36 protein-coding genes and 3 pseudogenes are annotated in these 41716 nt (G+C 50.6%); 19 read left to right on the top strand and 20 right to left on the bottom strand.

Annotation, left to right across the window (positions count from 1 at the left end; genetic code table 11):
- A pseudogene (locus BZG23_RS16525) lies at positions 1 to 124 on the top strand (IS256 family transposase); the annotation flags it as partial.
- Between the two features lie 30 nt (positions 125 to 154).
- Positions 155 to 691 (top strand): annotated as a pseudogene (locus tag BZG23_RS15830) (helix-turn-helix transcriptional regulator); the annotation flags it as partial.
- Here BZG23_RS15830 and BZG23_RS15825 read toward each other — a convergent pair.
- The 5 genes from BZG23_RS15825 to BZG23_RS15805 form a co-directional block, all read right to left on the bottom strand.
- Positions 682 to 1446 carry a PTS sugar transporter subunit IIA gene (locus tag BZG23_RS15825; RefSeq protein ID WP_077607485.1) on the bottom strand — a complete coding sequence of 255 codons (765 nt, stop codon included), beginning with the start codon at positions 1444 to 1446 and terminating at the stop codon, positions 682 to 684. The pseudogene BZG23_RS15830 and the gene BZG23_RS15825 sit on opposite strands and share 10 nt — an antisense overlap.
- Complete coding sequence (locus tag BZG23_RS15820; protein WP_077607484.1) at positions 1443 to 1748, bottom strand: PTS fructose transporter subunit IIB; 306 nt, start codon at positions 1746 to 1748, stop codon at positions 1443 to 1445. Before BZG23_RS15820 ends, BZG23_RS15825 begins: the two co-directional genes overlap by 4 nt.
- A 177-nt stretch (positions 1749 to 1925) precedes the next feature.
- Complete coding sequence (locus tag BZG23_RS15815; RefSeq protein ID WP_077458580.1) at positions 1926 to 3182, bottom strand: PTS ascorbate transporter subunit IIC; 1257 nt, start codon at positions 3180 to 3182, stop codon at positions 1926 to 1928.
- A gap of 11 nt (positions 3183 to 3193) precedes the next feature.
- The gene (locus BZG23_RS15810) at positions 3194 to 3481 is read right to left on the bottom strand and encodes a PTS sugar transporter subunit IIB (protein ID WP_077607483.1); all 288 of its coding nucleotides are present in this window, start codon (positions 3479 to 3481) and stop codon (positions 3194 to 3196) included.
- 117 nt (positions 3482 to 3598) lie between these two features.
- Positions 3599 to 4042, bottom strand: a complete 444-nt coding sequence (locus BZG23_RS15805) for a PTS sugar transporter subunit IIA (RefSeq protein WP_077607491.1) — start codon at positions 4040 to 4042, stop codon at positions 3599 to 3601.
- A gap of 258 nt (positions 4043 to 4300) precedes the next feature.
- Here BZG23_RS15805 and BZG23_RS15800 point away from each other — a divergent pair, with 258 nt between their 5' ends.
- Positions 4301 to 5332: a LacI family DNA-binding transcriptional regulator gene (locus BZG23_RS15800; protein WP_077607482.1), complete on the top strand. Its 1032-nt coding sequence runs from the start codon at positions 4301 to 4303 to the stop codon at positions 5330 to 5332.
- 202 nt (positions 5333 to 5534) lie between these two features.
- Here the strand turns inward: BZG23_RS15800 and BZG23_RS15795 are convergent, their stop codons facing one another.
- Positions 5535 to 6890 carry an aldose 1-epimerase family protein gene (locus BZG23_RS15795; RefSeq protein ID WP_241837227.1) on the bottom strand — a complete coding sequence of 452 codons (1356 nt, stop codon included), beginning with the start codon at positions 6888 to 6890 and terminating at the stop codon, positions 5535 to 5537.
- A 145-nt stretch (positions 6891 to 7035) separates the two neighbouring features.
- On the opposite strand from BZG23_RS15795, the gene BZG23_RS15790 reads away from it, so the two are divergent.
- The 8 genes from BZG23_RS15790 to BZG23_RS15755 all read left to right on the top strand — a co-directional run bounded on the left by BZG23_RS15790 (position 7036) and on the right by BZG23_RS15755 (position 14464).
- Complete coding sequence (locus BZG23_RS15790) at positions 7036 to 7242, top strand: hypothetical protein (protein WP_077607480.1); 207 nt, start codon at positions 7036 to 7038, stop codon at positions 7240 to 7242.
- 356 nt (positions 7243 to 7598) lie between these two features.
- On the top strand, positions 7599 to 8018 hold the full coding sequence (gene rbsD, locus BZG23_RS15785) for a D-ribose pyranase (protein WP_077607479.1): 420 nt from the start codon (positions 7599 to 7601) through the stop codon (positions 8016 to 8018).
- Between the two features lie 23 nt (positions 8019 to 8041).
- Positions 8042 to 9547, top strand: coding sequence for a ribose ABC transporter ATP-binding protein RbsA (gene rbsA, locus BZG23_RS15780; RefSeq protein WP_077607478.1), 1506 nt, complete (start codon positions 8042 to 8044; stop codon positions 9545 to 9547).
- Positions 9544 to 10533 (top strand): ribose ABC transporter permease, encoded by a 990-nt coding sequence (gene rbsC, locus BZG23_RS15775; RefSeq protein ID WP_077458573.1) that lies wholly within the window; start codon positions 9544 to 9546, stop codon positions 10531 to 10533. Before rbsA ends, rbsC begins: the two co-directional genes overlap by 4 nt.
- A 146-nt stretch (positions 10534 to 10679) precedes the next feature.
- On the top strand, positions 10680 to 11573 hold the full coding sequence (gene rbsB, locus BZG23_RS15770) for a ribose ABC transporter substrate-binding protein RbsB (RefSeq protein WP_077458572.1): 894 nt from the start codon (positions 10680 to 10682) through the stop codon (positions 11571 to 11573).
- Between the two features lie 82 nt (positions 11574 to 11655).
- Positions 11656 to 12585: a ribokinase gene (rbsK, locus tag BZG23_RS15765; protein WP_077607477.1), complete on the top strand. Its 930-nt coding sequence runs from the start codon at positions 11656 to 11658 to the stop codon at positions 12583 to 12585.
- Positions 12586 to 12619: 34 nt separating this feature from the next.
- Positions 12620 to 13624: a substrate-binding domain-containing protein gene (locus tag BZG23_RS15760; RefSeq protein WP_077607476.1), complete on the top strand. Its 1005-nt coding sequence runs from the start codon at positions 12620 to 12622 to the stop codon at positions 13622 to 13624.
- A 171-nt stretch (positions 13625 to 13795) separates the two neighbouring features.
- Positions 13796 to 14464: a TIGR01621 family pseudouridine synthase gene (locus BZG23_RS15755; protein ID WP_077607490.1), complete on the top strand. Its 669-nt coding sequence runs from the start codon at positions 13796 to 13798 to the stop codon at positions 14462 to 14464.
- On the opposite strand, the gene gspS2 is transcribed toward BZG23_RS15755, so the two are convergent.
- The 13 genes from gspS2 to rne form a co-directional block, all read right to left on the bottom strand.
- Positions 14457 to 14834, bottom strand: a complete 378-nt coding sequence (gene gspS2 / locus BZG23_RS15750) for a type II secretion system pilot lipoprotein GspS-beta (protein ID WP_077607475.1) — start codon at positions 14832 to 14834, stop codon at positions 14457 to 14459. The genes BZG23_RS15755 and gspS2 overlap by 8 nt on opposite strands.
- A complete protein-coding gene (locus tag BZG23_RS15745; RefSeq protein ID WP_077607474.1) occupies positions 14834 to 15145 on the bottom strand; it encodes a YciI family protein in 312 nt (103 codons plus the stop codon). The genes gspS2 and BZG23_RS15745 overlap by 1 nt, the downstream gene beginning before the upstream one ends.
- Before the next feature lie 406 nt (positions 15146 to 15551).
- The gene (locus BZG23_RS15735; RefSeq protein WP_077607472.1) at positions 15552 to 16502 is read right to left on the bottom strand and encodes a transposase; all 951 of its coding nucleotides are present in this window, start codon (positions 16500 to 16502) and stop codon (positions 15552 to 15554) included.
- A gap of 419 nt (positions 16503 to 16921) precedes the next feature.
- Positions 16922 to 17689 (bottom strand): tRNA isopentenyl-2-thiomethyl-A-37 hydroxylase MiaE, encoded by a 768-nt coding sequence (gene miaE / locus BZG23_RS15730; RefSeq protein ID WP_198532200.1) that lies wholly within the window; start codon positions 17687 to 17689, stop codon positions 16922 to 16924.
- A gap of 109 nt (positions 17690 to 17798) precedes the next feature.
- Positions 17799 to 19763, bottom strand: a complete 1965-nt coding sequence (locus tag BZG23_RS15725) for a beta-N-acetylhexosaminidase (RefSeq protein WP_077607470.1) — start codon at positions 19761 to 19763, stop codon at positions 17799 to 17801.
- The gene (locus BZG23_RS15720; RefSeq protein ID WP_108743750.1) at positions 19763 to 21760 is read right to left on the bottom strand and encodes a glycoside hydrolase family 9 protein; all 1998 of its coding nucleotides are present in this window, start codon (positions 21758 to 21760) and stop codon (positions 19763 to 19765) included. Before BZG23_RS15720 ends, BZG23_RS15725 begins: the two co-directional genes overlap by 1 nt.
- A gap of 20 nt (positions 21761 to 21780) precedes the next feature.
- Positions 21781 to 22776 (bottom strand): ABC transporter ATP-binding protein, encoded by a 996-nt coding sequence (locus BZG23_RS15715; RefSeq protein WP_077600265.1) that lies wholly within the window; start codon positions 22774 to 22776, stop codon positions 21781 to 21783.
- A gap of 27 nt (positions 22777 to 22803) precedes the next feature.
- On the bottom strand, positions 22804 to 23790 hold the full coding sequence (locus BZG23_RS15710) for an ABC transporter ATP-binding protein (RefSeq protein WP_077600264.1): 987 nt from the start codon (positions 23788 to 23790) through the stop codon (positions 22804 to 22806).
- Positions 23787 to 24815 carry an ABC transporter permease gene (locus BZG23_RS15705; RefSeq protein WP_046075427.1) on the bottom strand — a complete coding sequence of 343 codons (1029 nt, stop codon included), beginning with the start codon at positions 24813 to 24815 and terminating at the stop codon, positions 23787 to 23789. Before BZG23_RS15705 ends, BZG23_RS15710 begins: the two co-directional genes overlap by 4 nt.
- 1 nt (position 24816) lies before the next feature.
- On the bottom strand, positions 24817 to 25803 hold the full coding sequence (locus BZG23_RS15700; RefSeq protein ID WP_046075428.1) for an ABC transporter permease: 987 nt from the start codon (positions 25801 to 25803) through the stop codon (positions 24817 to 24819).
- Positions 25804 to 25886: 83 nt separating this feature from the next.
- Positions 25887 to 27575, bottom strand: a complete 1689-nt coding sequence (locus BZG23_RS15695) for an ABC transporter substrate-binding protein (protein WP_046075429.1) — start codon at positions 27573 to 27575, stop codon at positions 25887 to 25889.
- Between the two features lie 1030 nt (positions 27576 to 28605).
- The gene (locus tag BZG23_RS15690; RefSeq protein WP_077607488.1) at positions 28606 to 32013 is read right to left on the bottom strand and encodes a hybrid sensor histidine kinase/response regulator; all 3408 of its coding nucleotides are present in this window, start codon (positions 32011 to 32013) and stop codon (positions 28606 to 28608) included.
- 289 nt (positions 32014 to 32302) lie between these two features.
- Entirely contained in the window at positions 32303 to 35254 is a 2952-nt protein-coding gene (gene rne, locus BZG23_RS15685; protein ID WP_077607487.1) for a ribonuclease E, read from the bottom strand.
- 693 nt (positions 35255 to 35947) lie between these two features.
- Between rne and rluC the strand changes: the two genes are divergently transcribed.
- The 4 genes from rluC (at position 35948) to BZG23_RS15665 (ending at position 38280) form a co-directional block, all read left to right on the top strand.
- On the top strand, positions 35948 to 36910 hold the full coding sequence (rluC, locus tag BZG23_RS15680) for a 23S rRNA pseudouridine(955/2504/2580) synthase RluC (RefSeq protein ID WP_077578964.1): 963 nt from the start codon (positions 35948 to 35950) through the stop codon (positions 36908 to 36910).
- A 4-nt stretch (positions 36911 to 36914) separates the two neighbouring features.
- A complete protein-coding gene (locus BZG23_RS15675) occupies positions 36915 to 37640 on the top strand; it encodes an HAD-IA family hydrolase (protein ID WP_077607469.1) in 726 nt (241 codons plus the stop codon).
- 83 nt (positions 37641 to 37723) lie between these two features.
- Positions 37724 to 37894 (top strand): acetyltransferase, encoded by a 171-nt coding sequence (locus tag BZG23_RS15670; protein ID WP_077607486.1) that lies wholly within the window; start codon positions 37724 to 37726, stop codon positions 37892 to 37894.
- The gene (locus BZG23_RS15665; RefSeq protein WP_077607468.1) at positions 37894 to 38280 is read left to right on the top strand and encodes a type II toxin-antitoxin system death-on-curing family toxin; all 387 of its coding nucleotides are present in this window, start codon (positions 37894 to 37896) and stop codon (positions 38278 to 38280) included. The genes BZG23_RS15670 and BZG23_RS15665 overlap by 1 nt, the downstream gene beginning before the upstream one ends.
- A gap of 59 nt (positions 38281 to 38339) precedes the next feature.
- Here the strand turns inward: BZG23_RS15665 and BZG23_RS15660 are convergent, their stop codons facing one another.
- Positions 38340 to 38933 (bottom strand): Maf family protein, encoded by a 594-nt coding sequence (locus tag BZG23_RS15660; RefSeq protein WP_077607467.1) that lies wholly within the window; start codon positions 38931 to 38933, stop codon positions 38340 to 38342.
- Positions 38934 to 39255: 322 nt separating this feature from the next.
- On the opposite strand from BZG23_RS15660, the gene yceD reads away from it, so the two are divergent.
- The 4 genes and pseudogenes from yceD to BZG23_RS15635 all read left to right on the top strand — a co-directional run.
- Positions 39256 to 39786 (top strand): 23S rRNA accumulation protein YceD, encoded by a 531-nt coding sequence (gene yceD / locus BZG23_RS15650; protein ID WP_077578967.1) that lies wholly within the window; start codon positions 39256 to 39258, stop codon positions 39784 to 39786.
- Between the two features lie 5 nt (positions 39787 to 39791).
- Positions 39792 to 39962: a 50S ribosomal protein L32 gene (rpmF, locus tag BZG23_RS15645; protein WP_046075434.1), complete on the top strand. Its 171-nt coding sequence runs from the start codon at positions 39792 to 39794 to the stop codon at positions 39960 to 39962.
- 9 nt (positions 39963 to 39971) lie between these two features.
- On the top strand, positions 39972 to 40994 hold the full coding sequence (gene plsX, locus BZG23_RS15640) for a phosphate acyltransferase PlsX (RefSeq protein ID WP_077607465.1): 1023 nt from the start codon (positions 39972 to 39974) through the stop codon (positions 40992 to 40994).
- 8 nt (positions 40995 to 41002) lie between these two features.
- Positions 41003 to 41677 (top strand): annotated as a pseudogene (locus BZG23_RS15635) (beta-ketoacyl-ACP synthase III); the annotation flags it as partial.
- Positions 41678 to 41716 lie beyond the last annotated feature (39 nt).

Genomic DNA, 41716 nt, shown 5'->3' with positions numbered 1-41716 from the left:
GCTGTATGCAGGTATGTTGAAGGCGTCAGAGAAGTGGACGCATCCGGTGCAGAATTGGAACCTGACATTGTCCCAACTGAGCATCCACTTCGAAGGGCGGCTCGACGACTACGTAGATCTTTAAACGTTGGGTGACACAGAACTATGAACACCCTCTAAACGAGCGAGTGTGTCGGGCTTTTATGGGGTGCAAAAGTTCTCAGTACCTATGCGCTCGGGCTTTGCGGTGGATAACATTCTTGAAGCGTTAAACGCGCTCTCCAAAGAGCCAAACAAGCGCTTAACCGATGGGTACTTGATTAAGGCATTGTTGGCCTATACCCATCAATTGGTCGATAAACCGACATTCAATGCCCACTCTCGCGGGGAAGATCTCTACCAAGGGATATGTATCTATATTCAAGAGCATTATCAACAAACCCTTTCGCGCGCGGACATTGCCGCACATTTTCACATCAGCCCGAGCCACCTGTCACGTTTGTTTAAACAGTATGGGCATATGACGTTGGCTGATTATATTGTGTGGGTGCGTATCGACCGAGCCAAATTTATGCTGATGCGTTATGAGTTCCGATTAGTTGATATTGCCTGTCGTTGCGGGTTCAATGATGTGAACTATTTTTGCCGCGTGTTTAAAGCGAGAACGGGCAAGACTCCCTCGGAATATCGGCAGCTCAGTCATCAATCCTGATCTAAAACAGCATGTAGCATCGCAATTTGGGTAGGAATATCATCGCAGTGTGTTAGCCAGCGCCGGAATGTGGATGAAGATAACCGGCGAGATAAGCGACTGATGGCGCGTAGTATTGGACGCTCGATGTCACTAGGGACCGCAAGCGCAATGCACAGTGAAACCGATTCTCTATTTAGCCAGGTAATTGCTGGCTGACAGCGAATGACTATGATGGTGGCATGGGAGATGCTGCTATCAATAATATGAGGAAGCGCAACACGATCGCCTAGGTAGGTAGATGAATGTGCTTCTCGCACCATAAAAGCGGTATAAGCTTGCATTGACGTGTCTTTTTCCGCAACGCGTTCAACGATCTCCCTTAACAGCGACTCATACTGTATGGCTTTGGTTTGTAAACCCTCAAAACGCAGGTTTAAACAGGTAACAGGCGATTTAAAATCGGACTTATCATTTGTAGGCGCAGCGAAAGCGGAGGTACTGAGTAAATGCCAGTGCTTACTAACGTATTCTGCAAGCACTAAGCACATCAATTCGGCATCCACTCCCTCAATCAAAAGCAGACAAATATCACTGGATTGGGTGCCAGTTGCAAGGATCGACAATGTATCGGTAGGGGGAGCTGTGCGATCTTTGCTGACATTAACAAAGGTGCTTTGCCCACTAAAAAGTGAACATAGTCTTGCCAACTCGCTTAATTGCCAACTGGCTAAGCCTTGTTGCGAGGCGGAAAAGCAAACAAAAGCGCCTGTCATCGGGGCAATTGCTTTTGTAGTGCTGCTTTGGCGTCTGTAAGGACGTCTTCCATGGCAAGGCGAACGATCGTGGAGTTACTAAATCGTTCTGCTTTTTCAAGCTCAATATCAGAGACGATAACCACGCAGTCTGCTTGCAGGATCTCATCAAGCGATAATGCATTTTCAATTCCCATCGCTCCCTGAGTTTCTACTTTTACTTGGATACCGAGACTTTTGGCTGCTTTTTCCAGTTGCTCAGCAGCCATGTACGTGTGTGCGATGCCTGTAGGGCAAGCAGTAATTGCGACGATGTTGTTCATAGTGGATGGCATGCTGGTTGTTTATAATCAGTGCTTGAAATAATGACAGTACAACATCATAAAGAAAAGCACTCAGAAGGAGAAGGTGAAGGAACTAGGTTTTGTTGTGTTGGGACAGACAGTATTCGTGAGAGGATGAACAAGCCTATCGGCCTGTTCATCCTTTTTTGTTTGTGGTTATCGCACAATCAGGCCGAGTAGGATGCCGACCACACCAAAGTCTGCATCGCTAAAGGTGGTGTTGGCAAAGCCCAGATCGCCGAGTACTGGGAGCAAGAACACGGGCAGGAAGGTGATCAGTAGGCCTTGCGCAAAGGCGCCTAAAATTGCGCCGCGTCGTCCGCCGGTGGCATTACCGAATACCCCTGCCGCTGCGCCGACGAAAAAGTGGGGTACCACGCCTGGGATAATCACCGTAAGCCCCAGTATATAGAGCAGGAACATACCGACAAGCCCAGCAACAAAGCTAGATAAAAAGCCTACTAACACCGCATTGGGCGCGTAGGGGAAGACCACGGGACAGTCGAGTGCTGGCTTGGCATTGGGTACCAGTTTGTCGGAAATCCCTTTAAACGCCGGCACAATCTCGGCAATCACCATTCTTACCCCTTGCAAGATCACATACACCCCGCCTGCAAAGGTGATGGATTGCATTAATGCAAACATAAACCAGTGTTTACCATCACTCACCTCGCGCACAAAGTCTCCGCCGGCAAACAGACACGTCACCATAAAAATTATCCCCATGGTGAACGAGATAGCGACTGGCGTATCACGCAAGAACAAGAGGCTTTTGGGCACGTCCATGTCTTCGGTGGAGTGGGCTTTGTTGCCAAACTTGCTGCCAATAAAGCCGGCTAACACGTAAGAGAGGGTTGAAAAGTGGCCAATGGCGACTTCATCTGAGCCGGTGACTTGTTGCATGTAGCGATGGGCGATGGCAGGAAAGAACACCATCACCGAGCCGACAACCACAGAGCCTAATGCGACCAATGGGATCCCTTCCATGCCGCTGGTGGAAAGAATCGCGGCGACCATCATCGACATAAACAAGGTGTGATGGCCGGTTAAAAAGATGAATTTCCACGGGGTTAAGCGCGCGATAAGAATGTTAACCAGCATGCCGAAGAACATGATCATTGCCATTTCCTTACCAAAGGCTTCTTGCGCAATGGAGACAATGGCTTCGTTGTTGGGTACCACGCCACTGATACCAAACGCATGCTGAAAAATGGTGGCAAAATCCCCGAGTGAGCTGACTACCAATGAGGCACCGGCTCCTAGGATCACAAAGCCTAGAATGGTTTTGATGGTGCCTTTGATGCATTCAGTCGCGGGTTTTTTCTGGGCGATTAAACCAATCAGTGCAATCAAACCCACTAATACCGCGGGCTCAGAGAGCACGTCTTTCATCAGGAAGTTAAAAAAGGGCATAACGTCACTCCTTATAGGGCACCGAGTGCTTGTAGGGCCTCAGACAAGCGGGTTTTCATTGCCTCTTTGTCCACCATGTTGTCGAGTGCGACAATGCGCGGCGACACATTCATCGCTTGTAACTGTTGGGCGATATCGTTGGTGGCGACGAAAATATCGGCCTCTGTCCCAGAGACTGAGCCCAGATCGATATGGTCGACACTGGCTTCGACGCCAAGATCGTTGATGATTTTTTTGATGCTCATTTCCATCATTAGGCTGGTGCCAAGACCGTGGCCGCATACGACTGTGATTTTCATAATTCAGACCTTCTATTTGGGTTAACAGGTGCATTTTCAGCATGTTCGTTGTTTTAAAGCCGATAGCTAAGGGCGAGCCCTTTGTGTTTTTGCGTGTTGTTGCTACCGATGTAAGGGTTAGTAGTTGGCGATAATGGCTAATACCTCTTCCACGTTGGTGGCGCGGCTGATCTGCGCGATGTGTGTGTCATTCATAAAAAGGTTCGCCAATTGGGAGATAGCCTCGACATGGCTATTACTGTCGGTGGCCGCGAGGGTGACTAGCACCTTAACCGGATCGTTTTCGGCGCTGTTAAAATTGACGCCGTTTTTGATCACTGTGATAGCCAGGGCGAGGCGGTTAACGCCATCCTCAGGGCGTGCGTGGGGCATCGCGATACCCGGGCCCACCACATAGTAGGGACCGATTTCTTGGTGTGAGCGATAAATCGCATCGACATAGCTTGGCGCGATGGCACCGTTATCCAAAAGTGCTGCGCAGGCTTTGTTGATGGCATCTTGCCAATCGTTGGCACCCTGGTGAATGCGGATAACGTCGGCGGTAATCAGATCTCGTAACATGGCTTTATCCGTTTTAAAGGTTTTATTGGGTTGTTGGAGAATTGTTGATAACTCTATCGCTGAAAACTGAGCAATAAATGGACAATGATCACAAATGGTAGCGCTATCTGATAGCGCTACCATAAGATGTGATAGCGCTATCATTTTTTCTGTCTACCAATGGGTCATGCTACAAAGAGGCCATGCGGGGCAAGGATTAATCGCTGATGGCTGTGATAGGATACGGTGTCATAAAATGATGAGTAATCAATAGATACGATGAGTGAACCAAGAAAACGACGCAATACGGGTAAAGTTACGCTTGCGGATGTTGCCAAACAGGCTGGGGTAGGCACCATGACGGTTTCCAGGGTGTTGCGTACCCCGGATGCTGTCTCTGACAAATTGCGCGATAAGGTTCAACGCGCCGTCGAGCAACTGGGTTATATTCCTAATAAAGCTGCGGGTGCCTTGGCATCAGCGCAAAGCTATGCCATTGCGTTGATCATTCCTTCTCTATTGGAAAAGGCGTGCGCCTTGTTTTTGCCTCGTTTTCAACAGCGGCTGAATAAAGCGGGCTATCAATTGTTGCTGGGTTACAGTGATTATTCGGTCCAGCAGGAAGAGGATTTATTGGCCGGTTTTTTAGAAAGTCGGCCAGCGGCAGTGGTGCTATTTGGCAATGAGCATACTCAGCGTACCCATCAATTGCTTGAGATGGCCAATGCGCCTGTCCTCGAAATTGCTGAGTCGCCTTCCATGAATAGCTATGCCAGCATGGGCAGCGATCCCCACGACATCGGCAAGCGCTGTACATCCCACCTTGTTAGTCAGGGCTTTCATCATATTGGTTTTATTGGTGCGCGGGGCAACCATGCCACCTTGCAGCGCAAGCTACAGGGCTGGCAGGGCGCGATGATTGAGCACTATTTAACCCCTGACCATTTTCTGACAACGCATGAGGCCCCATCGGCGCAATTGGGGGCCGAAGGGTTGGCGAAATTGTTGCTTCGCGATGCCACGTTGGACGCACTGGTATGTAGCCATGAAGAGATAGCTATCGGCGCATTATTTGAGTGTCACCGACGGGTGTTAAAAGTGCCGACTGATATCGCGCTTATCAGCCTGGAGGGCTCTTCCATGAGTGAGCATGCCTTTCCGAGCGTAACGAGCGCTGAAATTGACTATCAATCCCTCGGCGTACAGGCCGCGTCGGCCATTTTACAAGCCATTGAAGGGCAACCGCTTACAGGCGCTCAAACTATTCCATTTAAACTCGCACATCGCGCCAGCACTGCGAGAAAAAATTAGTTTTGGGCAGTTTTATGGGGACACGTTTTAGAGGGACAGGCGTTTTATAGGGACAGGCACTTTAGTGCAAAGAGCACAGTATGCTTTTGACAGGACAGGCGCGAACGCGTTGGGAGGAGTATTGAGTGGAAAGTGTTCGGCCAAGCGTGAGCAACGCCGAACACGTTTGATAATGAAAAGCTATGTCTAGCCATTATGTGCTTTAGTGACTAAGCTCGACCAAAGGCTCTGACTTTAGTTGGACTTTTTGTTTTTTCATGATTTTGGCTACATTGTCGACGGCTTGACTGACGTCTTCCGCACTCGTTAACACGGTGTACTCAAGATCGAAATGTTTTTGTTCGCCAGCTTTTATGGTCGGCACTAGGCCTAACGGTCGTTGATATTTTGTATTATACGCATAGCTTGTACCAGGCTCGATTCCCGTTACATAGCCCTGTTTTAATGTGTCAGTGTTTTTCCAAATGGTTAGCACTGGGAGCTGATCGGTTTTAAATCGCATCGACACACCAGAGTTGGCATCTTTATTGTGTAAAACAGCAAGAGAGTTGCCTTCTGGGTCACTAATGGGTTTTAAGTTAAATACCATTTCATCAAAATCTTTTGTTGGCCCTAAATAGGTTTGCCAGCTTTTAAGTCCCCCTTTTGCATAGTCATTAAATGGAGATATTTCACTTGCTGCTGCATGGACTTTGGCGCCTTTTTCTAGGATGGGTTTACCAAAGTTTGAGTGGTAGATGATTTGATATTCATCGTCGTAATCAGCTTTGTTGGTGAGCGTATCGTTTATTGAGAAGGAATTTTCGCCAGGAATGATATTCAAACGCGTTTCTGTCGAAAGGTTTGATTTTTTAAAGGTACTCTCTGCAACAACCCCGGTGACAGTAATTGTATGTGGGGCTTCATCGTCTATTTTTACTTTCACCAGTGAGGCGGGAGTGTTTTGAACTCGCCCATGAAGGCTGAGCAATTGCCCATTGTCATCAACACCGGGGTGGCCTGTCCATTCGTATCCACAGCGAACAAGCATTTCGTTGAAACCATCTAACCAGCCAAGGCCGTTTCTGCTTTCAAGATCAATAAAAGCTGGATTGACTATCTCTTTGACGGGTGAATCCCACCCAAGAATCCGCTTACCCTCCTTGCGCACTTGGTAGATACCCATACCTCGAGTCGGCACGAGCGTCAGTTCTAATTCACCGTTATCAATGGTGATTATGTCCACGCCATTTTGTTTGCCTGTATTGAGTCGCTTTTTTTCAATTGAAAAGGGGGTTGTTGTGTTAATTCCAAGTTCTTGCGCCGATGTTTTCCAATGATCCACGTAGGTGTTAGTTGCGCTATCGGTGAGTACAAATTCTGCTGAAAGGGCGTAAATAGGTGTGAGTAGGGCAACAGTAGCCAGGACGTTTTTGATTATCATCTTAGTCTTCCTCATTTGTTGTGTTAAGCTGAATCGTTTCAGCTTAAATGCTACGCTCATTATTTGAACAGACAAATTGCTGAAAGTGACCTTGTGATTCAGCTCTTTAATTTCTATTAACTGATTTCGAATCATGAGTGCTGACTCACGTTCAGCATTACACAGTTAGCGGGAGTAATTGGGCGGAGTTATCGAGGACAGGCACTTTTGGTTAGGCGACTTAGGGGTGGTAAAGTTAACATACAGTAGAGCGGTTCTCGGTATTTGAAGGAGACAACCTATGGCTGAGCATGACACAGAAAAGACCATTCCCGAGCGTGACCAGCGGCGGTTTGCGGTGTCGGCTAACCGGAGCAAAGCGAGTCATCGTATTCGCTACGTCGAGTCGGGCGGTGCCTCGGTGGATAATGAAGAGTGCAGGTTTTGCCAAGCGGTGCCGGGTTTGAGTGACCGGGAAGCAGACAAAGAAGCAGAGGGCGATAGTTAACTAAATTGATCGGACAGGCACTTTTTCTGCTTTTCATTACCTCTCGTCAATCGTTTATCGGGCGCAAGATATTCTCGGGACAGTCACCTCACTTTCTTCCTGCAGCACGCAATACTGTACTACCAATATAGGCTGTGTGATTTATCTCCCCCTTTTCTAATGATTCCAATATCAATAGTCGATCCCCCTCACATCTGTGATGTTTACAGATGGTGAAACTTTTCTTTCATCTGCATTATTCGTCCATATCGAAACGTTTCGATGGCGTTTTTCCTGAGGGAAAACGCTGATCATAAGAAAACGTGCCAGCGCACAGTGAGTGCTGATTAAGTCCATCGTGAGTGAGAAGGTGATGAATGAATAAGCATGGTTTGCTCCATCCAGAGCTTGCACAGCTCGTAACCCAAATCGGGCACACTGATGAATTGACGGTGTGTGATGCGGGGTTACCGATCCCCAACTCGGTGTCGCGCATCGATTTGGCGCTAACCCAAGGGGTGCCAAGTTTTATGCAGACGGTCGAGGCGGTGTTAACTCACACCTGCATTGAGTCGGTGGTGATTGCAGAAGAGCTTGCAGCGGTGAGCCCCGCGCTACACCAAGCCTTGCTTGCGCGATTGGAGCAAGAGAGTGCAGCGCGGCAACAAACGATCACTGTGACCACGATCAGCCACGAGGCGTTTAAAGCACGAACGGTGCAGAGCAAAGCGGTGGTACGCACCGGCGAGTGCACGCCTTATGCCAATGTGATTTTTCAAGCCGGTGTCACCTTTTAGGTGGGCCTAAGCGAGTAACCACAATGACGCAACCTATCTTACAACTCCGCCAAGTCGTAAAAACCTTTCCCGGGGTGCGCGCCCTCGATGAGGCGAGCTTAAATGTCTATCCCGGCGAGGTAATGGCGCTACTCGGTGAAAATGGTGCGGGCAAGTCCACGTTGATGAAAGTACTCACTGGGATTTATCACGCCGACAGTGGCGACGTTAACTATCAAGGTGAGCCGGTTTCGTTTAAAGGCCCACGTGATTCGCAGCAAGCGGGGATCAGTATTATTCACCAAGAGCTCAATTTGATCCCAGAGCTGACCATTGCCGAAAACATTTTTTTGGGTCGCGAGTTTACTAACCGGTTTGGCAAAATTGACTGGACCAAAATGGCGGAAGAGGCCGATAAGCTGTTGGCGCGTTTAAATGTGAAAGCACGTGGCACCACGCCACTTGGCAGCCTGAGCTTGGGTGAGCAGCAGATGGTGGAGATAGCCAAAGCGCTGTCGTTTGAGTCGCAGGTGATCGTTATGGATGAGCCGACCGATGCTTTGACCAACACCGAAACCGCCTCGCTGTTTGCGGTGATCAACGAGCTGCGAGCGCAAGGCTGCGGCATTGTTTATATCTCTCACCGACTAAAAGAAATTTTTGAGATTTGCGATCGGATCACCGTGTTACGTGACGGCAAGTTTATTGGTGAGTGTCCCGTTAGTGATACCGATGAAGACGGCCTGATTGAAATGATGGTGGGCCGCAAACTCGCCGAACAATACCCGCGAAGCGACGTCACTCCTGATGGGATAAGCCTTGAGGTGGAAAATGTCAGCGGTCACGGCGTGGAAGCGGTGAGTTTTCAGCTGCACCGCAGTGAAATTCTGGGTGTATCGGGCCTGATGGGCGCCGGACGCACGGAGTTAATGAAAATTATCTATGGCGCCATGCCGCGTGAAGCTGGCGTGATCCGACTTGATGGCAAGGTGATTAACCCCATGAGTCCGCAAGATGCGCTGGCCAACGGCATTGCTTACATCTCTGAAGATCGCAAAGGCGAGGGCTTGGTGCTGGGGTTATCGGTGAAAGACAACATGTCGCTCAGTGCGCTCGATAAGCTCACCCATTGGGGAAAAATACAGCCGCGCGATGAAGTGATGGCGGTGGATGATTTTATCCGTCTTTTTAACATCAAAACCCCCACCCGCGAGCAAATCATTGGCAACTTATCGGGCGGGAATCAGCAGAAAGTGGCGATCGCCAAAGGGCTGATGACCAAACCGAAAGTGCTGATCTTGGATGAGCCGACTCGGGGGGTCGATGTCGGTGCCAAAAAAGAGATTTATCAGCTGATTAACCAATTTAAAGCCGAGGGCATGAGCATCATCTTGGTGTCGTCAGAAATGCCCGAAGTGCTTGGCATGAGCGACCGCATTCTAGTGATGCACGAAGGCCGCGTATGCGGTGAGTTTGATGCCAAAGACGCTAACCAAGAAACTCTGCTTGCCTGTGCGGTAGGCAAAGATGCCAATGAGGATGCAGCATGAGTGAGAATGCAATGAATAAGTCCCAGCCGTCAGAAGATGGACGCAAACCCCTGTTCAGCAAAGCGTGGTTGATTGAGCAAAAATCACTCATTGCCTTGTTAGTGCTGATCGTGGTGATGTCATTTTTAAACAGCAACTTTTTCATGGTCGACAACCTGCTTAACATCCTGCGTCAAACCTCGGTAAACGCCATTATTGCCGTGGGGATGACACTGGTGATTTTAACCGCGGGTATCGACTTGAGTGTTGGTTCAGTGTTGGCGCTGTGCGGCGCGTTTGCCGCGAGTTTGATTGCGGTCGAAGTGCCGGTGCTGGTGGCAGTGCCAACGGCTTTGTTTGCAGGCGCGGCGATTGGTGCCATGACTGGCGTCGTGGTGGCTAAAGGCAAGGTACAGGCGTTTATTGCCACCTTGGTAGCCATGACACTCTATCGCGGCGTCACTATGGTGTACACCGATGGTCGCCCCATCTCAACGGGCTTTACTGATACCGCGGATGCGTTTGCCTGGTTTGGTACCGGCTACCTGTTGGGCATTCCCGTTCCCGTGTGGCTGATGGCAATCGTGTTTATCGGCGCTTGGTATCTGCTCAATCACACCCGTTTTGGCCGCTATATTTACGCACTCGGTGGCAATGAATCGGCGGCGCGGTTGTCGGGCATTAATGTCGATCGAATCAAGGTGGGCGTGTATAGCCTGTGTGGCATGCTCGCGGCGCTGGCAGGGATCATCGTCACCTCGCGCCTGTCCTCCGGACAACCGACTGCCGGTACTGGCTATGAGCTTGATGCGATTGCCGCGGTGGTGCTGGGCGGCACCAGCTTGATGGGCGGTAAAGGCAAGATCATGGGCACATTGATCGGTGCGCTGATTATCGGCTTTTTGAACAATGCCCTCAACCTGCTGGACGTGTCGTCTTACTACCAAATGATTGCCAAAGCGGTGGTGATTCTGCTCGCCGTGCTGGTGGATAACAAAAACAAATAGCTTGTTGAGATAGAGAGCTTGTTGGGACAGGCACTTTAAGTTAGCGGGACAGACACTTTTATTTCAGCTTATTGGGACAGGCACTTTTATTTCTGTTGAATTAGCAATTAAAAACAATACCCTACAAACACAAAAGGACTGAACGCATGAAAAAACTGACTACCTTGATTACTACTGCACTATTGTCGTCAACGCTGAGCATCAGTGCGCAAGCGGAAGATAGAATGGCAATCGTGGTTTCAACCTTAAACAACCCATTTTTTGTCACCATGAAAGAGGGCGCAGAGCAGAAAGCGCAAGATCTTGGCTATGAGCTCTTGGTGCTTGATTCGCAAAACGACGCCAGTAAAGAGCTCTCGAATGTGGAGGATTTAACTATCCGTGGCGTTAAAGCCATTTTGATTAATCCGACTGACTCAGATGCGGTCTCGAACGCCATTCGTATTGCGAATCGCGCGGAGATCCCGGTTATCACCCTAGACCGTGGCGCGAGCCGTGGAGAAGTGGTGAGCCATATTGCTTCTGATAACGCTCAAGGTAGTAAAATGGCGGCGGAATACATCATCGGCAAAGTCGGTGAGCGTGCCAAAGTGATCCAACTTGAGGGTATTGCCGGTACTTCGGCAGCACGCGAGCGTGGTGAAGGCTTTATGGATGCCATTGAAGGTACCGACGTTGAGCTACTCGCCAGTCAGCCTGCGGATTTTGACCGCACCAAAGGTCTGAACGTGATGGAAAACCTGCTTGCCGCACACCCAGATGTGGAAGCGGTATTCGCCCAGAACGATGAAATGGCGTTTGGCGCATTGCGCGCGGTGCAGGCATCAGGCAAAGATGTCACCATTGTCGGTTTTGATGGCACCAAAGATGGTATTGCAGCCGTTGAACGTGGTCATCTGGCAGCAACCATTGCCCAGCAACCGGGTATGATTGGCGAATTGGGTGTTGAAACCGCCGATAAGGTGCTAAAAGGCGAGTCGGTAGACAGCTACATCCCTGTACCGCTGAAAGTGATCAGCCAAGAAACGATCGCTGAATAAGCCGTCAGGGAAACGTATAGTGAGCACCATCGGGTTCGCACTGGGTGGTGCTTTTTTGATTTAAAAACGGTAAGGAATAGTAATGAGCCGATTGGTTGTTCTTGGCAGCGTCAATGCTGATCATGTTTTACGCGTCTCTAGTTTTCCTCGTCCCGGAGAGACATTACACGGTCGAGACTATGCGGTGATAGCTGGCGGCAAAGGGGCGAATCAAGCGGTGGCAGCGGTGCGTTGCGGTGCTGATGTTGCCTTTATTGCCAGTGTGGGTGACGACGCCTTTGGTCAGCAGATTCGTCAGTCTTATGCGCAAGAGGGAATGGATGTCAGTGCGATAAAGGTACAGCCTGATACGCCGACCGGGATTGCGATGATCCAAGTGACTGATCAGGGCGAGAACAGTATTGCGCTTTCGGCAGAAGCCAATGCGACTCTGACAGCGGATACCATCAGCGATGATCTCACAAAAATCGCCGACGCTGACTATTTACTGATGCAGTTAGAAACACCGATGTGTGGCATTGAAAAGGCGGCGTTTCATGCCAGAGCGGCAAAGACACAGGTGGTGCTTAATCCCGCCCCTGCGGCACCGCTGAGCGACGCGCTTCTTGCTGCAGTCGATATTATTACCCCGAATGAAACGGAAGCCCAAAGCCTGACCGGTATCGCGGTAACAGATACTGCCAGTGCCCAAGCGGCCTCGGACGTTCTCCATGAAAAAGGGGTAGGAATTGTACTGATCACCCTCGGCAAACAAGGCGTGTGGCTGAGTGAAAAAGGCGAACAAGCGGGCCAGCTTATTCCTGGGTTCCGTGTCGATGCCGTTGATACCACTGCCGCTGGCGATACCTTTAACGGGGCATTGGTGACAGGACTGAAAGAGGGACAGACACTTTATCAGGCGATTCGCTTTGCGCATGCCGCGGCGGCATTATCCGTGACTCAGCGTGGCGCACAAACCTCGATTCCTTCTCGTTCAGAGGTTGAGGCATTTTGGGCCCACCAAGATGCTTAATCGTTATTTCACCTTAGTCAGCGGAGCGCGATAAATGGCGACCATGAAAGATATTGCCAAACGGGCGGGCGTGTCGACATCGACGGTCAGTCATGTCATCAATAACACCCGTTATGTGAGTGAGGCGATTGCTGAGAAGGTAAACCAAGCCGCGAAAGAGCTTAACTATTACGCCCCGTCGGCACTGGCTCGCAGCCTAAAAATGAATCGAACTAAAACCTTTGGCATGCTGGTGACCACTTCCACCAACCCGTTTTTTGGCGAAGTAGTAAAAGGTGTCGAGCGCAGCTGTTATCACAATGGCTACAGTTTGATTTTATGCAACACGGAAGGCGATGCTGAGCGTATGCGTGCTTCAATCGATACGCTGTTGCAAAAGCGGGTCGATGGCTTGATTTTGATGTGCTCGACGTTAGAAGGTGAGCGGATTGAAGGCTTTGATCGTTATCCGGATATTCCCGTGGTGGTGATGGATTGGGGGCCGATTGATTTTGCTTGCGATAAAATTCAAGATAATTCCTATCAAGGCGGCTATTTAGCGACCCAGCACTTGATTGACTGTGGCCACCGCCAGATTGGTTGTATCAGTGGTCCTTTGCTTAAACAACAAGCACAGCGCCGTTTTCAAGGCTTTAAAGATGCGCTGCGCGATGCTGGACTTACTGAGAACGCCGACTGGATGGTAGAAGCGGACTTTGAGTGTGAGGGCGGCTATCAAGGCATGCAAGCGATCGCCGCGAGCGGCTCCCTGCCGAGCGCGATTTTTGCCGGCAATGACATGATGGCGATGGGCGCGATCAATGCTGCTAATGCACTCGGCATTCGGGTACCCGAGGATCTTTCTATCATGGGGTACGATGATATCCACCTCGCAAGATTTGTCTCGCCCTCCCTGACTACCGTTCATCAGCCCAAGTATCGTCTCGGTCAAGCGGCCGTCGAAACGCTACTCCACAAACTAGATGACCCTCAAAGTGACAGCCAAACCGTTCAGCTCGAGCCAACGCTGGTAGTGCGCGAGAGTGTGAAGCGGGTATAGCTATTGGGCGAGCTATCGGGGACAGGCATTTTAAGCTAACTAGATATTAGCAAACGGGACAGACACTTTTGAACACTCGGGGGACAGTCACTTATATGATTGCCCTAGCGACGTAAGTGTGAAGTCGTTATGATGCCTGTCCTCAGTGGCCAACCGGTAAATCGCCTCGTTATGTTTTCAATTGTCGACCAAAACCAATACTTTGTGGTGATCAATAAGCACCACGGCGTTAGCGTGCAAAAAGAAGCCGATCATGCGGTACTTCTACCGGCCGTGGCGGCGCATATTGGGGTTGAGAAAGTCTACCTTGTGCATCGGTTGGACAAGATGACATCGGGCTTGCTGCTGCTGGCAACTTCTTCTCATGCGGCGTCTGTCCTCTCAGGGCTGTTTGCTTCTCGCGAGATAGAAAAGCTCTATTTGGCATTAAGTGCCAAAAAGCCGCGTAAGAAGCAGGGACTGATCGTCGGGGATATGGCCAAAGGGCGGCGAGGCAGCTGGAAATTACTGACCAGCAAAAACAATCCAGCTAGAACGCGCTTTATCTCTATTGCTGGCGGTGAAGGGAGGCGACTTTTTCTCTGTCGTCCTTACACAGGCAAAACCCATCAAATTCGAGTGGCAATGAAAAGCATTGGCTCACCGCTTATCGGTGATGATTACTATGGCGGCGAGCCTGCCGATCGTGGCTACTTACACGCTTATGGGCTGCAATTTACGTGTCGTTTTTCCGACGATCAGCCTGAAAAACACTATAGCTATGTGCTGCCCCCGACCCAAGGCGAATTGTGGCCAGCCTTACCGGTGGAGTGGGAGCAGCCTTGGCACTTAATTAGCTAGCACATCCAGTTGCATCGATAGCGTTTTCGAGGATTTGTCGACCACGGGTATCGCGAACCAAAATGGTATAGCTGATGCCACTGTCTAACATATTGCGGATATCGTTATTCTCGCAATAACGACGCTCTAAGCCGGAAAAGAGCTGCCCCGGTGCTTTTTTTGCATTCTTCTCCAGAAGCGTCAGCTCGATAATGGCATCTTGCGCACGAGCGCGAACCAGTGAGTAGCCTTCAATATCCATCGGCAGTAACTGTGCAATCATGTCGGCACGTTGGATTGCGGCTTCTGCGGCTTGGTCATGCTGGGTGCTACTACAGGCACTCAGTATTAGCCCAATGGCAGCCATCATTAATACTTTTACTAATCGCATTAGGCAGGGTCCTGAGGAAGCGCTTTTTTGAAAGGTTTAACGGTTACGTCTGCATAGACGCCAGCGGCAACATAAGGATCTTTGTCGGCCCAGGCTTGGGCGGCTGATAATGACTCAAACCAAGCAATAACGGTTGATCCCGTAAACCCAGCTTCGCCCGGCTCGTCGCTATCAACGGCAGGGTTTGGTCCTGCAATCATCAAACGGTTTTCTTTTTCCAGTTGGTGTAAGCGCTCAAGGTGTGCGTCACGCACTTGCTTGCGTAGCGGTAGGCTGTTCTCTACGTCTTGCGAATATATGAGATACCACATCGTCATTGTCCTTGATAGATGTTTATAGCCATTAGGATACAGAGTCCAGATTTCTGAGTACAGCGTATTAGAGCATTAGCCAGCAAATGTATTGGGGGGGACAGGCACTTAAGCATCTAAAGTGTCAGCATCTAAAGTGTCTGTCCCCCCAACAAGCTAGAATCAAACCTGAATATCCCTTTACCTTCCTGTTACTGGAAGGCTTATTCTTCTGGAAAAACGGTCAGGAGATAATATGGGATGCTGTAATCAATCCCCGGAAGGTGGAGCCAAAGGGCTAAAGCCGCTCTTAAAAGCGGTAGGTATTTTGTTCGTGTTTATAATGGTGCTGGCTTATTGGGCTGGATAAAGCCTCAGCCGATCTGGGTGAATGCCTGTGTTATTGAGATATATTCAATGGTTGGGCCTAGTCACTTGGGATCATTAGACCGGTCATGCGTTTTAGGCCTAGTGTCGGTAATACCGCCTGAATACTCGATAGTGAACCTACGATATTCCCGCCCTCTAAGTGAGAGCATGTACTTAACCAGGTTTCACGTGAGATGTTCAGCTGTGTGAGTAGCTGTGGTCTCGGGAGTGAATTGGCGTTCTGGTCCTGAGCGCACGTCCATTCTACCAGAGCCAAATAGTCCATAAGGCGAAAAGGGATACCGTCGGGCATCGACTTTCTCGGGTTCCCGGCGAAGGGGAATAAGCCGGCTGGGGTCGCTTTATTTTGCTCGAGTGATTTAACGCGCTTTTTAATCGATGTGTAATTGGCATGCTTAGGCTGCTTGGTGATACCTGCTCGCACTGGGTTCAAATCGACATAGGCCATCGCCGCAGCGAGTGCTTTTTCATCTAATATGGCTTGGCTTTTAAAGCGTCCCTCCCAAAAATGCCCTGAACATTGATCCTCTCGGTTCGCTAGCGTCGAAATATATTGATTGAGCAGCTTCATAAACCAGCTGACAGACATCAAACGTTCGCGCCAGTTCTCAATGATGCGAAAACACGCTTTTCGCTCTGAGTGAGAGAGCGATTCACCCTGATAAAAACGTTGGATAAGCGCAGGCGCTTGATGAAAGGCCAGCCAGCGTTCAACAACCTCGATATTGGTTAAAGACTGAGCCGCTTTGGCGTTGATATGCAAAACAACGTGATAGTGATTGCTCATAATGGCATAAGCACAGATATCGATACAAAATGCTTTGGCGAGTGTAAGTAAACGCGTTTCTATCCATGTGCGACGATGCTCATAGCTTTTTTGTGACTGCGCATCATAGCCGCACAAAAACGAGCGGCGCACACAACGTGAGACACAATGGTAATAGGGGGTGGCGGCTAAATTTATTTGCGATGCGCGAGCTTTGGTCATCGTCGGTCCCTCTTAGCATCTAGGTATGAGTAAAATATACTGTATAAATAAACAGTCTTCATTTTTATGAATTGGATTTTCGTGACAGTGCAAGAAATGGTGTAACTACGAGAGTTGTTACTTGCTTAACATGTCAGTGCTTAACATGTCTGTCCCAAGAAGTACTCGAGAACGCTGAGTAGCGATGGAGTAGGACGTCGTAACATGCCCGTAATAGGTGCCCGTAATAGGGACACTCACTACAGAGTGCCTGTCTTGATAGAGGAAAAGGTTCGAACGTTGGAGAAAAACGACGAGGACAGTCATCAAGAGGTGACTGTCCTCGCTAGAAATCACTGTCCTCGCTAGAAATCAATTATCGATGCGTAAAGTGTCTGTCCTCGCAGGAAATAAAAAGTGCCTGTCCCTATAAGAAGAAGTTAGGCAGGGGTGCCGCTGTGAAAGCGGAATTGGCTGTCGGGGGCTTGGATGAGTTCGGCTTCGCGCTCGCCGATGGTTTGGATGCGGTCGCGAATGTCTTCGCCGGCGATAGTTTCTGCAAGTGTCAGGTAATCTTGATAATGGCGTGCTTCCGACCGCAGTAGCGAGATGTAGAACTTTTGCAGTTCATCATCGAGGTGCGGGGCGACTTTAGCAAAGCGCTCGCAGGAGCGTGCTTCAATGTAGGCGCCAATAATCAGTTTATCGACCAAGGTTGCCGGCTCATGAGTGCGTGCCGCGCGCATTAATCCTTTGGCGTAGCGGCCTGCTTCTAACGGTTGATAAGGAATGCCGCGTGCGTCCATGATTTCAATCACTTGCTCAAAGTGATGAAACTCTTCTTTGATTAAGCGGACCATTTTATCAATCAAGGCTTGGCCGTGGGCAAAGCCCGCTTTAGGGGTTAAAGGTGCGCTGAGACCGTTTTTGCGCGCGTGGAAGATCCCATCGCGAACGCCGCGATAAACAAAGTCCTCATAGGGTTTGGCCCATGCCAGCAGTTGCTCGCCACTCGCCGCGTCAACCGCATATTTACGGATCAGCCACATCGCGGTTTGGCTGGCTTTTAATTCGCAGTTTGCGTGATCGCGCAAAAGAATCGATTGGTTGTCAGGCTGGATGGCCGCGTCAATCCAACTGTCGGGGGTTTGACAGTGCAGAAAACCATGAATAGGGGTGAGTAGGGTATTAATTTCTTGGCGTAGCATGCCGGAAACACTCTCAGACTGACAACAATGGCTGAGCATTATAAACAGATGGGATGCAAGCGCAAAGAGCTGGCAGCGCAGGGCGCGCTGCCAGGTGGGCGAATTCGGCCTACTTGTTCGATGCCCAAGGGGAACGGTATTGAATACCGAACTTGTCTAAACGCGGTAATTGCGCTTTGAGTCTGGCCAGATAATCGAGCCAGTCACGGCGCTCACTGTGGCTCCAAGCCGCTTCCGCAATGGCGGTAAGTCTTGGAAATACCATGTAATCGAGCCTGTTCTGATTGGTGATTAGTTCACTCCAGAGTGCACATTGTACGCCTAGCATGTGCTCACGGGCGGGGTCGTCACTGGCGAGGCTTGCCAGTGGCTCATATTGGTAGGATTTTTCTAATGGCGTGACGCCCGCCCAGTCGAGCCCAGGCTCGGTGGCAGCATAATCTTGCACCATATCGAGATAGGTCGCCTGACCGGGGGTTAAAATCACATCAAAACCATGCTTTGCACAGTGCAATGCGGCGTCTTCGCTTTGCCATGAATAGATCACGGTGTTTTTGCTGACTTTATCGCCGTGCTGTACCTCTTCCCAGCCAACCATACGTTTGCCCAAGGCGCGAAGCTTTTGCTCAGCATAGGTCAGTATCTGTCCCTGTAGCGAAGCGGTCGTTTCTCCGTTCATGCGTCTGTCCCGATAAATTGGGCTATCCGTCCATACCCCGTCAGGGACTTCATCGGCGCCAATATGGACCCATGAGGCAGGAAAAAGCTCGGCGACTTCACTTAGTACTGTATCTAAAAATCGATACGTGCCATCAAGGGCTGGCGATAATACGTTATCGGTGTAGTGTTGTACGCTGCGGTAAGTAGAGCGGTCGTCGGCATCGTGTAGCCAATCAGGCAGCGCTTTGATGGCTGCGCGACAGTGGCCGGGAATATCAATTTCTGGAATGACGGTAATACCTCGGGCCGCGGCGTATTCAATCACGTCACGCACCTCTTCTTGGCGATAATAACCTTCGTGACGCTCTGCAATATGACTGAACTGCGGAGCAAGGCGGGTATTGGGGCCGCGTTGACTCCCATAGCGCGTCAATTCAGGCAGAGCTTTAATCTCCAGTCGCCAGCCTTCATCGTCGGTTAAATGCCAGTGAAAGGTATTGAACTTAAAGTAGGCCAACTGGTTAATCAGTCGCTTTACCGTGTCCACCGAATGAAAATGGCGCGCGCAATCGAGCATCATCCCTCGGTAAGCAAAGCGTGGTGCATCGCTGATTTTGATTGCTGGTATTCGAAGCTGTGTGTCATGCTCTTGGCAAAGTTGTAACAGCGATGCGCAGCCGTGAATAAACCCTCGCTCAGCACAGGCTTGGATAACCACGCCTTGGTCGGTGACGGTAAGCTGATAGGCCTCATCACGGTGGGCGATATCTCGAAGTGCCGAGTCGGGTAATGGGCGCAAAATGATCGCATGATCGCCGGTCACCGCATCTTGATGGCGTGGGTCGAGTGCAATATCGGCTTGCGGATACATGCGAACCCATTCGTTGCTTAGCCACTGTGCGGCGGGCAGGGCCTGTGGATCCACCGCGATTAATGGTGTTGTGGGTGAAAGCGTAAAGTACCCTGGCTGGTGGCACACTGATTTGGGCACCGGAATAATGGCGTGCTCGGCGGGATGAACATCTGGAATCGTTGATCGTGTGGTGTGGGTGTGCGCCAAGTTAATGGGGGTGAGCATCACTGAATATTGCTCGCCATTGGCATAGATCAGCGCATCTTTAAAGCCGGCACAAAGGAACCGCAATGGCGGCGTGTGGGCATCAAACTCGATGTATAAGCTTTGATTGGCATCGAGTGTTTGATGCGCCGGTGTAATGACGCAATAACTACCGATTTGCTCAATACTGCCTTGTGACAGGGTATTGGGGTTGATGAAGCGATCAAATAATACCGCAATGGACAGCGCTTCTAACGGGCGGTCGGTAAGATTATGCAAGGTTAACCCCATTCGGCTGCGCGGTGGGGTGTCATTGGGATACTCGTTGATCACACTAAGATCGAGGCGGTAAGTCATCACGCGTTCTCCTTGTTCGAGTGGCCGGTGCCAACCAGTGTTTGCGCACTGATGGCGAGCATAAACCAGCTTGCATGTGGCAACCACTGCTCGCCCCATCGCCAGTTTTGCGCCATATCATCGCAATATGGCGCGGGGTTGAAGGCAATCTGTGTTTCATCCTCCATCCCTGCGGTAATGCCATTGCAGATCCCTCCTTTGGCATTAAAAAATCCCAAGTGCGGTAGGTAATCTGGGTTGTTGTGACCATGTCCATCGAGCATGCAGATATCAAATGGGTTTAAACCGAGGATCCAATTAAGCGCCCGTTGGCTAAAGGTGTGGAGGGCCGCATTTAGCGCATCGTCTTGAATATGGCGCGTAGCGTGACACGCAAAGGTTGCCAGCGACCCCAAGCGTGCATTCTCGCCTTGCCACCAATAGCCGGTTTCATTGTGGTGAGGAATAAAGTGACGTACCTGTTTGACGCCATCGACGGGTTTGACGTACTGACGCGGATACGCGAATGGATTATCAGCGGTTTGTGTTAGGTTGAGCTCAAACTGGCAGGCGTGTTCCAGTGCTGTTTGTGCGATGGCCCGATGGCTGGGATCGGTTTCCACATCGAGGTAGCGAACCAATGCCAAGCCGGGTAGACCGGCATCGGCGGCATGGTAAAACGGGCGGCCGCCATCAGTATTTGCTGACCAATAATACTGACAGGTTTCATCACTGCACTGCCGTGCTATCAGCTTTTGCATCCAGCCTCGAGCCTCGCTCAAGAAGGGACAGTCACCGTTCGCACTAATGTGTCTGTCCCCCGCACTAATGTGTCTGTCCTCAGAACCTAAAGGTGCCTGTCCCGTTAAATAAGCGTGACTGTCCCCGGTAGATTGCTCTTCGGTAGACTGCCGAGTGGCGTGATGTAACTCACATGCGGCGAGAAGGGCGCAGGTTTCGTCAATAATGTTGGGCTCACCGTCATCAAGGTAATGATGGTTATGTTCAACCAAATGCCAGTAGCCGCGAATGGCGGCGTCTAAATAGCGTGCTTGTTGGTCTGGATCCGCGCAAAGCGGGGATCGGCTTGCGGCGGCAAGGGCAGCAATCGCCATGCCGCCGCCTTGACGAAAACCGGCCTGATAAGCCTCACTCATCACTCCATCTTGCGTCGCGTAAGCGCAAAGAGTGCGGCGCTCTGGGTCTTTCGACCATTGATCAAACACCGTCATATAAAAAAAGCCTCTGGGGTCTTGCATACGGAGAAGAAAATCAGCGCCGTGTTTCGCTTCATCGGCTAAGCGTGTGCGCATAAACGCGGGCAGCGTTTCCGAGCTAAATTGGCTGCTAAGATCGGCCAGTCCCCAAGCCAATAGCGGGATTTGTTGCGGATTAAAGTAATTGGCGTAGGAAAGGTGGCTCAGGTATTTGCTTACATCGCCAGAGGCATCGTACCAACCACCAGAGACATCCACGCGTTCATCAGAGCCGAATACCTTGGCGTGCTGATCCGCGTGTTCATAGATGCCGCTACACCGCTGCGATTTAAAATAATGCAGCAGATCGGAAAACGTGATGTGAAACAGGCAATCGTCAAGGATCTCAAACGGATGCGAATATACCGGAGTATCTGTTAACAGCCCTAGTTGATAGCGTCCGCGATGTGCAAAGGCAGAAAAATCGAGGGTATAAGCCGTGCCCATCTGCCAGTTGCTTAACTGTGTGCCTTGGTGTAACTCAAACTGCGCCACCACGTTATCGAGTGGTGCTGTGTCTGTCCCGAGAATAACAGTGTCTGTCCCCGTAAAATTTTGCGCGCCTTCTGCGGCTTCATTAAAGTGCCTGTCCCCAGAAGAGGCGGCAGCTTTGTCCGCCGAGCTAAATGTGCCTGTCCCCTTAAGAGGAGGCCGGGAAATCAGTGCCACGGGTGTGCCGGAGAGGGCCTCGCTGTCACTGACGATCACCGCGTATTTGTCACCGTGTAACGAGTAGCCAATGTGATTGGTCAGCACTTGCATGATGGTATCCTTATTGGTCGCTATTGCTCGTACAAATAGCAGCGCACATAGTGGTTGTCGGCGAGCTTGGTGACGCCGGGCAACTGCTCAGTGCATTTGGCCGTCGCATGTGGGCAGCGGCCAGCAAAAGGGCAGCCGACTGAGTCCGGAGTCCACAGGGGGATCTCACCCTTGTTGCCCTTTAGTTTTTCGTGAATAGATTTGCTGGGGTCGGGCACGGCTGAGACCAACAGCTGGGTGTAAGGATGCTGAGGGCGATGAATAATCTCTTCGGTGTCTCCCCATTCGACCATATGGCCGACGTACATCACTGCCAAGTCTTCAGCAATGTAACGCGCGGTGGCGATATCATGGGTGATGTAGAGCAGCGACATTTGCTTCTCCACTTTCATCTCTTCCATCAGGTTAAGTACACCGGCACGAATCGACACATCCAGCATCGAAGTTGGCTCATCGGCGAGTACCACTTCCGCGCCGACGGCGATGTTCCTCGCCAGGTTAATCCTCTGACGCTGGCCGCCCGACAGCTGGTGGGGAAATTTCTCCGCCGTTTCTTTGGCAGGGGTCAGGCCCACTTGCTCGAGCAGCTCGAACACCCGCTCTTTCAATTGTTCTTTGTCGCGCTTGGCGACTTTCTTGTGGATCAATAACGGCCGCGCAATATGGTGAAACACATTGTGCGTGGGGTTGAGCGAGCCAAAAGGGTCTTGCCAGACCATTTGCAGGCCTTCGCGATAGCGCATCAGCTCATCACGTTTTTTAATGGTGGTGATATCGCGGCCACGATATTCAATGCAGCCATCGGTCGGGGCATACATTTTGGCGATCATTTTCGCGGTGGTGGATTTGCCCGAGCCCGATTCCCCCACCACGGCAAGTCCACGGCCTTTGTACATTTTGAACGAGACATCATTGATCGCTCGCATCATGGGTTGTTTAAGGGCATGACTGTTAATGGGAAAATCTTTCACTACGTTTTTCCCTTCAACCAGCAGTTCTCCAAAACCTGTACTCATCACTGACTTCCTCACATTGGCGCGTTATTAGAGTTTTTGTTGGGCGATAGGCTCACCGTATAGATGGCAGTTGGAATACCGTCCCGGTTCGATTTGGCGCAGCGCCGTTTGGGTGGTGCGACATCGCTCATGCACCTGAGCACAGCGCGCTTGAAAGCGGCAGCCGGTCGGGATTTCGAGCAAATTGAGCGGGTTGCCTGGGATCCCCGTGAGCTGGCGTTTAGGTCCGGTGAGTGAGGGGAATGAGCTGCCCAGCCCTTCGGTGTAGGGGTGGTAGGGGTTGTTGAGCACCTGTTTGGACGGTGCGACTTCAATCAGCTCACCGGAGTACATGATCCCAATCCGGTCGGAGAACTCCACCATGAGCGATAAGTCATGGGTGATAAACAGAATCGAAAAGCCAAACTCTTCTTTTAACGCGTAGATTTTTTGCAAGATCTCGCGCTGCACTACCACGTCTAATGCCGTAGTGGGCTCATCCATGATGATCATTTTCGGATTTAAGGCCAGCGCAATGGCGATCACCAAGCGCTGACGCATCCCGCCCGAAAACTGGTGCGGATAATCGGTCAGGCGGCTAGGGTGAATATCAACAATTTCCAGCAAGCCTTGAGCCCGTTTGACCGCGTGTTTGCGGGTCAGGTTGGTGTGGCGCATCAACACATCGCAAAACTGCTCTTCGAGTGTCAGCACTGGATTAAGGGCATTCATGGCGCTTTGAAACACCATCGACATCTCCCGCCAGCGAAAATCACGCATGCGGGCGTCGCTGTAATCGAGGATATTTTCGCCGTTAAAGATGACTTCGCCGCCGGTAATAAACGCAGGTGGCTTGTGCAGGCGCATCAGTGAAAAGGCGACGGTGGATTTACCGCATCCCGATTCGCCAGCCAGACCAAAAACTTCACCGGGGGCAATGTCAAAACTGACGTGATCGCAGGCTCGGACATCACCGGCATCGGTAATGTAGTCCACGCACAGGTCACGGATTGAGATAAGTGGGGTGCGACTCATGATTTATCTCCACTGATCAGCATGTGTTCGGCAACGGGATTCTCGTCGCGGGCTTTCTTTTCTTGTTGGCTGAGTTTTTTCCAGCGCTTCATCCCTTTTTGCGCTCGTAATTGCGGGTTGGCAATTTCATCCACTGCGAAGTTGAGCAAGGCAAGCCCTGTAACCAGTAAGGTCAGCGCAATACAAGGCGCGAGCAGCTCCCACCACGCGCCAATTAGCATGGATGAAGAGGTTTGCACGTTGTAGAGCATGATCCCCCAGCTGATGGTGTTGGGATCGCCAAGGCCTAGAAAGGAGATAATGGACTCCATGGCAATGGCATACATTACCGAGCCAATAAAGCTGGCGCCGACAATCGGCACCAAGTTAGGCAAGATCTCGACAAAGGTGATACGAAAGCGCGACTCACCCAGCACTTCGGCAGCTTTCACGAACTCTTTTTCGCGCAGGGCAAGGGTTTGTGAGCGAACCACCCGTGCGCCCCACGCCCAGGAGGTACAGCCAATAATGATGGCGATCGTCAGCGGTCCGGCTTCGCCGATAAACGCGGCTAGCACGAACAAGAGTGGGTATTGCGGGATCACCAACATAATGTTCATCGCGGCGGTGAGCACATCGTCAACCCAACCGCCTAAATAGCCGGCGGTAATACCAATTAAAGTGGCGAGCACACACACGGTGATGCCTGCCCCAAAACCCACCGCTAACGAAACACGGGCGCCATGTACTAACTGCGACCAGACATCACGACCCATACGGGTGGTACCAAGGACATGGTCGGCCTTTTTCGACATCAGTAGGGTGCGACGATCATCCGCTAAGTGTGTGGCGACCCAGCCGTCTGGATTGGCTTGCGCCGCTTTGACGATAAAGCTTGGGTATTCATGCGGGTTACCGGTGCGTTTATCAGGTGCATGCTGGGTTAATAAAGGCGCGAAGACCGCCATCAATATAAATAAACCAACAATGATGGAGCCTGCGCGAGCAATCTTATTGCGAACGATAAGGGTGAGGAGATCTTTCATGTTATTTGCCTCCTTTGCGCAGGCGTGGGTCAAGGACCACGTACAGCATGTCAGCAATTAAGTTAAACGAGAGCATAAACAAGGTCATAATCAGCAGCTGGCCTTGTAGGACTTGGTAGTCACGCGCGTTGATCGCATTCAAAAGCACCGAGCCAAGACCGGGGTAGTTAAAAATGATCTCCACAATCAGTTGGCCCCCGATGGCAATACCCAGCGACATCGATAGCGCAGTGACACTGGGTAAGAGCGCGTTCCGGGCGGCGTAGTTAAACACCACGCGGTTTTCGCTTAACCCTTTGCCGCGGGCCATGGTGATGTAGTCTTCCGCAAGCAGGTTAATCATGTTGTTACGCATGTTGACCAAAAAGCCGCCGACTTGAATGATGGAGGCACAAAACAGCGGGAGTACGGCGTGATAGGCCACATCTTTAATAAAGGTCCAGCTGGTCCAGTCAGGGGTGACGCCCGGCGTGTAGGCATATCCGGTAGGAAACCATTTCAGCCCAATCGCGAAAATAAACAGCGCCAACATCGCGATAACCACTTGTGGTACCGCTTGGATAATTAGCATGCCTGGGGTGATCACAGCATCGTATTTTCCGCCGCGCTTCCAAGCGGCAAAAATCCCCAAAATCGAGCCCAACGAGAAAGACAGCAGCACCGCACTGCCGGCGAGAAACAGCGACCAGCCAAAGGCTTTGCCGAGTAGCTCGTTAACCGACAACGGATAAAATTGGATGGAAGTGCCTAAATCCCAGCTCAGCACGTTTTTCATGTAGGTGAAATACTGCATATAGAGGGGGCCATCGACAAAGCCCAGCAGTTGTTTCATTGCCTCAATTCGCTCTGGAGTGACTTGCACCGAGGCGTTGGCAAACATCATGGTGACAGGATCACCGGGCATGGCACGAGGAATAATAAAATTGAGTGTTGCTGCCACTAAAAGGGCAATCATGTAAAAAGTTAGCCGTCGGAAAAAATAACCCATAACCCACACCTTACACAGCGAAGTGGTGATGTTCGTGGCGTGAACACCGTGGAAAAGCGGGCGCGCAAGGCGCCCGATATTGGTTACTGAACGGGCTTAAGGTCCAGCACATGAAGAAGACGCTCAGGAATGCCGGCCCAGATAGAGGGGCGACCTTTCGGATTGTCTTCGTTCCACCAACCGGTGAAGCGGGTGGTGTTGTATTGATACATTTGTGCACCAGAAAGCACCGGAATAGTGACCTGATCCTTGGCGATAATCGCTTGGATTTGGTGGGCAATTTCCAGCTGCTCAGCTTTATCCGCGGTTTTGTAGAAGCTGTCTAACAGCTTGTCGAGCTCGGCATTTTGGTAGTAATGCATTGCGAACCGCGGCATGCCATCCCCTTCCTGTAAGTTGGAGTTATACGCGCTATTCCAATAGGTATAAGGATCTGCACCGTGGAAGTAGTTGGTGTAGGCGACGTCGTAGTCGGCTTCGAGCATCGCTTGGCGGTATACCGAGAAATCTGGGGTACGTGCTTTGGCTTTGATACCGGCCTCGGCGAGTTGCTCAACCGTTAGTTGAACGGTGTTGTTGAAATCGGTCCAGCCATTGGGGGATTGGATCTCGAGCTCAAACGACTTACCTGATGGCGTTTCCACAAAGCCATCGCCGTCTTGATCTTTAAAGCCGGCTTTAGCGAGCAGTGCTTTGGCGCCGTCTAGATCGTATGTATTGTATTGACGATATTTTTCATGCACTGCTTCGTCGGACCAAGACTCAAAGGCATAACCTAAGCCAGACGCGAAGTCGTTTACCGTACCACCGCCATAAAACGCGATATCAATGATGGTTTGACGGTCCAGCGCCATCGAGAATGCACGACGGAAGTCGACATTGGTTAGCGCTTCACGCTTGGCAGGGTCTGGGTCATTAAAGTTGACCATAAAGGCTTGGGTGCCGGCGGCAGGATACCAATAGTGATGGTTTGGATTAGCGGCGGCATAGGTGCGATCAATGTCAGGAATAAATGATGAGGTCCAGTCCATTTCGCCGTTGATCACTTTACTTAAAAACTGATCGTTATTGGCAATTTGTGGTACGCGCAGACAGTCAACATCGAGGTTGTCGTTATCCCAATAATGCGGGTTACGACATTGAATATAGAGCTGTGACGTGAAGGTATCGATGGTGGTGAAGGGGCCAGAGCCTACCGGGTTTTCATTGGTGTAAGACGCAGGCTCTTCAACATTTTTCCAGACGTGTTCAGGCACCACAGGTACTTTCGCAATTTCGTAGGGGACATTCGAGTTTGCCTCAGTGAGTTCAAAGCGGACGGTGTAGTCGTCTAGCTTCTTCACATCATCAACCCATTGGTTAATACCAGATTGGTCGAGCTCAGGATGGTTTTTGACCAAATCAAACGAATACACCACATCATCGGCGGTATAGGCTTCACCGTCTGACCATTTCACCCCTTCACGAAGGGTGAAGGTGACACTTTTCAGGTCATCCGCCATTTCATAGCCGCTCGCGAGACGAAAGACAGGTTGGTTGCCTTTCATTTCGTTAAACACCACTAAAGGCTCATAGATAAAGTCAGTGGTGGTGTGCAGATAGGTAGCGCCGAGGAAAGGGTTAAAGTTACGGACAAAAGTATTGAATTCTTTCGGGTGGATAGTGAGCTCACTGCGCTCGGCGGCACTGACGCCAGCACTTGCGCTCAGCGCACCGATGATTGCAGAGGCAAGTAGGGTCTTGCTGGCAACTCTAATGTTACTCGAAAACATAGCCATTCCTTACTGTTGCTTTCAGTTCACGTGATGGATAGTGAGCTCGTTGCTTACAACCTTCGCGAGCTCAAGCTTACTGTGTTGCTGACCCTGACGTTGTGATTATGGATGGGATGCCCCAATCGATACTTGTTGCTCCAGGCCAGCAAACAACTCCACTAAGCCCAAGTTAAGTGAAGGCTGCAATGTGAATAATCGTTAAAACCGTAAAAAAGCGCGACGTTGACGTTATTTTCGTTAAAAAAAACAGCTAAAAAGGTTGTCCGCTTCAGGATGCAATTACGATTCTCTCCTGATAACGACCCTGGATGGAATTATAATAATATAAAAATCATAAGGTTATGTTTAATTATCTTTTGGGCGATGCATGTCACACACCAAAACACACTTATTTTTTAACGAGAAAAATCAGTATCTATTTTGTTGTGACAAGTCGCGCATTTCTGAGTTATATCCGACATAAAAGGGGATTTTTGCTAAGAAGCATTGCGATTGAAATGAGGTTGGTTCGCAAAGATTATTAATGAGCGATTTTAGCTCGTCAGTCAGAGGACAGGCACGTTAAGAGAACCCAAGAAATACGACTGTCCTCATAAGAGACAGTGTCTGTTCCCGCGAACTATTCATAGGACAGTCACCGAGGTTTGCTCACTTACTTCGATGCGCCTGTCCTGATAGGGCGCTAAAAGGGAGTGCTATAAGTGTCTGTCCCCACAAGAGCTTTAAAAGGGAGTGCTATAAGTGCCCGTCCCTATAAGAGCTGATAGTGTGTCGGACAGAGCGAGGGGCCTGCGGATAACATGTAGGTACCTGTCCTTACAAGAAATGAGAGCGCAAGAAGTACGACTGTCCTCATAAGAGACAGTGCCTGTCCCCGTAAGAGGGTGCCTTAAGAGGGTGCTTGTCAGGGTAAAAGTGCCTGTCCTCAGAAGAAGGGATGCTTAAGAGGGTGGAGAAACGATAGCGGGAACGCAGCAGTGCCTGTCCCGATAGGAGAGGCACTGGGAGAGGGAGCGATTTGGCTGTGTTAGTCTTCTAGCAGTAGCTGGCGAAGTTGTTGGTAATAGGACTCCAGCTGAGTACGGGTCGTACTACGTTTGTCACAATGATCGAGGATAAAGCGAATGGAGCTCAGCACTGTGCGCCATCGCGGGGTTTTTGGCAGAGTTTCGATGAGCAGGTACTTATCCAATGTGCGGGTTTGTAAGCTACTACGGTCAAGGTAGACGCGCCAAAGACCACTTTGCTCGGCAAAATCGAATTTGCTTTTGCCTGTGGCTTCTTCCCAGTAATGTAAGCTGGCTACCATGGCATCAACAATTAGCTGTCTGCGTGCGTTGGCTTTATCTTGTTGTTGGTGTTGCGCTTTTTCAGCGATAGCTTCAAATTCACCTCCCATGGCTTTTAGCGTTTCAAGTTGGCGCGAGTCTCCGCCTAATGCGTAGCCAGATAAGGCTTCGATGGCGCTTTCTAGGCTCTGTATACGAGACTGAGACACGGGAGCGTCTGTGTTGATGACATACAGGCTATCAATGTCAGACTCTGCGGGAAAACGCAGCAGCATGCCGTCGACGTCTCGGGGACGTCCTTCAATATAAATGGTCAGTGGGCCTTGATAGCGCTCCATCTGATTGGCCTGCTCGGGCGCTTTTACTAAGGCTTGGCCATGCATCCGTTTTACCTCGTCTTGCTCACGCTCAAACAAGGAGGCTGCCGCTTGGTTAACAAAGCGAACCTGGCCATCTTTTCGCATACCTAACATAGCTTCAGGAGCGAGAGAGAGCTGTGAAATCAACCAAGACTGGGTTTCGAGTAGACTGGCCTGTTGCCGAGCACTTTGTTCAAGCGCCTGCTCGAGGCGTTGATTTTCTTGGCGGCGCTGTTCCGCTTGGCTAGCGGCAAGATGTGTTGCTATTCGTGCGGCGAGCTCTCTTTTATCAAAGGGCTTACAGAGATAATCATTCGCGCCGACCTCAAAGCCATAGATGCGATCATCAGGCTGATTTAAGGCGGTTAGCATGATAATCGGAAGTGCAGCATGGTCATAGCGTGCACGCAGCTGCTCACAGACCTCGAATCCACTCATTCCGGGCATTAGCACATCGAGTAAGATGAGATCTGGCTTTGTGGTGGCGATATGATCAATCGCTGTACGTCCATCACTGGCTGTACTGACCTGATAGCCTTCAATATTAAGAAAACTGGTCAGTACTTGTTGGTTGGTTGGCTCATCATCGACCACTAAAATATGTAAGCCATTGTGATTATGCTGGCTTTGCGAAACAACGTCCGAAGAGGAGTGAGCGAGGGTCTCTCGCGTGTCATCTTGATGAATGTGTTGGGTAGAGACGGCGGAAAGCTCGGTGGTCAACACCGGAGGCTCATCGACGCTCGGAAGGGTGAAGCTAAAGGTGGTCCCCACTTGCGGCTGACTACTGACGTACAGCTGGCCGCCCATCAGCTCAACAAGTTGACGACTGATGGATAGACCGAGACCTGCGCCGTGTTGATAATGATAGTGGCTACTCACTGCTTGTGCGAGCGGTTCAAAAACGGTGCTTAGCTGTTCCGCGGGGATCCCTTTACCCGTATCAACCACTTGGATGCGAACGCGATCGTCCAAGGTGTCGGCGCTAATAACAATCTTACCCGCATCGGTGAACTTAATCGCATTCCCCAGTAAATTGTACATAACTTGCTCAAGCCGTTGGGGATCCGCGTGTACCCAGATTGGCGTGTCGCTGAGCTGATTAATGATGTCTAGCGGCTTCTCTTTTTTAAGGTGCTTGGTGAGTGACAGCACAAGCTGTGTGATGGCGTTGAGATTGACAGGACCTTGCTCCAAATCCAATTGCCCATAGCGCATTTTATGGTAGTCCAAGAGATCATCAACCAGCTTGGCCAAGCGCTGGCCGCTGTTGACGATAATCGACAGTTGATACTGATGATCGCGACTAATCGGACCGTTCGCACCGTCAATCAGTGCTTCGGCAATCCCTATCATGCCGTGTAAGGGGGTGCGAAGTTCGTGAGAGGTGGTTGCCAGGAATTCATCTTTCAGCTTGTTGGCGATATGCAGCTCTTCATTCTGAGCACGTATGGTGGTGATGTTAGCTTCTAAGGCCTGGTTTTGTTGGCGTATTAAGGCCAGTTTTTCGCGAATGGCATGGCGCATGCGGGCAAAGCTCACCGCCAAACGCCCGATTTCATCACGACGACGCGTGTGGTGGATTTGGGTATCAAGGTCACCTGCACTGACTTTTTCTGCCGCCCATGTAAGCTGAAGCAGCGGGCGAGTAATAAAGTTGGACATATAGTGCGAGGCAATGACCACCGCGAGAATCGCAAGTAACATGGCAACGATAAAAAGCTGTTGCAGCTGGTGGATTCGAGCGTAGGCCACTTGCGTAGGGACTTCAGCCACTAGCCCCCATTTGAGACCGTGGGCGTGAATGGGGGTGTAGGCAGCGAGCATGGTTTGGCCTGATTGGGTTTGATAGCGGGTGACGCCCGTTTCTCCGGCTAATGCTTTTTCTATGGCAGGCGTGTTATTGACAAGCTGACTGTTGCTGGTTGAATGCGCTCGAGTCTTGCCGTCATCGCCGACGAGGTGTGTTTCAATCGCATTGGTTTCTCTGGGGGCCATTAGCCTGGTAAGGGCATGATTAGGAAGCCGGAAGATCGCGTAGCTATGCAGGTACCCTTGCTGAATAATGGGGGCGCCAAGCCATGCAACGGGTGCGTCGGTATCTTCAGCAGAAAAGTCCGAGATAATCACCTTAGGCGTCGGATCTAACTTCCCTTTTGTTTGTTGCGTTTGCTGTTTTAGGGCCGCGAAAGTGTGTCCCAGTCGTGCATTGCGATGCGGGCCTGAGAGTAGGTTAGTGCCAAAATTGTCCAGCTTTTTCACCGAATAGGTGACGTTGCCTTGCTTGTCGACCAAGAGGAGGTCGTCAAAATCTGCGCGAGCGAGCAAAGCTTGATAAGCGCGGTGGTAGCGTTTGTGTAGCAGCCGATAACGCTCGGTGGCGGAATAATTGGGATCGTCCTTGTGTACAGGCGTTTTGACCCTTTCACCGGACCCAAGGTAATAGCGACGTTGTGCGTAATCACGAGCGGCGTCGATGTTTGGTCGTAGTCGCTGAAAAGCATTGACCAAACCATAAAAATGCCCACCACTGGCGTAGGCGAGCTCTGAAGCAACAAATCCAAGGACTTCCGCCTCTTTCGCCTCAAAGTAATCGTTGATTTGCTGCTGCTTACCGTCGCGAACCGATAAAAGGTGTGCCGTGCTTTGTTCTTGTAGATCTTGGCTATGGGCGTTAAGAAAAAACAAGGCGACCAAAATCAGAGGGAGGAGGCTTAATAGCAGGAAGGCCAGCATCAAGGTGTGATGGAGGCGTTTAAATGGGTAAGCAGTAAACAAGGTTTTCATAAGCAACAGCATCTTCCCTACAGCAACGTTCCAATGTCGTGGCCAGCGTCTAAGCCTCTGATGAGCCTGTTTCTCGCGCGACGACACGACAATCATTGTCTGCCTTGACGTTACTGAGTTTTTTCGCTTTGACAAGGAAGTCGCGATGGAAGCGTGTGGATCGACGCACTTTTCCGTGTATCGCTGCAAGATTGCGTATGTTTTGCCCACGTTATTTCATGGAACAACGGTCAAATAAAAAAGGCCTCGACAGATGCCGAGGCCTTTAGCATTCCGAAAGCAAACGGAATTAGTACTGAGGTTTGGTCGCCGGTGCGTAGGCAGACGCTCGTGCCTCGGCGCTACCTGCTGCTTTCGCTTCTGGGTTAGGCGCTTTAAAGGCAGCGATTGCCACAGGGCTGTGATCAACCGTTTCGTTCGGTGCCGGAGCCTTCATCATTGGTGACGTAGCGCGGCGGTATTGAATCGTTGCCGTCGGGGCGTTGATTTCCGCTTCGCGCTCAATCACTTTCTCGGTCACCAAATCGACCTCTGAGTCTTGCTCAGGGGTTGTCGCTGGCGCGTCTGGCGTCGCGACCTTAGGCGCAGCGTCGATCACAGGTGTTGCTTGGCTTTGTGCTGGTTGCGGTGCAGGCTCAGGGGTGTTTATCGAAGCCATCGGTTGGGTCGACACTGTGTCCGTCTCCTCCGATTTAGCTTGCATGATAATGACTTTACCCATGGCCATTTCTGGACGAGCAACACCACTGACAATGGCCTTATTGTTTTGGCGCTTGTCCTGGCGTCGGCGATCTTGCTTCACTTTCACCGGTTGCTCTGCCGACCACACCTTGCCCATTGCCATTTCGGGTGACGCCATACCGGTGGTGAGTGGCATTGGGCTTTTCACCATTGGGCGACGGCGACGACGCTGTCCACTGGCGCGAAGGTGGCGCGGTGAGCGACGGTTACGGCGCTTGTCCTGCTGACCTTCTTTCTTCGCGTTATCAGGCTGCTGCTTGGCTTGTTGTGCCACTTCCGCCCCGACCTGTTGCAAGTCTTTGCTTTGATCAGATGTAGCGTCTGTGGTGGCCTGCGTCTCCGCATTGTCTTTGTTGATACGTACGCTGCGGTTCAGCTTACGACGCTGGCGACGTTGTTTAACCTGTTCGGTTTTCTCCGCCTTTTGGTCTTGCTGCTTGTTGCCTTTATCCGCATTGTCAGACTGTGGCTTGGTTACCTTGGCCTCATCTTGTTGCGTCGTAGGCTTTTTCGCTTTGTCGTTGCGGTTATCGTTACGGGTTTTCTTCCCTTTACGATTGTTATCGCGACGCTCTTCTTGCGGCTTATTCTGGCGGCGTTGTTTGTTGTTACGTCCACGTTCGCCGTTGTTGTTATCACTTTGCTCATCGCGGTTCTGTGGCTTATGGCCACGCGACTTATTGCGTTGGTTGTGTGAGTCGTGTGATGGCTTCTGGTTTTGCTTCGTCTGAGCTGGCTCAGGCGCAGCGGCAGGCTGTGACGACGCGGTTGCGGTATCCTCCGCTGGCGCGGCAAACAGGCGAGAGAAAAACTTACCAACTGTCGCAAACAGGCCTGGCTTGGCTGTCTCGGCTTCAGTGGCAGACGTGGTGGTTTTGGTTGCGCTTGGTGCCGGCGAGCTTGGCGCTGCAAACCCTTGTAATACAGGTTCTTCACGTTTTTTCGCTGGACGCGCTTGTTGTGGCTCTTCGCGTGCTTCTACTTCTCTGAGCGCATCAATCTGGCTTGGCAGCTGATAAGACAGGTTCGCCATTTCTTCACCGCCGCGGACGCGAACCACATCAAAGTGTGGCGTCTGCATGTCGGCATTGGGTACCACGACCACTTTGACATTGTGGTATTTCTCAATGTGCTGGACCGAGCGACGTTTTTCGTTAAGTAGGTAAGAGGCGACGGGGACAGGGACGATACCCAGTACTTGCGCCGTGTTCTCTTTCATTGCCTCTTCTTCCATCAAACGAAGAATGGACAATGCTAGCGATTCGTTATCACGAATTACACCAGTGCCTTTACAGCGCGGGCAGATATGATGACTGGCTTCTGCCAGAGACGGGCTGAGGCGCTGACGTGACATTTCCAGCAAACCAAAGCGTGAAATGCGGCCAATTTGTACCCGTGCACGGTCCATGCGGACAGAGTCACGCAATTTGTTTTCCACCTCGCGCTGGTGGCGGACAGGGGTCATATCGATGAAGTCGATCACGACCAAACCACCCAAGTCACGCAGACGCAATTGGCGTGCAATCTCTTCTGCTGCTTCGATGTTGGTTTGGCGTGCCGTCTCTTCAATATCACTGCCTTTGGTGGCTCGGGCAGAGTTAATATCGATTGAGGTTAGGGCTTCGGTAGGATCAATGACAATCGAACCACCTGAGGGTAAGCGCACTTCGCGTTGGAAGGCAGATTCGATCTGACTTTCAATCTGATAGTGGCTAAATAGCGGCACTTCGCCTTCATAAAACTTGATGCGGCTGACAAAGTCAGGACGAACCAGTTTGATGTGCTCTTGGGCGCGTTGGAAGACCTTTTCACTGTCGATCAAGATTTCACCGATATCACGGCGCAAATAGTCACGGATTGCACGGGCAATCACGTTACTTTCTTGATGGATCAGGAAAGGCGCAGGGTTGGCGCCAGCCGCTTCTTTCACCGCTTGCCAATGATTGAGCAGGACTTTCAAGTCCCATTCCAGCTCTTCGGCCGATTTACCCACACCTGCAGTGCGTACAATCAAGCCCATCCCTTGTGGCAGTTCGAGGCCAGACATGGCTTCTTTTAGCTGACTGCGTTCTTCCCCTTCGATGCGACGAGAAATCCCGCCAGCACGTGGGTTGTTTGGCATTAATACCAAATAGCTGCCCGCAAGCGAGACAAATGTAGTCAGTGCAGCCCCTTTGTTGCCGCGTTCTTCTTTGTCCACTTGGACAATCACTTCCTGGCCTTCTTTCACCACATCTTTGATGTTTGGACGGCCTTGATAGGTGTAACCGGAAGGGAAGTATTCGCGAGCAATTTCTTTTAGAGGGAGAAAACCGTGTCGTTCGGCGCCATAGTCAACAAATGCCGCTTCCAGGCTAGGTTCGATACGGGTAATGCGTCCTTTATAGATATTAGCTTTTTTCGATTCATGGCCAGGACTCTCGATATCGAGATCGTATAGCCGTTGACCGTCAACCAATGCGACGCGCAACTCTTCCTTCTGAGTTGCGTTAATCAACATTCTTTTCATCTGATTTTTCTCATTTATTTATCGTTGTTATTAGCGGTTGATGACGAGAGCAGTCGTCAATGCTGCCTGACCCCAAGTCTGATATGGTGCAGCCTCCCGGCTGGAGAAAATCAGGGGTGCGCTCGGGCAAGTTTTAATCGGCCAGCTGCAACGGTTTTTATGGCTCACCGGATTACGCAGTTGGCGTCCGCCGTTTTTACCGATGGCGGAGAGCTCTGACACTGACTAACAGTCTCGTGTCAACACACTAAACGGGTGCTTTTGGTTTACGTCTTACGCCAATTGCCGCGTAACGCCTTAAAAGCATTCGGAATTATGGTTCTTTTACGGATATAACCGTATACAGCTATCACTTGATTGACTCATCGCAGACCAGGCCTTTTGTCGAAAAGTGCATGTTCCACTGATGAAATCGCTGTCACAGGCGATAAGCTGTGTTTCAGATAAGCGTTTGCTTTTCTGATTAACGCCGCAACTATAGCAGGGAGACTAAAGTCCAGCAATCGGCTTTATTCGCTTATGTTGTGTTGGTAGTAAAACCGCGCAGATGTGGTGTTTTTTTGCACGATAATGCCTTGTGCCGCTCGCGGTTACAGGGGGGAACACAACCCGCTGCTGTGCTAAGTGAGGGGTGACTTTCCGTAGCAGGTGCATGTCGCTGTGCTTAGCGGTAGAATGAAGGTTATGACAGAACAAAAAACTCAAGTGCGATTCATCGACATCGATGACGACATCGCCGGCCAACGAATTGACAATTTTCTGCGAAATCAGCTGAAAAACGTCCCCAAAAGTATGATTTATCGCGTACTTCGTAAAGGAGAAGTGCGAGTTAATAAAAAACGCATAAAACCAGAGTATAAGCTGCAAGCCGGAGATGTGGTGAGGGTGCCTCCCATCCGCCTTCCAGAGCGCGATGAGAAAGCCGCGCCCAGTACTAAATTAGACAAAGTGGCCGCGCTTGAGCATTGCATTCTTTATGAAGATGACCATCTGTTGGTGCTCAATAAACCTTCGGGGACAGCGGTGCACGGAGGAAGTGGGTTACAATTTGGGGCAATAGAAGCGATGCGCGCGCTTCGCCCTAAGGCACGTTTTTTGGAGCTCGTACACAGGATCGATCGAGATACGTCTGGGATTTTGCTGATTGCGAAGAAACGTTCCGCGTTGCGTCATTTGCAAGCGCAATTTCGCGAAAAAACAGTACGTAAAGACTATTACGCCTTGGTGATGGGCAAATGGCCCGCTAAACAGCGCAAAGTAACGGCACCTTTATTGAAAAATGAGGTGAACAGTATTGTCCGCGTTAACCCTAAAGGCAAGCCGTCAGAAACCCGTTTTAAAGTGCTTGAAAGCTTCGCTGAAGCAACCTTAGTGCAAGCAAGCCCTGTGACTGGGAGAACGCATCAAATTCGTGTGCACGCTCAGTATATGGGTCATCCGTTGGCGTGGGACGATCGTTATGGCGATCCACGTTTTGATGCGTATACCAAGTCGTTTGGGCTGGATCGTTTATTTTTACATGCGGCCACCATCCGCTTCCTACACCCAGGCAAGGATGAAAGCATGACGCTTAATGCGCCGATGGAGCCTAAGCTTGAGCGGGCGCTTGAGGGACTAAGGGCGAAAACAGCATCACTCAGAGGTTAAAGCAATGACAGTTGAATCACCGTTTACTTCCCCTTGGCAACCTGGCGCAAGCGAGATCAAGCAACCGTCGCATTCCGTGATTGCGCCATATTCACTGTTAATTTTTGACTGGGATGGCACTGTGATGGATTCGATTGGGCGCATTGTCTCAAGCCTGGACGCGGCGGCTCGGCTGACTGAGCAGTTGCCTATATTGCCACCAGAACGCTTGCAAACCATGATTGGCTTGAGCTTAGAAAAGGGCTATCAGCGGCTTTACCCTGACGCTGATCCGGCGTGGTATGCCGATTGGATTCAGCACTACCGTCAACAGTTTGTCTACGATAATCCGACGCCTTGTCAGCTCTATCCTGGCGTAAAAAACACCCTTATCTCTTTGAGAGCGCAGGGCTTTACGCTCGCGGTGGCAACTGGGAAATCACGCGCTGGACTCGATCGGGCCATGGCGGAAACGGGAACTCACGATTTGTTTTCGGTGACCCGATGCGCCGATGAAACGGCCTCTAAGCCGGATCCTCAAATGTTGGATGAAGTGTTAGCGCAAACAGGTATTCCACGTGATAAAGCGCTGATGATTGGTGATACTGGCCATGATATGCAATTGGCCATCAATGCGGATATGGCAAGGCTTGCCGTCACTTGGGGCGTAGAAGGCGCCGCCAGCCTCTCGACCTATGAGCCAGTTGCCGTACTAAACAGCCTAAACGAGCTGGTGATGGAGAGAGCATAGTACTTGTTAAGGTCTGAACGCTATCTTGCAGTCCCCAAAGATATAGACCATGATGAGTCAAGGTTTAGATGGAAGCGAAAAAAATGAATAGAAAAATTGAAACTTATGGCGTTCAATCGATCCAAAGACCAAAAATTAAAGCGAAGAAAAGCATTGATCTATCGGGCGATCTTGGACGTCAGATTATTAAGTCTGAGACTAAACTGGCTTTACGAACACACGCGAATACGTTTAAAAAGCTAGCGGATATGTGATGGATATCATTTGTTTCCCATTCGAGCGCGTTATTGAGATAAACGCTTTTATCTTAGCGTCTGGTCCCGGGATGCAAGGAGCTGTAGATCTCGGGAAACTACAAGGTGCGTTGAGTAGAATTGATAATGCAATTATCTACGATGGGTTGGATGACGTATTTGAAATCGCCGCAAAATACACAGCATGTATTGCAGTCGCGCACGCGCTTCCAGATGCAAACAAGCGTACTGGCCTAGCGGTCGCTCTAGAATACCTGTCGCTCAACGATTTCGAAATCGTACATGATAACGATCTTCTTGCGGATGCTGTTCGAGACCTTGTTGTGGGAGAAATCAATGAACTAGACTTCGCTGATGTGCTCTACGCACAATATGCGAGAGTATAAATAGTATTCCATCTATGTTGCTTTAAGACAGGGAGCGCCGATTTAGCACATCATAGCCACTAGATCACGAATATACCTTCCTTTTCTAACATTTCACGCAAGCGTATCAGTGGGAGGCCCACAAGGGTATTCGGATCACGCCCGTGCATGGCATTGAAAAGGGCAATACCCAAGCCTTCACATTTGAAGCTGCCAGCACAATCTAGCGGCAGTTCTTTGTCGATATAACGAACGATTTCTTGTTCGCTTAGCTCACGAAAATCGACATGAAAGGGCTCAACGTCCGATTGATGTTCTCCCGTATCACTATTAATCAACGCGATTCCTGTATAAAAGGTGACTTGCTTTCCGCTTGCCCGTTTTAGCTGCTCGATCGCTACCTCTCGCTCATGCGGCTTACCAAGTATCTCCTCGTCAATCACACAAACTTGGTCTGAACCGATAATGAGAGCATTATCGAATAGCGGCATCCCCGCCATGGCTTTTTCGAGTGCCAAGCGTTCAACCATGTCGGTGGCACGCTCGTTTTCATGCCGGCTTTCATCGATCGCCGGCGCGAATGCAGTAAACGGAAGCGCAAACTTTTTAAAGATGGCTTGACGATACGGTGAGCTTGAAGCCAGCACAATTTTGGGAGGTTGCGTCGTGTGCATGATCGTTCCTTATATTGCGCGCAGTTGAAGGTGACTAAACAATCTGCGTGGTCGATGATTGTTTATTTTCAACTCTCAGTCTAACCTGAAAAAATAGCGGGCGCGACTTTGAGTCGGGCAAAGCGGGAGAGGTATGTCTGGCTGGCTTGTTGACCGCGGTGAAAGGGTTGGTTTTCATCGTTGCCGGTCTGAGTAAACGCGGCGCCAGAGGCATCCCGATCACCAATGGCTTGTGCGCTTTTGTCTCTATCATCCTTTCGCGCCTGACACAGGTAACATTTTCTTTGACTCCAGCGCATTTGGAGGCTAATATTCGCGCCCTATGCAGAAGGTAAAGCTACCGCTGACGGTTGATCCGTTCCGTTGTGCACAAAAGCAACTTGACTATGATGGTATTGTAGACAAGCAGCGTTTAGTGCGTCTCGGTGAGGCAACCCAAAGCATCGATAGTGATGCGGAAGTGATGCTTTCGTTCGACATTGACGCCCAAGGGCTCAAAACTGTCACTGGTCGTGCGACCGTAACAGTGAGTCTTGAGTGTCAACGTTGTTGGGAACCATTTCCATATCGCTGTGAAACTGAATTCGTTTATAGCCCGGTTTTCAATGATGACCAGGTTGGCAATTTACCGGATGCTTATGAGCCGGCATTAGTCGACGAAAACGGTGAGATTGATCTGATTCAATTAGTCGAAGACGAGTTGATTGTGGCCTTGCCACAAGTCGCCATGCACGAAGACACCGACTGTAAGGTCAGTGCAGACAACATGGTGTATGGGGAAATCCCACTTGCTGATGAGCGTCCAAATCCGTTTGCCGTACTAAAAAACTTAAAGCAAAGTAACGAGGAGTAGGGTCAATGGCCGTACAAAAGAACCGTAAAACCCGTTCTAAGCGTGGTATGCGTCGTTCACACGATGCACTGGGTACTCAAGCTGTATCTGTAGACAAAACTAGCGGTGAAACTCACCTGCGTCATAACATGACGGCAGATGGTTTCTATCGCGGCCGCAAGGTTATCAACAAGTAAGGTTGACCCTTGACTAGGTTAACCATTGCACTCGATGCGATGGGCGGGGATTTCGGTCCCCAAGTCACAGTGCCTGCCTCCGTGCAGGCATTGTCGCGTTTTGCGGACCTAAATGTGATCCTGGTGGGCGACCAATCTCGCATCCAGGCGTCACTGAATCAACGCCATGCCCAGCATCATTCCCGACTATCTATCGTCCATGCCCCGGACGTTATTCCTAATGACATGCGACCGTCCACGGCGCTGCGTCGCAGCCATTGCACGTCTATGCGTGTCGCACTGGAAAAGGTGGCCAGTGGTGAAGCAGATGCGTGTGTGAGCGCGGGCAATACCGGCGCGCTTATGGCGCTATCCAAATACTTGCTCAAGCTCTTACCCGGCATCGACCGTCCCGCTCTAGTGACAGCCTTACCAGGTGCTAATTATCAACGTAAATGGTTGCTGGATTTAGGCGCCAATGTGGCCTGTGATGCCGATACCTTATTCCAATTTGCAGTGATGGGCGCGGTGTTGGCGGAGGCTGAATTGGGGTATACACCTCGAATCGGGCTGCTAAACATTGGTGAAGAAGCGATCAAAGGGAATGACTTGGTGCGCCGCTGTGCCGATCTCTTGCAGCAAAGTGAGGCAGTGCGGTATACCGGCTACGTTGAGGGCGATCAAATCTATACAGGCGAGACCGATGTGATTGTCTGTGATGGCTTTGTCGGCAACGTGGCGTTAAAAACCAGCGAAGGTGTCGCACGCTTGATCATCGACAAGGTGAAAGCCCATCTCCACCCGCATCCTATTAAGCGTTGGATCGCGAAATGGCTATTTTCTGATCTTTTAAATCAACTCCAACAGCTGAAACCCGACCAGTACAACGGCGCAAGTTTGCTAGGATTGCGCGGCATCGTTGTAAAAAGTCACGGACGCGCTGATATCGCCGCTTACGAAAACGCTATTTTTGAAGCGGTGCACGAGGTCGAACGGCAAATCCCAACTAAGATAAGTGACCGTTTAGAGGCAGTTCTTCTCGAGAGGCATTAGTAGTCTTCATGTATAGTAAGATTTTGGGCACAGGCAGCTATTTGCCTGAACAGGTTCGCACCAATGCTGACCTTGAACAGATGGTAGACACCAGTGATGAATGGATTGTGACCCGTACGGGGATCAAAGAGCGTCGCATTGCTGCACCCACAGATACCGTTGCCTCGATGGCTTATCAGGCCGCCGTGCAGGCGATAGAGATGTCTGCCATTGATAAACATGACATTGACCTGATTATTGTGGCGACCACCAGTGGTGAGCGTGCCTTTCCCGCTGCCGCTTGTGATGTGCAAGCGATGTTGGGGATTAAAGGCTGTCCCGCTTTTGATATTGCGGCGGCATGCTCTGGGTTTGTGTATGCGTTAAGTGTCGCGGATCAATATGTTAAAAACGGGTTAGCCAAAAATGCACTGGTTGTGGGCGCTGATCGCCTTTCACATACCTGTGATCCCGATGATCGCTCCACCATCATTTTGTTTGGTGATGGTGCAGGCGCCGTCGTGCTTTCCGCCGATGAAAATGATGGCATTTTGTCCACCCACTTAAAAGCCGACGGTAAATTTGGCGAGCTCTTGAAACTTAAGTATCCAGAGCGTGGTCAATCGTTAGAGGCCGATGAAGCTTGGCTTTATATGGCGGGGAATGAAGTCTTTAAAGTGGCGGTGACACAACTGGCCAATATATGAAGTCTTTAAAGTGGCGGTGACACAACTGGCCAATAT

Origin of the sequence: Salinivibrio sp. ML290 (genome assembly GCF_001995695.1) — a bacterium.
Lineage (GTDB): Bacteria > Pseudomonadota > Gammaproteobacteria > Enterobacterales > Vibrionaceae > Salinivibrio > Salinivibrio siamensis.
The sequence above is the reverse complement of the archived record's forward strand: the minus strand, read 5'-3'. Positions and strand labels throughout refer to the sequence as shown.

Excerpts from the sequence above, each read along its gene's own strand:
- BZG23_RS15670 (WP_077607486.1), top strand. The coding sequence starts at position 37,724 with ATGAATAGAAAAATTGAAACTTATGGCGTTCAATCGATCCAAAGACCA.
- BZG23_RS15690 (WP_077607488.1), bottom strand. The coding sequence starts at position 32,013 with ATGAAAACCTTGTTTACTGCTTACCCATTTAAACGCCTCCATCACACC.
- BZG23_RS15675 (WP_077607469.1), top strand. The coding sequence starts at position 36,915 with ATGACAGTTGAATCACCGTTTACTTCCCCTTGGCAACCTGGCGCAAGC.
- rne (WP_077607487.1), bottom strand. The coding sequence starts at position 35,254 with ATGTTGATTAACGCAACTCAGAAGGAAGAGTTGCGCGTCGCATTGGTT.
- rbsC (WP_077458573.1), top strand. The coding sequence starts at position 9,544 with ATGAGTGAGAATGCAATGAATAAGTCCCAGCCGTCAGAAGATGGACGC.
- BZG23_RS15755 (WP_077607490.1), top strand. The coding sequence starts at position 13,796 with ATGTTTTCAATTGTCGACCAAAACCAATACTTTGTGGTGATCAATAAG.
- BZG23_RS15705 (WP_046075427.1), bottom strand. The coding sequence starts at position 24,815 with ATGAAAGATCTCCTCACCCTTATCGTTCGCAATAAGATTGCTCGCGCA.
- BZG23_RS15815 (WP_077458580.1), bottom strand. The coding sequence starts at position 3,182 with ATGCCCTTTTTTAACTTCCTGATGAAAGACGTGCTCTCTGAGCCCGCG.
- rluC (WP_077578964.1), top strand. The coding sequence starts at position 35,948 with ATGACAGAACAAAAAACTCAAGTGCGATTCATCGACATCGATGACGAC.
- rbsB (WP_077458572.1), top strand. The coding sequence starts at position 10,680 with ATGAAAAAACTGACTACCTTGATTACTACTGCACTATTGTCGTCAACG.
- BZG23_RS15660 (WP_077607467.1), bottom strand. The coding sequence starts at position 38,933 with ATGCACACGACGCAACCTCCCAAAATTGTGCTGGCTTCAAGCTCACCG.
- rbsD (WP_077607479.1), top strand. The coding sequence starts at position 7,599 with ATGAATAAGCATGGTTTGCTCCATCCAGAGCTTGCACAGCTCGTAACC.
- rpmF (WP_046075434.1), top strand. The coding sequence starts at position 39,792 with ATGGCCGTACAAAAGAACCGTAAAACCCGTTCTAAGCGTGGTATGCGT.
- BZG23_RS15810 (WP_077607483.1), bottom strand. The coding sequence starts at position 3,481 with ATGAAAATCACAGTCGTATGCGGCCACGGTCTTGGCACCAGCCTAATG.
- BZG23_RS15725 (WP_077607470.1), bottom strand. The coding sequence starts at position 19,763 with ATGACTTACCGCCTCGATCTTAGTGTGATCAACGAGTATCCCAATGAC.
- miaE (WP_198532200.1), bottom strand. The coding sequence starts at position 17,689 with ATGCTACGCCAAGAAATTAATACCCTACTCACCCCTATTCATGGTTTT.
- BZG23_RS15720 (WP_108743750.1), bottom strand. The coding sequence starts at position 21,760 with ATGCAAGTGCTGACCAATCACATTGGCTACTCGTTACACGGTGACAAA.
- rbsK (WP_077607477.1), top strand. The coding sequence starts at position 11,656 with ATGAGCCGATTGGTTGTTCTTGGCAGCGTCAATGCTGATCATGTTTTA.
- BZG23_RS15800 (WP_077607482.1), top strand. The coding sequence starts at position 4,301 with ATGAGTGAACCAAGAAAACGACGCAATACGGGTAAAGTTACGCTTGCG.
- BZG23_RS15735 (WP_077607472.1), bottom strand. The coding sequence starts at position 16,502 with ATGACCAAAGCTCGCGCATCGCAAATAAATTTAGCCGCCACCCCCTAT.
- BZG23_RS15805 (WP_077607491.1), bottom strand. The coding sequence starts at position 4,042 with ATGTTACGAGATCTGATTACCGCCGACGTTATCCGCATTCACCAGGGT.
- BZG23_RS15790 (WP_077607480.1), top strand. The coding sequence starts at position 7,036 with ATGGCTGAGCATGACACAGAAAAGACCATTCCCGAGCGTGACCAGCGG.
- BZG23_RS15795 (WP_241837227.1), bottom strand. The coding sequence starts at position 6,890 with ATGATTCGAAATCAGTTAATAGAAATTAAAGAGCTGAATCACAAGGTC.
- BZG23_RS15825 (WP_077607485.1), bottom strand. The coding sequence starts at position 1,446 with ATGACAGGCGCTTTTGTTTGCTTTTCCGCCTCGCAACAAGGCTTAGCC.
- BZG23_RS15715 (WP_077600265.1), bottom strand. The coding sequence starts at position 22,776 with ATGAGTACAGGTTTTGGAGAACTGCTGGTTGAAGGGAAAAACGTAGTG.
- yceD (WP_077578967.1), top strand. The coding sequence starts at position 39,256 with ATGCAGAAGGTAAAGCTACCGCTGACGGTTGATCCGTTCCGTTGTGCA.
- BZG23_RS15745 (WP_077607474.1), bottom strand. The coding sequence starts at position 15,145 with ATGTGGTATCTCATATATTCGCAAGACGTAGAGAACAGCCTACCGCTA.
- BZG23_RS15700 (WP_046075428.1), bottom strand. The coding sequence starts at position 25,803 with ATGGGTTATTTTTTCCGACGGCTAACTTTTTACATGATTGCCCTTTTA.
- gspS2 (WP_077607475.1), bottom strand. The coding sequence starts at position 14,834 with ATGCGATTAGTAAAAGTATTAATGATGGCTGCCATTGGGCTAATACTG.
- BZG23_RS15820 (WP_077607484.1), bottom strand. The coding sequence starts at position 1,748 with ATGAACAACATCGTCGCAATTACTGCTTGCCCTACAGGCATCGCACAC.
- BZG23_RS15710 (WP_077600264.1), bottom strand. The coding sequence starts at position 23,790 with ATGAGTCGCACCCCACTTATCTCAATCCGTGACCTGTGCGTGGACTAC.
- BZG23_RS15760 (WP_077607476.1), top strand. The coding sequence starts at position 12,620 with ATGGCGACCATGAAAGATATTGCCAAACGGGCGGGCGTGTCGACATCG.
- BZG23_RS15695 (WP_046075429.1), bottom strand. The coding sequence starts at position 27,575 with ATGTTTTCGAGTAACATTAGAGTTGCCAGCAAGACCCTACTTGCCTCT.
- rbsA (WP_077607478.1), top strand. The coding sequence starts at position 8,042 with ATGACGCAACCTATCTTACAACTCCGCCAAGTCGTAAAAACCTTTCCC.
- BZG23_RS15665 (WP_077607468.1), top strand. The coding sequence starts at position 37,894 with ATGGATATCATTTGTTTCCCATTCGAGCGCGTTATTGAGATAAACGCT.